The following is a 40,411-nucleotide window of genomic DNA, read 5'->3' as shown; positions in this document are numbered from 1 at the left end:
ACATCGCCGAGCCCCGTTTACAACTACTTTGAGCAGCCAACAAAAATGCCGTTCAGTCGCTTAACTGAACGGCATTAAGAGTATGGGCCGCTTGTCGCACTGATCGCCCAGTACTGGCCTCAATGGCGCGAGTCACGTGCTGAGTTGAACGCTTTACCGTTGGGACACCAGAGCTGGAGCGAGTGACATCTGCTGAGGGACTGAGGTGACGCGCCTCCATAGGACGAGACATTCGACGCGAGAGCAAGCCCAGCGAAGCATATCTCTTAGGATGCGGCTTCTCCTAACACCGTTCTCACCGACAATCACGATACAATTCGCACCGTTATTGGGTGTGCCGGCCAATGGAACACGCAGTCCCTTTGTTTCTTACTTGCGGATTGGTGTAATCCCATTCCAAATTCCGACCGCCTTCAGCTAGATTGATATCAATAACCGCTTCCGGCGACGATAGTGGTCGCAATAGGCGTGTAATGTCTGCGTCAATGTTGTCGGCGACCTTGAGCGACACGGCCAAAGCGTATCTCGCTTCAGTGCCCCACTGACGTGCTTCTTTCCAGTCTTTCCACCAGCCACCGACAGGAAAACTGCCAGCCTCGCGAGCTTGGTTCGGGTTCGGTTCGCCGAAATAGGACAGGGTAATCCGTAGTTCGACTTGGGCTGCGCCGAGTTGCAGCAACTCCTGCCCGGTCCAGCGTGCCCGCGTGTCGCGCCTGACACAGCGTTGCAGTCGCTGGACCTTTGCGATATTTCATCCGCCGAAAAATCCGCGGACGCCGTCACGCGACAAACCGGTGATCACAATCCACGCTGCTCGATGAGATTGCGCGCTTCATCGTTATACGCATACGGCGTATCGATCTGATTGACGCGGATCGCGCCATGCGCGGGCGCAGCTTTGAGCAGGCGCTCGCCCTTCATCAGCTCGCGGCAGCTCATCTGGCCTTTCTGCAACGGGACGGCCAGGTAGTAGTCGTCCGGCTTCAGCTCCTCGCCCGCCGCCATGTCGCGCTTTGCGTAGACGCCCCGCACGAGCCCGTCGAGGTAAGCGATTTCCTTTTGGGGCGGAATGCGTTTGGCCGTGCCCGGCGCGCCGCACATCTCGACCGCGCGCTTGTAAGCCTTGAACCACGTATCGGCCTGATGCGGAAGCGTGCAATACGGGGATACGGGAATGCCATCGGCTTCGATGTCGATATGACGCTCGAACGTGCGCGCGCCCTTCGCGTAGGCAATCATGACCGAACTCGTCCAGTCGGTTTGCTCGTGCGTCGAGAAGCCGATCACATGCTCGGGGTAGCGGTCGCGCAGGAAGTCGACCTGGTTGATCTCAAGTTCGCTGTCTTCCGACGGATAGATCGACACACAATGATTGATCGCGAGCGGAATGTGACGGTTGCGGAAGAATTTCGAAAGATCGTCGATATCCTTGAGCGACGAGCCGCCCGTCGAGACGATCACCGGCTTGCGCGTTTTTGCGATTTCCTCGATCAGCACCCAGTCGTTCAAATCCGAGCTGGCGATCTTGATGATCTCGACACCGAGGCGCGCGCACAGGCGCACCGACTCTTCGTCGAACGGCGTCGACATCGGGATGCAACCGGCCTGACGCACCGCTTCGACCATCGTCTTGTAGCCGTCGACGCTCATTTGCGTGTCGAGGGTCTTCTTGATGTAGCGGATGTCCGAACGCTCACGGAAGTCCCGATGAATGAAGCGATCGACATCGCGGAACTGCAGCTTGATCGATGCCTTGACGTTGTTGAAGCGGACGATGCGCGAGAAGTCGGTGATGATCTTCATGCCGCGCTCGACTTTGCCCCAGTGGTTGTTAGCCAGTTCGAGCACGAAAAGACCGTCGAACAGACGCTGGGATTCCTGCTTGTAATTCATGAAAACTCCGGAATAGCTAAGTGTGTTTGATTCGCCTGGATTCGTCTTTGCGCGTCGCTATTCGGCGCGCGCGGTGTCGTCTCGTGCATCGAAGCCGGGATAGCGCATCGCGACTTCCAGTTCTTCGGCTTGCAGAAACGGGAACATGTCTTCGAGCTGCGGGCTCTGGATGGTCCCGTCCGGCAATTGACGCGAGCTGACGCGCGGTTCGAACCCCTGTTGCGGGTCGAGCATCACTTCGATCAGCATCGGCCCCGGCGCCTCGATGGCCTCGCGCAGCGCTTCGCGGAAGTTTTGCCGGTCGATACGAACCGACGGCAGGCGGTATGCGGCGCCGATGTCAGCAAAATTGGGGAACGTCACACCGCTCTCGGGGCCTTCGCCCGCGAGACGCTTGAAGAAGTTCGCCTGCGACGAACGAATGGACAGGTAGCCTTCATTGTTCAGTACCACTACCTTGATCGGCAGTTTGTAGTGGGCGATGGTCTGCAATTCCTGCACGTTGAGTTGCGTGCTGCCATCGCCCGCGAGCGCCCAGACGCGACCGCCCGCGGGAATTGCGAACGCCGCGCCGATCGCGGCGGGAATGTCGTACCCCATCGACGCGCTGCCGGAGTTCGAGAAGAGCCGTACCGTGTTCTTGATCGGCGCGATCTGGAACGGAATGATGCAGGCCGACGCATTGCCCGTTGCAACCACGTCGCCAGGACGCGACAGCTTGAACAGCTCGTCGATGAATACGTAAGGGTTGATGCGGCCGTTCCACGGACGCGGCCGGGCATCGAGCGCTGGATAGCGCTTCTTCGTTTGTGCGATCCAGGCGCGCCATGCTTCGAAGCGTTCCGGCGCGGCCGCGGCGGGAGCGTCTGCGAGCAGCAGCGGAACGAGGTCGCGCAAATCGGCAATGACGGCTTCGTCGGGGCTGTAGGTGGGCTTGCGGGATTCGGCCTCGTCGATGTCGATCTGCACGACGACGGCGTTCTTGGCAAAGCTGCCGAAGTTGTAGCCCGTTTGCCGGATATTCAGGCGACTACCGAAGACGACGAGCAGGTCGGCCGCCTGAAGCACGAAGTTGCCCTGGCGCGTCCCGATGGTGCCCGGACGGCCCGCGAAAAGCGGATGGTCCGATGGCACCGTGTCGTGCGTCCATGCGGTCGCGAGCGGCACGCCGAGCGCTTCGGCCACCCGCACGATGTTCTCGTGCTGACCGGACAAACGCGCGCCGGTGCCGAGCAGGAAGAGCGGCCGCGACGCACCCGTCACGCGGCCCAGCAGATTCTTCACCGCGCTTTCGAGTGCCCGGCCTTCCAGCCGTGCGGCCAATGCGGGAAGCTGTCCGTCCCACGCTTCGAGCGCATCGGCGTCGATTTGCGCCGACTGCACGTCGATGGGAATGTCGATCCAGACGGGGCCGGGGCGCCCGTGCTGACACAGCGCCCAGGCACGCTCGATCACGGCTCGCGCGTGTTGCGGGTCCTTCAGCGTCAGGGCGTCCTTACAGACCGGGCGGGCCATCGACACGATATCGACTTCCTGATCGCCAAGCTGGCGCAGTCCATCGACGGGCGTGGTGGCGAGATGCGTATCGCGCTTCACCTGGCCCGACAGCACGAGCATCGGGATCGAATCCGTATAGGCACCGAACACGCCGTTGAGCGCGTTGATACCGCCGGGGCCCGTCGTCACGTTGACGACACCGGGCCGGTTGGTGACGCGCGCATAGCCTTCGGCGGCCATTGCGCAAGCCTGTTCGTGATGGCAGTACACGGGCGTGAGTCCGTCTGCGTGCGTCAGCGCATCGTTGAGGAACATGGCTCCGCCGCCAGTCAGCATGAATACATGCCCTGCGTGCTGCTCTGCGAGAAAGCTCGCGAGATATTCGGCGACTCTCATCTTTCGCATTGGTTTTACGACTCCAGATTGGCGATTCCCAGGGCCACGCCTTGCCATTCGCGTCATGCAGGACGGGCTCTTCCGTTCTCGTTAGTATCTTCTGGCTGACGATTTTCAAAGCCCGGACTAGAACCTCAAAAGCCGGCCAATTCGGGCAAATGGAACCTAAGGGCGACACGCGGGTGCGCGCCGCTTTCGACAGCGGATCAGGTCATCGACGCGCGTCGCCCGATGATGCCGCCCGCGCGCAAAATCGCTTGGTCGAAGTCGATTTCGTTATGCAAATCGAGTTCCGTTGCCGCGCGCAGCACGTCCGGCACGTAACGGTTGCGGGTTGCATTGTCGGCATCGGGCTTCGCCAGGATGCGGACCGGCTTGCCCGGCGAGAGCAGGGTCGCGATGCGATGCGCGGCGTCGCCGAGCGTCATCGCCTCGGGCGAACCGACGTTGTATGCGTGCCCCGCCTTGCCCTCGCGCAACATGACGAGCAGCCAGCGCGCGAGTTCCGTCTGGTCCATGTACGAGCGCACGGGCGTGCCGTCGCCCTTCACGACGATTTCGTCGCGCCACAGCGCATCGGCGATGAAGTTGCCGATGGCGAAATGCACGTCGAGCGGCAGATCTTCGCCCACGAACGCGAAACAGCGCGCGATCACGCATTCCATCCCAAATCGCTCGCCGTAGAGTGCGCAGAGATGCTCGGCCTGACGCTTGCCGACGCCATACGTTCCCGCCACGTCCAATGGGTCGGGCATGCCGTGGTAGCGCTCCGGGATCGCGTTCATGGAAGCGGGCTGGGGACCGTACACGCCGCCGGAACTGGTCAGCAGAAACCGTCGCACGCCGTGATCCGCCGCGTACTGAAGCAGGTTCTTCGTGCCTTGCGTGATCTGTTCGAAGCGCTGCAACGGACGTAGGTCGGCGACGTGGGTCGAGTCCGCGGCTGCGTGCAGGATGTGCGTGAAGCCGGCATCGCGCGGCAGGCTGTCGGGCACTTCGATGTCACCGCGATGGAACGAGAGCCACGGCAGTCCCGCGAATTCGGGATGTCGCCGCAGGAAGAGATCGGGAGCGCGGCTTAGAACGACGACGCGTCGCGCGAGCAGTGCGCCCGCTTCGCGTTCGTGCGCGATCAGATAGCGCAGCACAGCCTTGCCGAAAAAGCCGGTGCCACCTGAAAAGAGAATGTCCAATTCGTCGTTCCCGATGCAAGGAAAGCGCCGCAACCGCGGCGCCGGGATGAGGTTGATCGCGGCTTAGAACGCGACGCCGAGGAACTGCTCGATACGGCTTGCAGCGAACTCGAGCATCGTTTCGCTGAGACCCGGATAGACGCCGATCCAGAACGTGCGGTGCATGATCGTGTCGGTGTTGTCGAGCACCGACGCGACGCGGTAGTTGCGGCCCTTCATGTACGGCTGCTTCGTCAGGTTGCCCGCGAACAAGAGACGCGTGCCGATCCGGTTCTGCTCGAGATACGACAGCAGATCGTTACGGCTGACGGGCGCGTTCTCACGCAGCGTGATCGGGAAGCCAAACCACGACGGATCGCTGTTGGGCGTCGGTTCAGGCAGGATCAGGAAGTCGGCGCAGTTTCGCAGGCGCTCGCGCAGGAACGAAAAGTTGCGGCGGCGCGCAGCGATGAAGTCATCGAGACGGTCGAGCTGCGCCAGCGCGCACGCGGCCTGCATGTCGGTGATCTTCAGGTTGTAGCCGAGGTGCGAATACGTGTACTTGTGGTCATAACCCTCCGGCAGATCACCGAGCTGCCAGCAAAAGCGCTTGTTGCACGTATTGTCCTTTCCGGGCGCGCAGTAGCAATCGCGGCCCCAGTCGCGGAACGACTCGGCGATGCGCTTGAGTTCGTCGTTGCTGGTGAAGACCGCGCCGCCCTCGCCCATCGTGATGTGATGCGCCGGATAGAAACTGAGCGTGCCGATATCGCCGAACGTGCCCACCTTCTGCTCGTTGTAAGTGGCGCCCAGGGCATCGCAGCAGTCTTCGATCAGCCAAAGGTTGTACTTGCGGCACAAGGCCGTGATCGCTTCCAGATTGAACGGGTTGCCGAGCGTGTGCGCGAGCATGATCGCCTTGGTCTTCGGCGTGATCGCGGCTTCGATCAGATCGGCGTCGATGTTGTACGTCGCCAGATCCACATCGACGAACACCGGCACGGCGCCGAACTGCAGGATGGGATTGACCGTCGTCGGAAAGCCGGCCGCCACGCCGATGACTTCGTCGCCCTGACGGATCGCGCGCTCGCCGAGCCGCGGCGAAGTCAGGGCCGAGAACGCCACGAGGTTCGCCGACGAGCCCGAATTGACCGTCAACACATGGCGCACGCCCAGCACTTTCGCAAGCCGCGCCTCGAATTCGTCGTTGAACCGTCCCGTGGTTAGCCAGCCATCGAGCGACGCTTCCACCATGTTCTTCAACTCGGCGGCGCCGATGACCTTCCCGGACGGCGGCACGGCCGTCAAGCCTGGCAGGAACGGAGCGGGAGCGGTGGCACGTTGCGCGTATTGCTCGACGAGCGCGAGGATTTCACGCCGAAGTGCTTCTTGACTCATGGAATTCGATCCTTTCTCTTCACGATTTCGCCGGGCGCGGCAGCGCGTGCGGCCAGTTCGATTGCTTACGACATTGCGGGCTCTATGGTTGCCGAAAGTCCCGCGCACTCATGAGCCAAACAAAGGGCCTTTTCATGCGCTATTCGGCTGCTTGCACGACGCTAGGGTCCGAGCGCACCGAAAGCGCGGAATTGCCTGCCAATTGACCTCCTGTTCGTCGAATCGTCAGTGAAGCGGCACAGTAGACTCAAGCGCAATCTCAATACGAGGCAATGGACCGACTTTTATGAAACGCCCCGACTACATTATCTGCGCGCCGCTTCAATGGACCTTCTCGTCGAATGGCGTGCTCGCGCTCGTCCGGTTGGCCCGCTCGATCGAGAAAACAGGCCGACGCGCCTATATGTGCACCTATCGTCACGTGAACGGCGTCGAAGCCGCGATCGGTATCGACTTCGATACCTACGCGCCCAAGAATGAAGGAGAGCAGCAGTTCGTCGGCACGATTCGCCGGGTGGCGCAGGAATTCGGCATCACGATGCTCAAGGATTTCTCGCAGCAACATGTCGATGACTGCATCGTCGTGTATCCCGAGGCATTGCTCACCAATCCGCTGAACGCGAAGCGCGTCGTGCGGTATTTCCTCAACCGGGAGGGTATCGTTTCAGGCCGCAAGGTCAATGTCGGGCCGGATGATTTCATCCTCGCGCACTCGCGGGTCATGCACCCCGATCCGCATCACGTCTGCTACTTCGCGGAACTCAACCCGCTGTTTCACAATCGCGGCACGCATCCGGCGGAACACCGCCAGCTCGACATCAGCTACATCGGCAAAGGCTCTGTCTACGGCATCACGGATCCGGTGCCCGAAACGGTCGTCATCACGCGCACGTGGCCCGAGACGAAGCAGGAACTCGCCATCCTGCTGCGCAACTGCCGCTTTTTCTTTACGGCCGATGCCTGTAGCAACCTCAACACCGAGGCGCTTGCGTGCGGCGCGATTCCGGCTTTCCGCGACACCGGCCCGTGGACGAACGAGGACATCGATTCGTTCGAGCCTGCGCCGTTCCCGCGCCTGTACGAAGGCGTTCAGGCGGGCGACGACTTCTTCGCGGAGTTCGAGAAAGAACGCCTCGGATATCTTGAGCGTCTGCAGCGCCTGATCGACGGCTGGGACGACAGCGTCGCGCAGATGGCGGACAAGGCGGACGTGCATTTCGCACTGCGACCGCACACCGCTCCCGCACCGCGCGATACCGCTCCGGCTTCCGCGGCGGGCCGCGTCACGGCGTAGCTCGACTCGACCAACCGAGCTTTTTCGGGTTATCTCCAGAACGCACCCCGAACCAGCGCTTCAATCGCTGGTTCGCGGTGCGACTCGTCACACAGACATCGCGGCAAAACCGAAGCTGCCCCGCGGGGCAGCTCGCGCTCGTTGTGCGCCGCGATTCTGATCGCATGCATGCCCGCGTTTCGTGGGCTACCCAAGCCTGAAAACGAAAGCGCGCGGACTTCTACAAGGAAAGCCCGCGCGAGAAAGATGCGGACCGAACGATGCCGGCCCGCTCCGAAATCAGGACCGGAGGCCGAGAAAAGCCTGTAGCTGACGCTCCGAGAACGCGCGCAGATCGCGTTTGTCGAGGTACGCGCGATACCACTGCGCGGTCCATTCCAGGGTGCGATCGAGGTCGATACGCGGACGGAAGTCGAGATGCGCACGCGCCTTCGACGTGTCGAGCCTGAGCAGCGTCGCTTCGTGACGCTGCGGCTCGCTGACGCCAAGCCTGATCTGCGCCGGCAGCGCGAAAGCGTGGCTGAACGCGTCGATCACCTCGCCGACAGGCCGCGCACCCGCTTCGTCGGGACCGAAATTCCACGCACTCGCGATGCCCGGCTCGCCGGCATGCGCCCGCTCGGCCAGCTCGATATACCCGGCAAGCGGCTCGAGCACGAACTGCCACGGACGCACCGCATGCGGATGGCGAATCTCGAGTTCCACGTTGCGTTCGAGCGCGCGCACGAAATCGGGCAGCAGCCGGTCGCGCGCGAAGTCGCCTCCGCCGATCACGTTGCCCGCGCGCGCCGTCGCGATCGACACATCGTCGGCAAAGAACGACGAGCGCCATGCCGCCGTCACGATTTCCGCGGCCGCCTTGCTGGCGCTATACGGATCGTGGCCGCCGAGCGCGTCGGTTTCGCGGTAGCCCCAGACCCACTCGCGGTTCTGATAGCACTTGTCGGTCGTCACGACGACGACCGAACGCACCGATGGCGTCTTGCGCACCGCTTCGAGCAGGTGCGCCGTCCCCATGACATTGGTGGCGAAGGTCGCCACGGGCTCGGCGTAGCTGTCGCGCACCAGCGCCTGGGCCGCCAGATGGAACACGACCTCCGGCTCGGCGGCCTGCATGATCGCCTGCAACCGCGCTGCATCGTTGATGTCGCCCGTGATGGACTCGACGCAATCGTCAATGCGGGCCAGTTCGTAGAGGCTCGGATCGGTGGGCGGCGCCAGCGCGTATCCCGTCACGCGGGCACCGAGGCCGTGCAGCCACAATGCGAGCCACGCGCCCTTGAAGCCCGTGTGACCGGTCAGAAAAACGCGCCGGCCGCGCCAGAAATCCGCGCGCGTCATGACGCCCACCGCTTCCACGGTGCGTTTCCGCTGTTCCACATCTCGTCGAGAACCGTGCGGTCGCGCAACGTGTCCATTGGTTGCCAGAAGCCGTGATGGAAGTGCGTGCGCAACTGGCCCTCGCGCGCGAGACGCTCGATGGGGTCAGTCTCCCACATCACGTCGCCGTCGATGTAGTCGAGCGCGCTCGGCTTGAGCACGAAGAAGCCTGCGTTGACCCAGTTGCCCTCGACGACCGGCTTTTCCTTGAACGACACGACCGTGTCGCCCTCGACGTTCATCGCGCCGAAACGGCCGACCGGTTGCGCCGCCGTGACGGTCGCGTGGCGCCCATGTTCGCGATGCCTGCGCACGAGCGACGTGATGTCGATGTCGCCGACGCCATCGCCGTAGGTCATGCAGAAATCTTCGTTGTCGAGATAGCGGCGAATCCGTTTCAGCCGGCCGCCCGTCATCGTCTTGTCGCCCGTGTCGACCACGGTCACGCGCCACGATTCAGCGTTGTGATGGTGGATATCCACGTTGCCCCTGGCGATATCGAACGTGACATCGGCGTTGTGCAACATGTAGTTGGCGAAGTATTCCTTGATCAGATAACCCTTGTAACCCGCGCACACGATGAAGTCCGTGATGCCGTGCGAGGCGTAGATCTTCATGATGTGCCAGAGAATCGGCTTGCCGCCGATTTCCACCAGCGGCTTTGGCTTGACGACGGTCTCTTCCATCAGCCGGGTTCCTAATCCCCCGGCCAGTATCACGGCTTTCATGAACCACCTGGCGCATAGTTTGACGGATCAATGCTAACCGGCGGCGCGGCAAGCCAAACGGCGGGAAAGAGGCCAGTTGCCGTCGCAGTTTGGCGGATCGGCGGAGGGGCACGGCCGTCGATCCACGCTACATCCCGACAGCTCGGCAAATCCTGCTTCTGCGCTTTAAAAAAGCGCTTCGCGCCAGCACCTGCACGCCCCGGCGCTATCTCAAAAAAATGCAGAATAGGGCCTCGTCCGAAGGGCGGATCGAACACCGGGCAGACAAGACCAACGCGAACAATCGAAAGCAGGGGATTCGAGCATGGAGCGGGCGCAGGAACCCGCGCGCCGACCTTTTGCGTTCGCATGGTCGGAAGCACGCGACGCTGCGCGTTTGGATGGGCAGCGCCGTGCTCGTCGCGTACCTGGGCTACACGTGGTTCCGCCCGTGCGCCGAGGCCGCGATAATCGTCATCTTGGTCGGGCTTTATGTGGCCTTCGGCGCGCTTAGTCTTCGCGTCGTCACGACGGTGACGGACCAGGCGCTCGTCGCGAGCGCGATCGCCATCGGCGGACCGACCGGTCTGCCGCTGCGGCGAGTGGCGTTCTGGTTTCTGATCGGATCGGGCTGCCGCTACGGCAAGCACACGCTCGCCGTCGCCGATGGCATCCGCGCGATCCTTGCCGCGCTCACCTCGGTCAACGACCGGCCGGCGAGCGGCTCGGCGAGCACCGGTGCGTGCCCGATCGACGATCGGTGCGCCCGCGCAACACCGCGATCTCGCAGCGCTCATGCGTGCCGCCGACCGCGCGATGTACCGCGCGAAGACGCCAGGCCGGGGCCAGACCGTCTTCGCCGACGGCGGCGACTTCGAATAGTCGCCCTTCAAGCGACCCTCAGGCTTCCACGCTCGACCACGCCAGTTCGCGCAGCTTCGCGCGCAAGCGGGCGACGGCCTGGCTGTGCAACTGGCACACCCGCGACTCGCTCACTTCCATCACCGCGCCGATTTCGCGCAGGTTCAGACCTTTCTCGTAATAGAGGCTCATCAGGAGCTTCTCGCGTTCGGGCAGCTTGTCGATCGCATCGACCAGCGCCGAGCGCAGGCTGCCGTCGAGCAACGCGGACAGCGGGTCCGAACGGTCGACGCAATAGCGGTCGAGAAACGGCTCGTCGTCGGCGGAGCGGTCGAAGTCTTCGTAATAGATGAGCTGGCTGCCATGCAGGTCCTGCAACATCGATTGATATTCGTCGAGCGGCAACTTCAGATGCTCGGCGATTTCGGTCTCGCTCGCGGAGCGGCCGAGCGACTGCTCGACCTTGTGCACCGCCGATTCCACCTCGCGCGAGGTCTTGCGCATGCTGCGCGGCAGCCAGTCGTTGGCACGCAGCTCGTCGAGCATCGCGCCGCGAATGCGCTGGCTCGCGTAGGTCTCGAACTGCGCGCCCTGATCTTCCTTGTAGCGATTCGCGGCGTCCATCAGGCCGATCATGCCGGCCTGGATCAGGTCGTCGAGATCGACGCTCGCCGGCATCTTCGCGACGAGCTGGAGCCCCAGCCTGCGCACGAGCGGCGCGTAGCGCGTCAGCACTTCGGATTGCGAGAGCTTTCCCTGGGCGTTGTACATCTTGATCCCCTCTTTCCCTATGTCACATCGACGCCGTGCTGCTCAACTCGTGAGCGGCCGGTGTCCCGGCGCGGTAGCCGGACTGTCCGTCCGCCGCGCCCGTCATTGCTGTCATGCCTCTTTCGATGTCGTCCCGCCGGAATGGCGCGGGCCGCATCGGCCAGTGCAAAAGTTCTGCGGCAATCTGCCGGTAGTCGCGCGCAGCCGGTGTCGCCGGAAAGGCTTCGACGGCACAGCGCGCGAGTTCCAGCGCCCGCGATACGCGCGCATCCTCCGCGACGTATCCCGCCTGTGCGAGCGACACGCCGAGATACCGGCTCGCGACGCCCGACAGGTTTTCGAACGCGGTGGCCGCGTCGGTTGCGTTCTGCACGTGATTCATCAGCACGCGAAACTGCCCGATGGCGTGCGCGTAGTGCAGGCGCTTCATGCATGCATAAGCCTCGGTGATCGCCGCCGCTGCGACGCGGGTCACGATCAGGAAGTCGTGCGCCTGCGCCGCGAGCGACGACAGCGCGCCATTGCGATCGAGTTGCGTGTCGATCAGCACGATGTCGGCGGGGCCGTCGAGCAGCGCCCGGCACTGTCCCGCATCGTGGCTGATGCGTTCGTCGCGCGGCGCCGCCAGGAGCGAAAAGCCGAACGGCGTGCGCGTCACCGCGTCCTGCAGGAAGCGCCGGCCCGACATCACCGAGGCGAGCGCGCCCGTATCGTTCAATCCGAGCATCTTGCTGAGCGAGCCGGCGTTCTGGCGCTCGTCGATCACGAGGACGTCCCTGCCGTGGATCGCGAGCGCCGCGGCGAGATTCGCCACCGTCGACGTGCAGCCGATGCCGGCCGGCCCGCCCGCCACCGCGACGACGCGCGATCCCGCGTTCGTCAGAAGCCGTCTCAGACCTTCCGCCTGATCGAGCACGAACTTATCCAAAGTGAACCTCATGCAGTTCGGTGGAAGCACGCGCCGACAGCGCGGACAGCAACGCGGGCACTTCTTCGTCCTGCGGCACGAAGGGCGACCCGTCGCGCGGAATGCAGAACGCGCTCTTGATGAGGAAACGCTTGGTCGCGACGTACAGGTTCTCCGGCACCTTCTGTCCCGTCGATACGTAATGCACGGGCAGCTTGTAGCGGATCACCGTGTCGAGCACGCCGCCGAGGTTCGTGGCTTCGTCGATCTTCGTCAGGATGCAGCCCGCGAGCGGCGGCTGGTCCGGCGTGCTCCGGTACGCCTGCACGACTTCGTTGAGCGTGTCGCCGTGGCTCGTCGCGTTCAGAAGCAGGAGGCGCTGCACCGGATGACCGGCGCCGCAGAGCATCGCGATCTGGTCGGAGACCAGGCGGTCGCGCTGGCTCATGCCGATCGTGTCGATCAGCACGATATGTTTGTTGCGCAGCTCGGAGAGCGCGAGTTGCAGGTCGGCGCCGTCCTTCACCGCGTGCACCGATACGCCGAGGATCTTGCCGAAGATGCGCAGCTGTTCGTGCGCGCCGATCCGGTAGCTGTCGGTCGTCAGGAGCGCGACCTTGCTCGCGCCGAAGCGCATCACGCAACGCGCGGCGAGCTTCGCGGTGGTCGTCGTCTTGCCGACGCCCGTCGGGCCCATCAGCGCGAACACGCCGCCGCGATCCATCATCGCTTCTTCGCTGTCCATCACCGGCAGGTTCGTTTCGAGCACCTGCTGCACCCATTCCAGCGCGGCTTCGACGTGCTCCATTTCCGGCATGTTGTCGATGACCATGCGCACCAGTTGCGCCGAGAAACCGGCGGCGAACAGGCGCTTGGTCAGCGCGGCGTTGGTCGGGCTGCGGCGCTGGCGGTCGCCCCACAGCAGACCGGCGAAGTGCTCTTCCATCATCCCGCGCATCGACGAGAGTTCGTTCATCACGGTGTCGTTGACGACCTGCTCCATGCGCGCACGGATCGCTTCCGTGACGGCGGCGGCCGCGCTCTCCGGCAGGCCCGCAAAGGCGCCTTCCTGTGCCGGACGCGCATGAGGCGTCGAGCGCGATGCGTCGTCGGACGGCTCCGGCTGCGGCATCTGCACCGTGACGATCTTCTGCGCGGCGCGGCGCGCGGCGATCTGCGCGGCTTCGCGCGCCCAGTCGGGCGTGTCGATCTTCGGCGGCTGCGGCGGGCTCGGCTGATGCACGCGGGCCGCTTCCGGCGTCTTGGCCTTCTCGACGGCGGACACCGGAACCGGCGTGCCGAGTCCTTTCGCGATCGCGCTGGCGGGCGTCATGGCGCGGTTCGGCGGCGTCGGCGCGGCGGCCTGCTGGGCGACGCGCCGTGCATGCTCGATCAGCCACGGATTCGATTCGGCCATCGTGCGCGGCGCTTCGTCGAAGGCGTTGCGGCGCTTCGGCGCGAGTTCCGGCTGCGCTTCGATGTCGTCGTCTTCGTCCGTTTCGGAGTTCGCACCGAAAACCGACGAGAACACGTCACCGCTCGCATAGGGGTTCATCGCGCCGGCGCTCACGATGGCTTTCGCGGCCGCAGCGGCCATCGACGGCGCCGCGCCCTCTCCCGCGACGGGCGAAATCTTCGCCAGATCGCTGTCGGCGACGCTCACGATCTCGACGGTGCCGTCTTCCAGCGTGCGATTCGACAGGACGACCGCATCGGGGCCTAGCGCTTCACGCACGAGACGCAGTGCGTCCCGACTTGTGGCGCCGACGAATTTACGAATGTTCAAGCTTGCCCCCGATGAGGTTTGACGACTTCGATCTTTGCTGACGGCCTGCGGCGACGAAGGCCGCAACCGTTTTCCATGGAAGTCATTATTCCGAATGTCGGCGAGGGACTATCTGGCGATAAGGGGTGAGAAAGCCGGGTAATTCGGGTGATGGGGATTTTTGGCCGCACCGGCCGGGGAAGGCGCCGCGCACGTTCCGGCGCGGCTCCATCGGGATTTGCGCCTCTGGCTGGATGCGGGCCGGTCGGCGTAAGCTGTCGGGTCGGATCATCGCCCGAAACAATCACCGGAGATTTCACCGCATGGCGTCCGCAGTCGCTGCTTCTTCCTCCTCCTCCGATTCCCCGACCACCACCGGCGCCCGGCTCGTCGTCGATGCGCTCGTCACGCATGGCGTCGAGCGCGTGTTCTGCGTGCCCGGCGAGAGTTTTTTGGCCGTCCTCGATTCGCTCCACGACGAAACCGATCAGATCCAGACGATCGTCTGCCGCCACGAAGCGGGCGCGGCCAACATGGCCGAAGCGGTCGGCAAGCTGACCGGCCGGCCGGGCGTCGCGATCGTCACGCGCGGGCCGGGCGCGACGCACGCGTCGATCGGCGTGCACACCGCCTTCCAGGACTCCACGCCGATGATCCTCTTGATCGGCCAGTGCGCCCGGGAGCACATGGACCGCGAGGCGTTCCAGGAAATCGACTATCGGCGGATGTTCGGGCAGATGGCGAAGTGGGTCGCGCAGATCGACGACGCGCGCCGCGTGCCCGAATACCTGAGCCACGCGTTTCATGTCGCGACGTCCGGGCGTCCCGGTCCGGTCGTGCTCGCGCTGCCCGAGGACATGCTGAGCGAGCCGTGCCCGGCCGTCCCCGGCGCGCCGCGCTATCAGCGCGTGGCCGCGGCGCCCGCGCCCGCGCAAATGGAACGGCTTCACGCGATGCTCTCGGCGGCCGAGCGGCCGTTCGTGATCGCGGGCGGCAGCGGCTGGACCGAAGCCGCGACGCAGGATTTCGCGCGCTTCGTCGAACAATGGCAGTTGCCGGCGGGCTGCGCGTTCCGCTTCCAGGACACGCTGAACAACGAGCATCCGAACTATGCGGGCGACGTCGGGCTCGGGATCAATCCGGCGCTCGCCGCGCGCATCCGCGAGGCGGACGTGCTGCTCGTGATCGGCCCGCGCCTCGGCGAATCGACGACGGGCGGCTACACGCTCCTCGACATCCCGAAGACGAAGCAGACGCTCATCCATATCCACCAAGGCGCGGACGAACTCGGACGCGTCTACTCAGCCGACTTGCCGATCGTCTCGGGGATGCCGGAAATCGCGTCGGCGCTGGCCGCGCTCGCGCCGCCCGTGGCGCCCGTCTGGTCCGGCACGGCCGCCGCCGCTCACGATGCTTATCTCGAATGGCGCAAGCCGCGCCCCATGCTCGGCGACGTGCAACTCGGCGAGATCATGCGTCAGCTGAGCGAGCGCCTTCCCGCCGACGCCATCCTCACCAACGGCGCCGGCAATTACGCGACGTGGCTGCATCGGCATTACGCGTACCGGCATTTCCGCTCGCAGGTCGCGCCGACCAGCGGCGCGATGGGCTACGGCGTGCCGGCGGCCATCGCGGCGAAGTCGCTCTATCCTGCGCGCACGGTCATCGCGTTCGCCGGCGACGGCTGCTTCATGATGTCGAGCCACGAGATCGCCACCGCGATGCAGTACCGGTTGCCGGTGATCTTCATCGTCGTGAACAACGGGCAATACGGGACGATCCGCATGCATCAGGAGCGCCACTATCCGAACCGCATGCATGGGACCGGGCTCACGAACCCGGATTTTCCCGCCTATGCGCGATCGTTCGGCGCGCACGGCGAGCGCGTCGAAACGACCGACGCGTTCATGCCCGCGTTCGAACGCGCGGTGAATTCGGGGCTGCCAGCGGTGATCGAAATCCGCATTCCGCCGGATCAGAGCACGCCGGGCGCGACGCTCGACCAGATTCGCCAGCAAGCGCGAAAACTCGCCTGACAACCGACCCTCGTCCAGCTTTCGATTGACTTGCGAGCCATTCTCATTGGCAGTAGAGTAGCCGCTCGATAAACGACTGGACGAGGGCGGCAGATGGTCAAGATCCTGGCATTGGTGGCGGCATTGGGCGTCTCGGGCGCGGCGTTCGCGAAGGCCGACTGCACGGCCCATCCGAAGAGCGAATGGATGAAGGAGTCGGACGCGCGCGCGAAACTGGAAGCAGAGGGCTACAAGATCAAGAAGTTCAAGGTCGACGGCAACTGCTACGAGATCTACGGTCACAACAAGGACGGCAAGAAGGTCGAGATCTATTACGACGCGAAGACGCTCGCCGTCGTGAAGTCGGAAGTCGAATAGCGCCCACGATGCCCGCGACCACGCCTGCCGGCCGGATCAAAACCTGGGACCTCTGCGTGCGGCTCACGCACTGGACGGTCGCGGGCATCGTCATCTGGAATCTCTTCGGTCCGACCGACGAAGCGCATCGCGTGCTCGGCTATATCGCGGGCGGGCTCGTTGCACTTCGCATCGTGTGGGGCTTCGTCGGCACGCCGCCCGCGCGCTTCTCGGCGTGGTGGCCGACGCCTTCGCATCTCGCCGACTATCTGCGCTCGCTCGCCGCCGGCAAGCCGATCCATCATCTCTCGCACAATCCGCTCGGCGGCCTGATGGCGATCGCGCTCTGGCTCCTGATACTCGCGCTCGGCGTGACGGGCTGGCTGATGCGCCTCGACGCCTTCTGGGGCGAGGACTGGCCGCAGGACCTGCACGAATACCTGTCGATCGCGCTCGAACTGTGCGTGTATGCGCATATCGTCGCCGCGCTCGTGATGAGCGTCTGGACGCGCGAGAATCTGATCGTCGCGATGCTGACCGGTTTCAAGCGCGACCCGCACAGCAAAAAGGCCCCGTAAAAACGGGGCCTTTCGTCAACACTGAAGCGAAAACGGCTTACTTGCCGCCTACGCTTTGCAGCGTCGTCCACTTGCCGCCGACGACCTTGTACAGCGTGATGCCGCCGTTCTTCAGGTCGCCCTTCGTGTCATACGCCAGCTTCGACGTCGTCACGCCCGGCATTTCGGTCTTCGCGAGGAACGGCAGGTACTTGGCCGGATCGGTCGAGTTCGCCTTCTTCATCGCATTGAACATCGCCATTGCGCCGTCGTAGGCGTACGGCGAGTACGTCTGCACGTCTTCGTTGAAGCGCTTCTTGTACTTCGCCGTGTAATCCGCGCCGCCCGGCATCTGGTCCATCGGCAGGCCCGCAAGCGAGGCGACGGTGCCATCGGCGGCGTCGCCGGCGATCTTCACGAACGTGTCGGTCTTGACCATTTCGCCCGCCATCAGCGGCGCGCGGAAGCCGAGCGTCTTCATCTGCCTGACCATCGGCGCGGCTTGCGAATCGGCGCCGCCGTAGTAGACGAGGTCCGGGTTCGACGCCTTGATCTTGGTCAGAATCGCCTTGAAGTCGACGGCCTTGTCGTTCGTGAATTCACGCACGACGATCGTGCCGCCCGCCGCCTTCGCGGCCTTCTCGAACTGGTCGGCGAGACCCTGGCCGTAGGCCGTGCGGTCGTCGACGATCGCAATCTTCTTGACCTTCAGGTTCTTCACCGCGAACTCGCCCGCGACCGAACCCTGCTGCGTGTCCGAGGTCATCATGCGGAACGTGGTCTTGTAGCCTTGCGTCGTGTATTCGGGCGCCGTTGCCATCGCGATCTCGGGGATGCCGGCGTTCGCGTAGATGCGCGATGCGGGGATCGTCGTGCCCGAGTTGAAGTGGCCGAGCATGCCCTTGATGCCGTCGTCCACCAGCTTCTGCGCGACGGTCGTGCCCGTGCGCGGGTCAGCCTGGTCGTCGGCTGCGTTCAGCACGATGCGCACCGGCTTGCCGCCGATCACCGGCTTGGTCGCATTGAAATCTTCGACGGCGAGCGTGATGCCGTTCTCGAAGTCCTTGCCGTAGTGAGCCTGCGCGCCTGTCATCGGAGCGGCGAAACCGACCTTCACCTCTTCTGCCTGCTGTGCGACTGCGGTCCCCGCGAGCGACAGGCCGGCAACTGCCAACGCCGCTGCCAGCTTGTTCATCGTGTGCTTCATAGCTTCTCCTAGTACCAGTGTGGGTGGCAGCTTCTTGCCGGGATCGCCGTGCCCGCTGCCGTTTGTTTGAATCGAGCGCTGAGGGATCTCAACCGATCGTCATCAAATTCGCATTGCCGCCCGCGGCCGCCGTGTTCACGCTCACCGAGCGCTCCGTCAGCAGCCGTTCGAGCGCGTAGTCCTCGCCGTCGTGACCGCCGTCGGCGAACGCCCCCGCCGCGACGCCCTGCACCGACACGATCGGCCCCGCGCGTTTCGCGACATCCTTCACGAGCGACAGCAGTTCATCGCTGTCGCCTTCGAACAGCACGGCGTCGAAATCGGCCGCGGCTTCTTTCTTCACCAGTGCGTGCGCCTTGAGCGACGCCGGCAGCGACGCCGCCAGTTGCTCGCCCGCCGCGCCGGAAAAGAGCGCCTTGTTGCCGGTGGCGAGCACCGCCGCGAACTGGGCGCGCGCGCCGCTCGCCGTCGATGCCACGCACAGCACCGTGCCGCGTGCGCCGAGCGTGTAGGTGTTGCGCTCGCCGGTCGGGCCGGGCAAGACCGCCGTCGCGCCGGCCAGCACGTGCTGCAGATAACCGTCGCAGCGCGCGGCCGTTTGCGGATCGCGCTCCGCGAGCGACCAGTCGCGCAACGCGGTCAATGCGGCGGCGGGCGTATCAGCCGATGCAGCCTGATCGACGACCAGCGCCTTCGCAAGCGACTGCGGCAAGCCGGTCGGACGCTTCGCCAGCAGACGTTGCAGATACAGCGCGCCGCCCGCTTTCGGACCCGTGCCCGACAAACCTTCGCCGCCGAACGGCTGCACGCCGACCACCGCGCCGATCACGTTCCGGTTCACATAAATATTGCCGACGTGCGCCCGCGAAATCACATGCGCGATGGTTTCGTCGATCCGCGTATGGATGCCGAGCGTGAGGCCGTAACCGGTCGTCTTGATTTGGTCGAGGAGTTTATCAAGAGACGCGCGGCGATAACGCACCACATGCAGCACCGGACCGAAGACTTCGCGCTTCAGTTCGTCGATGGAATCGAGTTCGATCAAGGTCGGCGGCACGAACGTGCCCTGCGCGCAGCCTTCCGGCAGCGGCAGTTGCACGACCTTGCGGCCCTTTTCGCGCATCGCGGCGACGTGCGCGTCGATGCCGCGCTTCGCGTCGGCGTCGATCACCGGGCCGACGTCGGTCGACAGGCGATCCGGGTTGCCCACCGCGAGCTGCTTCATCGCGCCCGTCAGCATGTCGAGCGTGCGATCGGCGACATCTTCTTGCAGGCACAGCACGCGCAGCGCGGAGCAACGCTGGCCGGCGGAATCGAACGACGACTGCATCACGTCCGCAACGACCTGTTCCGCGAGCGCCGACGAATCGACGATCATCGCGTTCTGGCCGCCCGTCTCGGCGATCAGCGGAATCGGCCGGCCGTCCGGGTCGAGGCGCTCGGAGAGCGTCTTGTTGATGAGGCGCGCGACATCGGTCGAGCCGGTGAACATCACGGCGCGCGTGCGCGGGTCGGCGACCAGCGCCGCGCCGACCGTCTCACCGTCGCCAGGCAGCAGTTGCACCGCGCCCGACGGCACGCCCGCCTCGCGCAGGATGCGCACGGCTTGCGCGGCGATCAGCGGCGTCTGCTCGGCGGGTTTCGCGAGCACCGGATTGCCGGCGGCGAGCGCCGCGGCAACCTGACCCATGAAGATCGCGAGCGGGAAGTTCCACGGGCTGATGCAGACCACGGGCCCGAGCGGCCGATGCGTGTCGTTCGAGAACTCGCCGCGAATCTGCGCGGAGTAATAGCGCAGAAAATCGATGGCTTCGCGAATCTCCGACACCGCGTTCGCGAGCGACTTGCCCGCTTCGCGCACGACGAGCCCCATCAGTGTGTGCATCTGCGCTTCGAGCAAATCGGCGGCGCGCGCGAGACAGTCGGCGCGATCGTCGACGGGCGTCGCCTGCCAGATCGGCGCGGCGGCGACCGCGTGCGCGATCGCAGCGTTCACCTGCTCCGGCGATGCCTCGACGACCGTGCCGACGACGTCCCGCAGGTCGGCCGGGTTGCGCACGTCGCGCGGCGTGCCGTTGCCTTCGAGGTCGGCCAACCCATCGCCTTCGAGCATCGGCACTGCGCGCCACGGGTTGTGCCCGCTCGCGAGCAACGCCGACGAGAGCGACGCCAGCCGATGTTCGTTCGACAAATCGAAGCCCATCGAGTTGAGGCGCTCGTTGCCGTACAACTGGCGCGGCAGCGGAATCTTCGCGTGCGGCGCGCCGAGCGGCGTGAGTCGCGACGCTTCGTCGATCGGATCGACGACCAGTTCGCTGACGGGAATCGATTCATCCGCGATGCGGTTCACGAACGACGTGTTCGCGCCGTTTTCCAGCAGACGCCGCACGAGATACGCGAGCAGCGTTTCGTGCGTGCCGACCGGCGCGTAGACGCGGCACGGGCGATTCAGCTTGTCGCGGCCGGTGACTTCTTCGTAGAGCGGTTCGCCCATGCCGTGCAGGCACTGGAATTCGTACTGACCGGGATAGTAGTTCTGTCCGGCGAGGTGATAGATCGCCGAGAGCGTGTAGGCGTTGTGCGTCGCGAATTGCGGATAGACGGCATCGGGCGCGCCGAGCAGCTTCTTCGCGCACGCGACGTAGGAAATGTCCGTGTAGATCTTGCGCGTATAGACCGGATAGCCTTCGAGGCCATCGACTTGCGCGCGCTTGATTTCCGAATCCCAGTAGGCGCCCTTGACGAGCCGGATCATCAGACGATGACGGCTGCGGCGCGCGAGGTCGATCAGGTAGTCGATCACGAACGGGCAGCGCTTCTGATACGCCTGCACCACGAAGCCGATGCCGTTCCAGCCCGCCAGTTCGGGATCGAAGCACAGCGCTTCGAGCAGATCGAGCGAGATTTCGAGGCGGTCGGCTTCTTCTGCGTCGATGTTCAGGCCGATGTCATAGCGGCGCGCGAGCTGCGCGAGCGAACGCACGCGCGGCAGCAGTTCGTTCATCGTGCGTTCCTGCTGCGAGCGCGAATAGCGCGGATGCAGCGCGGAAAGCTTGATCGAAATGCCCGGGCCTTCGTAGATGCCGCGCCCGCCCGCCGCCTTGCCGATCGCGTGGATCGCCTGCTCGTAGGACGCGTAGTAGCGCAGCGCGTCTTCTTCGGTCGTCGCGGCTTCGCCGAGCATGTCGTAGGAATAGCGGAAGCCGCGCGCCTCGAACTTGCGGCTGTTCGCCAGCGCCTCCGAAATCGTCTCGCCGGTGACGAACTGCTCACCCATCAGGCGCATCGCCATGTCGACGCCCTTTCGGATCAGCGGCTCGCCGCCGCGTCCGATCAGGCGCGTCAGCGCCGACGACAGCCCCGTCTCGCTATTGGTCGTCACCAGCTTGCCGGTGATCATGAGGCCCCACGTCGCCGCGTTCACGAACAGCGACGGCGCCTGGCCCATATGCGAGCGCCAGTCGCCCTTGCTGATCTTGTCGCGGATCAGCGCGTCGCGGGTCGCGCGGTCGGGAATGCGCAGGAGCGCCTCGGCGAGGCACATCAGCGCGACGCCTTCCTGGCTCGACAGCGAAAATTCGTGGATCAGCCCTTCGACGCCGCCGCCCGTGTGCTTCGCCCGCAAGGCTTCGACGAGTTTCGTCGCGAGCGACTGGGCCTCGGTGGCGATGTTCGCCGGCAGACGCGCCTGGCCGACGAGGAACGGCACGCACTCCGGCTCCGGCCGCCGATACGCCGCCGTGATGGCCGCGCGCAGCACCGACTGCGGCTGCACGTTCTGCGCGAAATCGAGGAACGGATGCGGCGCGCCGTCTTCGTCGCTTTCGACCGGCAGCGGCTCGCCCAGCTCGGCGCCGCCGTTCGCACCCGACAGTTCGGGCGGAAGCTGGCCGTGCTCGATGCGTTCGAGATACGCGAAGATCGCCTGCTTGATCAACCAGTGGGGAGTGCGCTCGAGACGCGTCGCGGCATCTTTCAGCCGGGAACGCAGCAGATCGTCGACTTTGACGCCAAGGGTAGTGCTCGCCATATATCCTTCGTTTGGCCGAAGTGCCACCGGCCGATGACTAAAAAGTTGGCGCATCGTACTCCGCCGCAAAAAAAGGTGCAACCAACTTTTCGGGCCGGGTTGCACCCCTTTGGGGCCCTTATGCCACAAGGCTTTGCCGCAGATGGGCCCTGCTCGAAAATGGCGAAAATCGACTAGTAGTTTCCCTAGTCTCAATATTTTCGGAGTTGCCCTAATCAAACGCGCGTTCCCCGCCGATATAACTGCCATGCGCGCCGATTCGAGCCGCGCGAAACGCAGTTTCGGGGAGAAAGAAATGAGCACGTGGATGGTGATCGGCTGCATCTGGGCGATGTGCGCGTTGTGCGTCGTGCTGTTCATTCGCGGAGCCCAGCCGCACATCGCGCGCGAACGCGCCGACGCGGGCGACGCGCCCCGCTCTCCCGCCGACGAATCCCCGCGCCTGAAGGCCGACCGAAGCCGCGCCTGACGCGGTCCGCGCGTTCAGATATCGAGCGGATCGACCTCGACGGCCCAGCGCAACACGCCGCGAAGTTCGCGTAACGCCGGCTGCCAGGCGCGCAACGCGGTCTGGAGCGCCGCGCGCGACGCGCATTCCAGCAGCAGTTGCGCGCGATGCACGTTGAAGACCTTCACGATGGTGAGCGGCACGGCGTCGTAGACCGTCACGCGATCCGCGCCCGGCAGTGTGGCGAACACGGCCGCCGCCTGCGCCAGGAAGGCCAGCGCGGCCTCGAGCGTGCGGCCTTCGGCGCGCAAGAGCGCCTGATAGACGAACGGCGGCAGATGCGCGTCACGCCGTTCGGCGAGCGTCGAACGGGCAAAGCCGACGTAATCGTGGCGCCCCAGCGCGTGATACAGCGCGTGTCGCGGATAGCGCGTCTGGATCATCACCTCGCCGGGCAAGCCGGACCGCCCGGCGCGGCCGCTCACCTGCATCAGTTGCGCGAAAAGACGCTCGCTTGCGCGGAAATCGTGGGAAAAGAGCGCCGTATCGGCGTTCAGCACGCCGACCAGCGTCACGCGCTGGAAGTCGTGTCCCTTCGCGATCATCTGCGTGCCTACCAGAATATCGACTTCGCCCGCGTGGACATCCGAGAAAAGCGCCTGCGCGCTGCCCTTGCGCCGCGTGCTGTCGGCGTCGATGCGCAGCACGCGCGCGCCCGGCACCGCGCTCGCGAGCGTCTCCTCGACGCGCTGCGTGCCGCGTCCCATCGGCGCGATATCGACGTTGCCGCAGTCCGGGCACGACTTCGGAATCCGCGATTCCCAGCCGCAGTGATGGCAGCGCAGCGACCGCTCGGGCTTGTGCAGCACCACATACGCGCTGCAGCGCGGACAGCCGGCGACCCAGCCGCACGCGTCGCACGAGAGGATCGGCGCGTAGCCGCGGCGGTTGAGAAACACGAGACTTTGTTCGCCGCGTTCCAGCCGTCCTTTGAGCGCCGCGACGAGCGGCCCCGACAAACCGTCGATCGACGCCCGCCCGCGCCTGTGCTCTTCTTCCAGATCGACGAGCTTCACGGCCGGCAGCACCGCCTCGGCGACGGCGCGGCGTGTCAGCGAAAGCCGCGTGTAGCGGCCCTGCTCGGCCTGCCACCAGCTTTCGAGCGACGGCGTCGCCGAACCCAGCACGACCGGAATGCCGAGTTGCTTCGCGCGATAGATCGCGAGGTCGCGAGCGGAATAGCGCAACCCTTCCTGCTGCTTGTAAGCGGGGTCGTGCTCCTCGTCGACGACGATCAGCGAAAGTTTTGGCAACGAGGCGAGGATCGCGAGCCGCGTGCCGAGCACGATCCGCGCGCGCCCGGTGTGCGCGGCGATCCAGTTGCGCGCGCGCTCGCCTTCGGCGAGGCCGCTGTGCATCGTGACGATCGCGCCGTCCGGCAGCGCGGCGAAGCGCGTGCGGAATGCGGCTTCGAACTGCGGCGTCAGGTTGATCTCGGGGACGAGGACGAGCGCCTGCGCGTCCGGCCGTGCATGCAGCAAGCCGGCGAGCGCGTGCAGATAGACCTCGGTCTTGCCGCTGCCCGTGACGCCGTGCAGCAGGAACGGCGCGAACCGATGCGCGGCGGTGATCGCGTCGACGGCTTCCTGCTGTTCGTGCGTCAAGCGGGGGAGCAAGGCATCGTCGGTCAGGGCGGGAGGCTGGACGGCGCCGGTCGTGTCGTCGACGGTTTCCAGCGCGACCCAGCCTTTCGACTGCCAGTCGTCGAGCGTCGCGCTTGCTTTCGGATGCAGCGCGCGGGCGTCGGCGGCGGCGAGCGTCGGCTGGGCCGCGAGCGCTTCCGCCAGTCGACGCAACGCGCTCGCGCGGGCCGGAAGCGCGTCCGGCAACGCGGCGCGCCCGGCAGCCAGCAGGCGGTAGCACTCTTCCGGCGCGAAGAGACGCGCCCAGCGCGACGCATCGCGCAATGCTTGCGGCAGCGCGGGCAGCGCGACTTCGCCCAGTCCGCGCTGGTAATAGTCGGCGGCGAACGCGGCGAGCGCGCGCCATTCGTCCGCGAGCGGCGCGCAGACGTCGCAGATGGCGTCGACGGCGCGCAATTTCTCCGCCGGGACGTCGCTTCGCCCGGTGACTTCGCAGATCATCCCGACGACATCGCGACGCCCGAACGGCACGCGCACGAGCAATCCCGGCGCGGGCTCGGGCGCCAGATCGTAGCGATAGTCGAAGAGCGTCGGCAACGGATGATCGAGCGCGACGCGGACGAACACGGCACTCATGTCTCGCGCCGCCCGCACGGGCCGCCGCCAAGATACGCCGACGACAGCACAAGGCTTTGCGCCCCGTACTTAAAGTGAAACATCACAATCGGCGCTAAGTTCAGGATTATTTTTGAGAAATCGCGGCTTTCCACAGGCCTGTGGATAACTTTGTTGAGAACTTCGGTTGACAGTTCGAAAAAGAGGCATGCCGGGTGCTTTTGCATGCGTGCCCACATTTCGGGTAGACAACGGGTTAATTCTTTTGAATCAATGACTTGATCGAAGAATAGACAAACTTTATTGAGCCTTTTCCCCGATACGTCTGATGGCGCGCCGCAGCGTAAAAAATGTGCATAAGTCAAGCCTTGACATTCGGGAAATGGCTCGCGGGCGGGCTTTCAAGACCTCGAAAGTGCGTTGCAACAAACGGGCCTTGATGCGCTCGATTGCCGCGCCGCACCAAACGAACGCTCAGGCGTTATTGCGTTGCCGGATGGCGCGGCTGTGGCGATGCACTTCATCGACCAGTTCCGCGACGTGCTCCGGCGGCGTGAACTGCGAGATGCCGTGACCGAGGTTGAACACGTGCCCCGGATGGTTGCCGAAGCTGTCGAGCACGGCGCGCGCTTCAGTGCGAATCGCCGCCGGGGGCGCGAACAGCACGCTCGGATCGATATTGCCCTGCAACGCCACCCGGTCACCGACCTTTGCACGCGCCGCGCCGAGATTGACGGTCCAGTCGAGCCCGACCGCGTCGACGCCGATCGACGCGATTTCTTCCAGCCACAGCCCGCCGCCCTTCGTGAACGTGATCACCGGCACCCGCGCGCCGTCATGCTCGCGCTTGACGCCCGCCACGACCTTCCCGATGTAGTCGAGCGAAAAGCGCTGATACGCGCCGTCGGCGAGCGCGCCGCCCCAGGTATCGAAGATCATCACGGCCTGCGCGCCCGCTTCGATCTGCGCGTTCAGGTACGCGACGACCGCTTGCGCGTTGATGTCGAGGATGCGGTGCATCAGGTCCGGCCGCGCGTACGCCATCGACTTGACCGTGCGATGGTCGTCCGAGCCGCCGCCCTCGACCATGTAGCACGCGAGCGTCCACGGACTGCCCGAGAAGCCGATCAGCGGTACTTTCTGGCGGCCTTCGCCATCGGTGAGCGCGCGGCGAATCTGGCTGACCGCGTCGGTCACGTAGCGGAGCGTTGCGTCGATGTCCGGCACCGCGAGCCTCGCGACGTCGGCTTCCGTGCGCACCGTGCGCTCGAAACGCGGACCTTCGCCCTGCACGAAATTCAGGCCGAGCCCCATCGCGTCGGGAATCGTCAGGATGTCGGAGAAGAGGATGGCGGCGTCGAGCGGAAAACGTTCGAGCGGCTGGAGCGTGACTTCGGTCGCGTAATCGGGATTTTTCGCGAGCCCCAGGAAGCTCCCGGCGCGCGCGCGCGTGGCGTTGTACTCCGGCAGATAACGGCCCGCCTGACGCATCAGCCAGATCGGCGTGTAGTCGGTCGGCTGGCGCAACAGCGCGCGCAGGAAAGTATCGTTGAGAAGGGTATGGGCCACGTCGCTCGGTGCTGGAAGGCAAAGAGCCATTCTACCGGAGCGGCCTCGCCTTTTTGCGATGGCAGACGGTGCGGACTCGTGCGGCGGTGGCGCGATCGGGGATCGCGTGCCTTGTTCAAGTGCCGCATCCGTCGCTATGATCGACGGCCATATCAACCCACAAGAAAACCAATGAAAAACCTCCTCGTTCATCTTGCAGCGGTCGCGGCGGTCTCGCTCTCCGGCAGCGCGCTCGCGCAAACGGTTCAGGCCGGAACCGTCTCGGGACGGCCCGCAGCCAGCGCGACGCCCGCGGTCGCGGCGCCGGCGCCCTCGCGTCTTGACGACGTCCTCGCCCGCCGCACACTGCGCGTCTGCACGACCGGCGACTACAAGCCGTACAGCTTCCTGAAACCGGACGGCCAGTTCGAAGGCATCGACATCGATCTCGCCGAGAGTCTCGCGAAATCGCTCGGCGTGAAGGCGGAGTACGTGAAGACGTCGTGGTCGAACCTGATGAACGACTTCGTCGCGAAATGCGACATCGCGGTCGGCGGCGTTTCGACGACGCTCGAGCGCCAGAAGCGCGCGTTCTTCACGCAGCCGTACATGGTCGACGGCAAGACGCCGATCGTGCGGTGCGACGACGTCGAAAAATATCAGACCGTCGAGCAGATCGATCAGCCGACCGTGCGCACGATCGTCAACCCGGGTGGCACCAACGAGCGCTTCGCGAAGCAATTCTTCACGCACTCGCAGTTGATCGAGTATCCGGACAACGTGACGATCTTCAAGCAGATCCTCGACGGTCACGCCGACGTGATGGTCACCGACGCCTCGGAAACGCTGCTGCAGCAGAAGCTCAACCCGGGACTGTGCTCCGTGCATCCGGACAAGCCGTTCCAGTTCGGCGAAAAGGCGTATCTTGTGCCGCGCGGCGACGTGCCGTTCCAGCAGTACGTCGATCAGTGGCTGCACCTCGCCCGCTCGACCGGCGAGTTTCAGTCGGTCGTCGACAAGTGGCTGAAGTGACGCGCTAGCGCAGCATCTCGCCGATGCGCGCCGCGACGCGCTTCATATGCGCCGCCGCCACGGGCGAATGCGACTGGATGCGCCCGAAACCGTGCGTCATGTCGGCGGCGTCGATCAGTTCAACGCGCCCGCCGCTGGTTTGCAGAAAGCGCGAGAGTTCGAAGGCGTCGTCGTAGAGCGGATCGTGCGCGGCGGCGACGATCAGCGCCGGCGACGGCGCGCGTTCGAACGGCTCGGCGAGCGGGAACGCGCGGACGTCGTCGGCGACCGGCGCCGCGCCGGACAGGAATTGCGCCCAGTACCATTTCATTTCGTCGTTGGTCAGCCCCGGGCCGTTCGCATTCGCGATACAACTCGCGCTCTCGAACTGGCGGCGCATCGCCGGATAAAGCAGCAACTGCGCGCCGACCAGCCCGGCGACGCGCTCATTGGCGCCGCGCGCCGCGACGACGGCGAGATGCGCACCTGCGCTGTCGCCGCCGACGGCCAGCCGGTCGGTGACGAAACCGAGCCGCGAGCGATGTTCCGCGAGCCAGAGCAGCGCATCGAGCGCGTCGTCGCACGGCGCGGGGAACGGATGCTCCGGCGCAAGCCGATAGTCGACGCTGGCGACGGCGCAATTCGCGTCGATGGCGAGGCGGGCGACGAACTCGTCATGCGTATCGAGATCGCCGACGACCCAGCCGCCACCGTGAAAGTACACGAGCAGCGGCAGCGCGCCACTCGCCGCCGCCGGTCGATAGAAGCGGGCCGGAAGTTCGCGCCCCTCGAGCGGCAGCACGGTGTCCGTCACGGCGATTTCCCCGGGACGCGGGCGTGCGAAGGTGCGGGCGACATCGCTGAAGCGCTGGCGCACAGCCTGCGCATCGGCGTCGTAGAGAAGCGGCGGGAAGGTTTCCGCAACCGCGCGGTAGTAGCCGAGGAGGTCTGCGTCGATGGTCAATTGTTGTCTCCGTGTTTTCGCGTGGCCGGCCGGTTTATTCCTTGCCTGCCAAAAATGCGTTTCGATTTCATTAGACCGGACGTTCGATTCTCGCGGACTTTTAGAGTTTTTGCACTAGTCTGAAAAATAGCAATCGGACCATAACGCCAATTCGCGGGGCGGCAAACTCCAATGGTCGAACAATTTATATTCGAATTTGCCAGAAAAAGCGCTTAGATATTTCCGCTGTGCCTTATGCGACGCGGGTTACAACCTGAAACACTTTGTTACGGCGACTTCAGATCAATTCGCCCACAATCTCTTCAAACGGTTTCAACACGGATGTGTTGGGTGCGGTGTGTAAGGAAAGACCACGCGCCTGATAGTCGGCAATCGCCGAAACCCTCGACTGGGACATCTTTGCTGGGGTCGTTCTTCGGTACACAAGCGGTATCGAAATCGTTCCCACCTTTGGTCTCCTCGCGCTAACCCCGTAGCGTGTGGTTTTTAGCGGGCTCCAGGCCCGCTTTTTTTTCGTCCGGACAAACGTTTGCGCGATTCCTGAAACGAATCGCGCGTTTGTTGCGTCTGTCGATGTCGATGGGAAAACGCGACGCATTCTCCGTCGATTCAAGCCGTTTTTGTCTCCGCCACCTTCAGTTCTTCGATCATCCGCGCGCGCATGACGAATTTTTGCGCCTTGCCGGTCACGGTCATCGGCAACTCGTCGACGAAGCGGATATAACGCGGGATCTTGTAATGCGCGATCTGCCCTTGGCAGAATTCGCGAATGTCCTGCTCGGTCGCGTGCTCGCCCGGCCGCACGACGATCCACGCGCACACTTCCTCTCCGTATTTCTGGTCGGGCACGCCGAACACCTGGACCGACTGCACCTTCGGATGCCGGAACAGAAACTCTTCGATTTCGCGCGGATAGACGTTTTCGCCGCCGCGAATCAGCATGTCCTTCAGCCGGCCGACGATGTTGCAATAGCCTTCGGCGTCGATCGTCGCGAGATCGCCGGTGTGCATCCAGCCATCGACGATCGATTCGCGCGTCTTTTCCTCTTCGCCCCAATAGCCCTTCATCACCGAATAGCCGCGCGTGCACAGTTCGCCCGTTTCGCCGACCGGCACGATGTCACCCGTCGGATCGATCACCTTCACTTCGAGGTGCGGCTGGATGCGTCCGACCGTCGTCGTGCGCTTGTCGAGCGGATCGGTCGTCGAACTCTGGAATGACACCGGGCTCGTTTCCGTCATGCCGTAGGCGATCGTGATCTCGCGCAGGTTCATCGTCGACACGACGCGCTTCATCGTCTCGATCGGGCACGGCGAGCCGGCCATGATGCCCGTGCGCAGGCGGCTGAGGTCGTAGTTCGCGAAGTCGGGATGATCAAGCTCGGCGATGAACATCGTCGGCACGCCGTGCAGCGCCGTGCAGCGCTCCTCGTGGACGGCGGCGAGCGTCGCGGCGGGATCGAAGGCTTCGCCGGGGAAAACCATCGCGCAGCCCGTCGAGACGCACGCGAGCACCGCCAGCACCATGCCGAAGCAGTGATAAAGCGGCACCGGAATGCAAAGCGAATCGTTCTCGGAGAGGCGCATCGCCATCGCGATATAGCGCGCGTTGTTCACAACGTTGTGGTGCGTGAGTGTCGCGCCCTTCGGATTGCCGGTCGTGCCGCTCGTGAACTGGATGTTGATCGGCTCTTGAGCGTTGAGCGTCGCTTCGAGTGCGCCGAGCTTCGGCGTATCGAGTTGCTCGCGGCCGCGCGCCATGACATCGCCGAAATTGAGCATGCCGGCCGTTTTCGCCTCGCCCATGCGGATCACCGTGCGCAACGTCGGCAGCTTCGCGGCGCGCAGCGCGTTCGGCTCGGCGTTGGCGAGTTCGGGCGCGAGCGTTTGCAGCATGTCCAGATACTTCGACGTCTTGAACTGCTCGGCCGCGATCAGCGCGCGACAGCCGACCTTGTTGAGCGCGTATTCGAGTTCGGCGAGCCGATAAGCCGGGTTGATGTTCACCAGCACCGCGCCGATCCGCGCCGTCGCGAACTGCGTCAGCAGCCATTCAGCGCGATTCGGCGACCAGATTCCCACTCGATCGCCCTTTTCGATCCCGAGCGCAATGAGCCCGCATGCGAGGATGTCGACTTCGTCGGCGAACTGCCGCCAGGTCCAGCGGATGTTCTGCTCGCGAAACGTGACGGCCGGCCGGTCGGGAAATCGCGCGACCGTGTCGAGGAGAAAGCGCGACACGGTCGCGTCGGAGAGGGGAATGTCGGTCGAGCCGCGGACGTAGGAAAGGCCGTCGCGCGGTTCGATTTGCGCGCCGGCTTGCGTCGGTTGATTTGCCATCGATGTCTCCGCTTTGGAATCCGCTGCCCCAGCGTTGCAGGCGTTTTGGAAGACCATTTTGCATGGCAAAAGGAATGGCGGGCATTGAGTGTTACCCGCAACGCATCTTGTCACCGCCGCGCACAAACGGCGTCGAATCAGCGTGTACGCGCGAAACGTGAGCCGCCGCACAATCGATATGCAGAAATGCGCGAGCGTGTCGGGCGTGTATCGGCGCGCCAAAAACGAAAAAGCAGCCCGAAGGCTGCTCTTTCGATCACGCGATGAAACCGCGCTCAATGCTGCGCGCGAAGCTTCCGCAGACGCTGAATGGCCGCGAGCTGAGCCGTCGCATACGCCAGTTCCGCTTGCGCGGTTGCGTACTCAAGGTTCGAGCCCGTGTTTTGCAGCGCTTCTTCGGCACGCTTCTTCGCCTGCTCGGCTTTCGCTTCGTCGAGGTCGGCGCCGCGGATCGCCGTATCGGCGAGCACGGTCACGACGCCCGGCTGGATTTCGAGAATCCCGCCTGCGACGAACACGAATTCTTCCGAGCCGTCTTCCGCCTCGATGCGCACCGCGCCCGGACGAATACGCGTGATGAGCGGCGTGTGGCCCGGCAGAATGCCGAGTTCACCCGCTTCGCCCGGCAGCGCGACGAACTTCGCCTGACCCGAGAAGATCTGCTCTTCCGCGCTGACGACGTCTACTTTGATGGTTGCCATGGTGTCGATTCCTGGTTGAGCGTAATGCGTTTGGCGCGGCTTCTACCTTGATCGCCGCAGAATCCGCGCCACGTTGCCTGCACTCAAGCCTTTACTGGATCTTCTTGGCCTTTTCGAAGGCTTCGTCGATCGTGCCGACCATGTAGAACGCCTGCTCCGGCAGATGATCGCACTCGCCTTCGACGATCATCTTGAAGCCGCGGATGGTTTCCTTCAGCGGCACGTACTTGCCCGGCGAACCCGTGAACACTTCCGCGACGTGGAACGGCTGCGACAGGAAACGCTGGATCTTCCGCGCGCGCGCGACCGACAACTTGTCTTCCGGGGACAGTTCGTCCATGCCCAGAATCGCGATGATGTCGCGCAGTTCCTTGTAGCGCTGCAGCGTCTGCTGCACGCCGCGCGTGATCGTGTAGTGCTCTTCGCCGATCACGTTCGGGTCGATCTGACGCGAGGTCGAATCGAGCGGGTCCACGGCCGGGTAGATACCCAGCGACGCGATGTCACGCGAGAGCACGACGGTTGCGTCAAGGTGGCCGAAGGTCGTAGCCGGCGACGGGTCGGTCAAGTCGTCCGCAGGGACGTACACGGCCTGAACCGAGGTAATCGAGCCCGTCTTCGTCGACGTGATGCGCTCTTGCAGCTTGCCCATTTCTTCAGCCAGCGTCGGCTGATAGCCCACTGCCGACGGCATACGGCCGAGCAGCGCCGACACTTCCGTGCCTGCCAGCGTGAAACGGTAGATGTTGTCGACGAAGAACAGCACGTCGAGGCCTTCGTCGCGGAAGTGCTCGGCCATCGTCAGGCCGGTCAGCGCCACGCGCAGACGGTTGCCCGGCGGCTCGTTCATCTGGCCGTACACGAGCGCCACTTTGTCGAGAACGTTCGAGTCCTTCATTTCATGATAGAAGTCGTTCCCTTCGCGGGTACGCTCGCCAACACCCGCGAACACGGAATAACCGCCGTGCTCCTTCGCGATGTTGTTGATCAGTTCCATCATGTTCACGGTCTTGCCCACGCCGGCGCCGCCGAACAGGCCAACCTTGCCGCCCTTTGCAAACGGGCAGATCAGGTCGATCACCTTGATGCCGGTTTCCAGCAGTTCCGTCGACGGCGACAGCTCGTCGAACTTCGGAGCCTTCTGGTGAATGCCGCGCGTCACGTCCGAGTTGATCGGACCGGCTTCGTCGATCGGACGGCCGAGCACGTCCATGATCCGGCCGAGCGTCGGCTTGCCGACCGGCACGCTGATCGGCTTGCCCGTGTTCTTCACGATCGTGCCGCGACGCAGCCCGTCCGAAGCGCCCAGACAAATCGTGCGGACCACGCCGTCGCCCAGCTGCTGCTGGACTTCCAGCGTCAGTTCCGAGCCTTCCAAAACGAGCGCGTCGTAAATCTTCGGCATGTCCGAACGCGGGAATTCCACGTCGATCACGGCGCCGATGCACTGTACGATCTTGCCTTCTACCAAAGCAGTAGTACTCATCGCATTTCCTTTAGATACTGTTTGATTCAGCTCACGCGGTCATCAGACCGCAGCGGCGCCGCCGACGATTTCCGAGAGTTCCTTCGTAATCGCGGCCTGCCGGCTCTTGTTGTAGACGAGCTGCAATTCGCCGATCACGGTCTTCGCATTGTCCGACGCGGCCTTCATCGCGACCATCCGGGCCGATTGCTCCGACGCCATGTTCTCCGCGACCGCCTGATAGACGAGCGCTTCGACATAACGCACGAGCAGTTCATCAACAACGGTCTGCGCATCCGGCTCGTAGATGTAGTCCCACGACGTTTTCGGCGTGACGGACCCTTCTTCGTCGTCGCGGCGCTTGAAGTCTTCCGCCGACAGCGGCAGCAGTTGCTCGATCACCGCTTCCTGCTTCATCGTGTTGACGAAGCGCGTGTACGCCAGGTACACCGCGTTGATCTTGCCTTCCGAGTACAGGTCGAGCTGCACCTTCACCGCGCCGATCAGCTTTTCCAGATGCGGCGTGTCGCCGAGATGCGTGACTTGCGACACGACCTTCGCGCGCAGGCGATTGAGAAAGCCGAGACCCTTGCTGCCGATCGCCGATGCTTCGATCGACGTGCCCTGCTGCTCCAGTTCCTTGAACTTCTGAACCGATGCACGCAGGATGTTCGTGTTCATGCCGCCACACAGGCCCTTGTCGGTCGTGACGAGGATGATGCCGGCCACTTTCGCGCCTTCGTTCTTCACCATGAACGGATGACGGTACTCGGGCGTGGCTGCACTCATGTGCGCCGCGATGTCACGAACCTTGACGGCGTACGGACGAGCGGCGCGCATGCGTTCTTGCGCGCGGCGCATCTTCGATGCGGCCACCATCTCCATCGCCTTCGTGATCTTGCGCGTGTTCTGCACGCTCTTGATCTTGCCGCGAATTTCCTTCATTCCAGCCATTGCTTACTCCTTGATCAGAGTGGCGCGGGGTGCTTCATCCTGCCTTGCGGCCCGAAGCGGCCCGCGCCGCTCCAAAGTCCCGATCAATGTTGAGATCAGTAAGCGCCCGACTTCTTGAAGTCCTTCAGCGCGGCATGCAGTGCGCCGTCGTCGTCCTTCGACAAGTCTTTGTTGTCTTCGATGCGCTTGATCATGTCGGCGTGGCTCGTCTTCAGGTATTCGCGCAGACCCTTTTCGAACGGCAGCACCTGGCTGACTTCGAGGTCGTCGAGATAACCGTTGTTCGCCGCGAACAGCGCGACAGCCAGTTCCCACACTTGCAGCGGCTGATACTGCGGCTGCTTGAGCAGTTCCGTCACGCGGCGGCCGCGTTCGAGCTGCTTGCGGGTGGCTTCGTCGAGGTCCGATGCGAACTGCGCGAACGCCGCGAGTTCACGATACTGCGCGAGGTCGGTACGGATACCGCCCGACAGCTTCTTCACGACCTTGGTCTGCGCTGCACCGCCGACTCGCGACACCGAGACGCCCGCGTTGATCGCAGGGCGGATACCGGCGTTGAACAGGTCGGTTTCCAGGAAGATCTGGCCGTCAGTGATCGAGATCACGTTCGTCGGAACGAACGCGGTCACGTCGCCGGCTTGCGTTTCGATGACGGGCAGTGCCGTCAGCGAGCCGCTCTTGCCCTTCACTTCGCCGTTGGTGAACTTCTCGACGTAGTCTTCCGACACGCGAGCCGCACGTTCGAGGAGACGCGAGTGCAGATAGAACACGTCGCCCGGATACGCTTCACGGCCCGGCGGGCGGCGCAGCAAGAGCGAAATCTGGCGATACGCCCACGCTTGCTTGGTCAAGTCGTCATAGACGATCAGCGCGTCCTGGCCACGATCGCGGAAGTACTCGCCCATCGTGCAGCCGGCGTACGGCGCGAGATATTGCATCGCAGCCGATTCCGAAGCCGAAGCCGCGACGACGATCGTGTATTCCATCGCGCCGGTTTCTTCGAGCTTGCGCACCACGTTCATGATCGACGAAGCCTTCTGGCCGATCGCGACGTAGATACAGAGGAGGTTCTTGCCTTTCTGGTTGATGATCGCGTCGATCGCGACGGCGGTCTTGCCGCACTGGCGGTCGCCGATGATCAGTTCGCGCTGGCCGCGGCCGACGGGAACCATCGCGTCGATCGACTTCAGGCCGGTCTGGACCGGCTCCGACACCGACTTACGCCAGATCACGCCCGGTGCAATCTTTTCGACTGCGTCGGTCATCTTCGCGTTGACCGGACCCTTGCCGTCGATCGGGTTGCCGAGTGCATCGACCACGCGGCCGAGCAGTTCCGGACCCACCGGCACTTCGAGAATGCGGCCCGTCGTCTTGACGATGTCGCCTTCCGAAATGTGTTCGTATTCACCCAGAATCACGGCGCCGACCGAGTCGCGCTCGAGGTTCAGCGCGAGGCCGAACGTGTTGCCCGGGAATTCGAGCATTTCGCCCTGCATCACGTCCGACAGGCCGTGGATGCGCACGATACCGTCGGTCACGGAGATCACCGTGCCCTGGTTGCGAACGTCCGCGCTCGCTTCAAGGCCCTGGATCCGGCTCTTGATCAGCTCACTGATCTCAGAGGGATTGAGTTGCATTATTCGCTCCTGATAGTCAATTCTGTTGCGTGCCAGCTTCGGCGCGTCAGGCGGTCAGAGCCGTCTGCATGCTGGCGAGGCGCGCGCGGACCGAGGTATCGAGCACTTCGTCGCCAACCGTCACGCGCACGCCGCCGATCAGCGACGGGTCGATTTCGACGGTGGCTTTCAGCTTGCGTTGGAACTTGCGTTCGAGACTTGCGACGAGGTCGTTCAACTGTTCGCCTTCGAGCGGGAACGCGCTCACGATCAACGCGTCGGCCGCGCCTTCGCGGGCGTTCTTCAACTCGTCGAACTGCACGGCGACTTCGGGCATCAGCGGCAGGCGATGGTTATCGACCAGCATATGCACGAAGTTCTTCGCCTGGGCGTTGTCCTGCGCGAACGGCGACTTCACCGCGGAAAGCAGCAGGTCGCTGACCTGTTCGCGGCTGACCTTCGGGTTCGTGGCGACCGACAGCACTTCCGGCAGACGCGCAACCTGTGCCAGCTCCTCGACGAAGTTGGACCAGGCCGCGAGATCACCGGCTTCGGCCACGCGAAACAGCGCTTCTGCGTAAGGACGGGCGATGGTTGCAAGTTCGGCCATGATCAGAGCTCGGTTTTGAGTTGATTCAGCAGATCGGCATGCGCCTTCTGGTCGACTTCGCGCTTCAGGATTTGCTCGGCGCCCTTCACGGCCAAAGCCGCGACTTCGGCGCGCAGTGTTTCGCGTGCCTTCACGACTTGCTGGTCCGCGTCGGCCTTCGCCTGCGCAACGATGCGCGCGGCTTCGGCTTGTGCGTTGGCCTTGATTTCATCGGCGACGGCGACCGCGCGCTTTTCAGCTTCGGCGATACGCTGCTGGCCGTCGTTACGGGCTTGCGCGAGTTCCTGGTCGACGCGCTTGTGCGCGGCTTCGAGTTCCGTCTTGCCCTTTTCGGCGGCGGCGAGGCCGTCGGCGATCTTCTTCGAGCGCTCATCGAGGGCGTTGATCAACGGCGGCCACACGAACTTCATCGTGAACCACGCGAGGATCAGAAACACGACCATTTGCGCAAACAGGGTTGCGTTGAGATTCACGGTGTTTCCTTAAACGTTGCTTTTTCGGGAGAGTGAAACGGTAAGGCGCTCATCGACGGTTGCATCGATAAAGCGCCCTCATCCGTTCCGTCCTGCGTCTTCACGATGGATCAGACGCACACTTCCGAGGAACCTCAGCCTGCGAGCTTCGAGAGCAGCGGGTTCGCGAACGCAAACAGCATTGCCACACCAACGCCAATCAGGAACGCCGCGTCGATCAGACCAGCCAAGAGGAACATCTTGGTTTGCAGCGGGTTCATCAGTTCCGGCTGGCGGGCGCAAGCCTCGATGTACTTGCCGCCCATCAGACCGATACCGATACAGGCGCCGATTGCACCCAGGCCGATGATGATGCCGATACCGATGGCGGTCAGACCCTGGATGTTGGCGATGAAAGCTTGCATGATCACTCCTTTGATTAAAGACTTTGGAACTGGATTTATAAAAGACGAAACCGTGAAACCTGAGCTGATTCTGGGACTACTTAAAGCGTGTTAATGCGTGTCATGCGCCTGGCCGATGTACACCAGCGTCAGCATCATGAAAATGAACGCTTGCAGCAGAACGATCAGAATGTGGAAAATCGCCCAGACCGTACCCGCGACCACGTGGCCGAGAAAGCCAAGTACGGAGGCGTCCGCGCCGAAGTGCCACATGCTGCCGAGCAGGGCGATCAGCAGGAAGAGCAGTTCGCCCGCGTACATGTTGCCGAACAGCCGCATGCCGAGAGAAACCGTCTTGGCGACGAACTCGATGATGTTCAGTGCAAGGTTCGGGATCCACAGAAGCGGATGCGCGCCGAACGGAGCCGACAGCAGTTCGTGCACGAAGCCGCCTGCGCCCTTGATCTTGAGGTTGTAGTAAATCATCAGCGCGAACACGCCGAGCGCGATGCCGAGCGTGCCGTTCAGGTCGGCGGTCGGCACGATGCGGTGATGCGGAATGGCTTCCGACAGACCGAGCCAGCCGATCACGCGGCCCGGCAGGTCGACGGGGATGAAGTCGAGCGAATTCATCAGGGCGACCCAGACGAACACCGTCAGCGCGAGCGGCGCGATGAAGCGGCGGTTGCCGTGGATCATCGACTTCGACTGGTCTTCGACCATCTCGACGAGCATTTCGATCGCGCTCTGGAAGCGCCCCGGAACGCCGGACGTCGCCTTGCGGGCGGCGAGGCCGAGAATCAGGATCGTGACCAGGCCGCAGACGATCGACCAGAACAACGTATCGAGATTCCAGACGTGGATATCGAAGATCGACGTCTGATGGTGGTTGGAAAGATTCTGCAAGTGGTGCGCAATGTACTCGGACGGATCCAGAGCGCGCGTTCCTTCGCTAGCTGCCATATCGTTAAAGCCACCCAAATTGTCAAAAATCTTTCGCCGCCTGTCGACTCCCCGAGCCGCCGCGTTGGCTTTGCGGCTCGCAGGGCGCAGGCCCGCGTGCAGGATATGGAATCCGCACGTATTTATTTGCTCTGTTACTGTCGATCCAACTGCCGGCGCGCTTCGTCTCGACCCGCGCGCTCAGCGCCACACCATCGCAATCCAGTACGTCTTCAGCGCGACCAGATAGGTGACCAGCAGCGGCACCCACAGTGCGCCCTTGTACCAGAACGCGATCGCGACAAACATAGCAATCGTCGCGCCCATCTTGAGCGCCTCGCCGATCATCCAGCTCATGATGGTTTCGGCGCCGCTCTTCGCTTTCAGGCGTGCCGCGAACAATGCGCTCGGCACCCAGCAGATCGCCCCTCCCAGAAAGGCAGACAGCGCGGCATCACCCGGCGGACTGTAGAACAGCCACCACGCCAGCGTTGCACCCAGGGACAAAACCATTTGCGCAGCCACGACCTTGTACGGCGTGACCCGCGATGGACGACTCACTTGCGGACCAAACAGCGTTTCTGCCTGAGCCCGCGTGAGCGGAACGATATTGTTATCTTGCGCTTCAGCGTCCCACGAATCGTCGAACGAGGTGTGCGGCCGATTTCCGGACGTGTTCTGGTCAGCTTCGGATGGCGACCGGCGCCCGTCTTGCCCGCCTCGCGGCGCTCGATTCTGCTCTCGCACCGTCATCACACTATCTGCCAAAAAGTCCCGGTTCTCGACTACTTTCGCCCCTTCATTCGACAGCGCGATTACGCCGCGCTTTCTGGGTCGCCAAGCTGATAAATCCGGGGGATTGTAAGCGATTGTTGTCGGGGATTCAATAGTTTAGGTGCGTCAAAAACCAAGCAGACGACTCTTATAAATCAGTCGATCGACTGAGAATTTTCTTGCATTTATCGCGCGTTCGTGACGGGTTGTAAGGCGCGCGTTCGGCTCATACGAGCCACGCACCGATCAGCGTTGCCACGATCCAGAATGGGATCGATACGATGTGAAATGGTGTCCACATGCCCTTCTCGCCGCTGAGACGCACGGCGATCAGGTTGGCGAGCGAGCCTATCGCGATGCCGAAGCCGCCGACACTCACGCCGAACGCGAGCGCGCGCCAGTCCTTCGAGAACTCGGCGAGCATGATGGCAGCCGGCACGTTGCTGATCCCTTGCGACAGCACCGCGCCCGCGCCATAGGCGCGAAGCGGCGTGTGCAGGCCGATGCGCGCGATCGAGTCGTGTACCCACGGCAACACGGCGGCGCTGCGCAACACGATGAACATCAGCACGAAGATGAGGAGCAGCAGCCAGTCGATCTTCAGCACGACCTGCCGTCGCCACAGCAGAAAGCCGGCGGCGACCGCGGCGAGCGCCGGCCCGGCATGATGCGCATCCGCGAACGCGACGAATACGACGAACGCCAGCGCCGCCACGATACACAGCGTGCGGTCGACGCGATGTTCTTCGACGTCGCCGGAAAGGTCCAACGGTTCGGCGCGAAACATGAACGCCGTCAGCACGTACAGCATCGCCATCAATACAGCGCACAGCGGCGCGAGCGCCCACACGAACGCGCCGAACGACACGCCGCTCGTCTGCCAGAGGAAAAGATTCTGAGGATTCCCTAGCGGCGTCAGTATCGATCCCGCGTTCACCGCGAGCGCGATGAAGATGACGAGCCGCTTGATCGGCAGCGGTGCGAGTTTGTGCAGAGAAAGCGCCAGCGGCACGACGGCGAACAGCGCGACGTCGTTGGTGAGCAGCGTCGAAAGTCCGGCGGCGAGCCCGACCAACAGGAACGCCAACGCGCGCTCGCTATGGATGCGATGCACGACGCGATGCGCCATCCACATCAGGAATCCTGACAATTCGACGGCCTTCGTCAACATCAGCAAACCGGCGAGCGTGAGGACCGTCTGCCAGTCGATCAGCGCGGGCAGAGTGCCCCAGGGGCGCGGATGCAGAACCTGCAGCCCCACGAGCGCGACGATCAAAATCGCGAGGACAGGCTCCTTGCCGACGATCGCCCAGGCACGCGCCAACGCACCCTGCGCGGCGAGGTCCTTCGCTTCGGTGCTCGACAAGGCGCGCTCAGGCGCGAGCGGCGTCGGCGGTGCCGCGCAGCCGGCTGAGAATGCCTTCGAGCGAATCGAGATCGCCGAAGTCGATGGTGAGCTTGCCGCGCCCGCGCCCGCCAACCTTGATCTTCACGCTCGCCGACAGCAGGTCGGACAGTTCCTCTTCGAGCCTGCGCGTGTCCCGTCCGCCATCGTTCGCCACGCGCGCCTTGGTTGCAGGCACTTCCTTGGTCGTCGACGTGACGAGCTTTTCGGTCTCGCGCACCGACATGCGTTTGTTCACGACCTGATTGGCCAATTGAATCTGCGTCGCGGCGTCGACGGCGAGCAGCGCGCGCGCGTGGCCCATGTCGAGGT

The 40,411-nt window shown here is 63.9% G+C and carries 35 protein-coding genes (1 of these 35 cut by a window edge); 7 read left to right on the top strand and 28 right to left on the bottom strand.

All coding sequences use genetic code 11. From position 1 onward, the window contains the following. Positions 1-325: 325 nt before the first annotated feature. The 5 genes from AWB66_RS19550 to rfbH form a co-directional block, all read right to left on the bottom strand. A complete protein-coding gene (locus tag AWB66_RS19550; RefSeq protein WP_200819019.1) occupies positions 326-679 on the bottom strand; it encodes a hypothetical protein in 354 nt (117 codons plus the stop codon). 119 nt (positions 680-798) lie between these two features. Further along, positions 799-1,893, bottom strand: a complete 1,095-nt coding sequence (locus AWB66_RS19545) for an N-acetylneuraminate synthase family protein (protein ID WP_087631819.1) — start codon at positions 1,891-1,893, stop codon at positions 799-801. Between the two features lie 57 nt (positions 1,894-1,950). Next, complete coding sequence (locus AWB66_RS19540; protein WP_235021170.1) at positions 1,951-3,795, bottom strand: thiamine pyrophosphate-binding protein; 1,845 nt, start codon at positions 3,793-3,795, stop codon at positions 1,951-1,953. A gap of 197 nt (positions 3,796-3,992) precedes the next feature. Beyond that, positions 3,993-4,979, bottom strand: coding sequence for an NAD-dependent epimerase/dehydratase family protein (locus AWB66_RS19535; protein ID WP_087631818.1), 987 nt, complete (start codon positions 4,977-4,979; stop codon positions 3,993-3,995). A gap of 63 nt (positions 4,980-5,042) precedes the next feature. Then, positions 5,043-6,356 carry a lipopolysaccharide biosynthesis protein RfbH gene (rfbH, locus tag AWB66_RS19530; protein ID WP_087631817.1) on the bottom strand — a complete coding sequence of 438 codons (1,314 nt, stop codon included), beginning with the start codon at positions 6,354-6,356 and terminating at the stop codon, positions 5,043-5,045. A 286-nt stretch (positions 6,357-6,642) separates the two neighbouring features. Here rfbH and AWB66_RS19525 point away from each other — a divergent pair, with 286 nt between their 5' ends. Then, entirely contained in the window at positions 6,643-7,650 is a 1,008-nt protein-coding gene (locus tag AWB66_RS19525; protein ID WP_087631816.1) for a hypothetical protein, read from the top strand. A gap of 279 nt (positions 7,651-7,929) precedes the next feature. Here AWB66_RS19525 and rfbG read toward each other — a convergent pair whose 3' ends face one another. Together rfbG and rfbF are read right to left on the bottom strand one after the other, a co-directional pair. Next, positions 7,930-8,991 carry a CDP-glucose 4,6-dehydratase gene (gene rfbG, locus AWB66_RS19520; RefSeq protein WP_087631840.1) on the bottom strand — a complete coding sequence of 354 codons (1,062 nt, stop codon included), beginning with the start codon at positions 8,989-8,991 and terminating at the stop codon, positions 7,930-7,932. After that, positions 8,988-9,758 (bottom strand): glucose-1-phosphate cytidylyltransferase, encoded by a 771-nt coding sequence (gene rfbF, locus AWB66_RS19515; RefSeq protein WP_087631815.1) that lies wholly within the window; start codon positions 9,756-9,758, stop codon positions 8,988-8,990. The genes rfbG and rfbF overlap by 4 nt, the downstream gene beginning before the upstream one ends. Positions 9,759-10,475: 717 nt before the next feature. Between rfbF and AWB66_RS33715 the strand changes: the two genes are divergently transcribed. Continuing rightward, the gene (locus AWB66_RS33715; protein ID WP_159462920.1) at positions 10,476-10,619 is read left to right on the top strand and encodes a hypothetical protein; all 144 of its coding nucleotides are present in this window, start codon (positions 10,476-10,478) and stop codon (positions 10,617-10,619) included. Positions 10,620-10,637: 18 nt separating this feature from the next. Here the strand turns inward: AWB66_RS33715 and AWB66_RS19510 are convergent, their stop codons facing one another. The 3 genes from AWB66_RS19510 to flhF are packed head-to-tail and all read right to left on the bottom strand — an operon-like array spanning position 10,638 to position 14,062. Further along, on the bottom strand, positions 10,638-11,369 hold the full coding sequence (locus tag AWB66_RS19510) for an RNA polymerase sigma factor FliA (RefSeq protein WP_087631814.1): 732 nt from the start codon (positions 11,367-11,369) through the stop codon (positions 10,638-10,640). 22 nt (positions 11,370-11,391) lie between these two features. Further along, positions 11,392-12,297 carry a MinD/ParA family ATP-binding protein gene (locus AWB66_RS19505; protein ID WP_087631813.1) on the bottom strand — a complete coding sequence of 302 codons (906 nt, stop codon included), beginning with the start codon at positions 12,295-12,297 and terminating at the stop codon, positions 11,392-11,394. Further along, positions 12,290-14,062, bottom strand: coding sequence for a flagellar biosynthesis GTPase FlhF (gene flhF, locus AWB66_RS19500; protein ID WP_087631812.1), 1,773 nt, complete (start codon positions 14,060-14,062; stop codon positions 12,290-12,292). The genes AWB66_RS19505 and flhF overlap by 8 nt, the downstream gene beginning before the upstream one ends. A 302-nt stretch (positions 14,063-14,364) precedes the next feature. Here flhF and AWB66_RS19495 point away from each other — a divergent pair, with 302 nt between their 5' ends. The 3 genes from AWB66_RS19495 to AWB66_RS19485 all read left to right on the top strand — a co-directional run bounded on the left by AWB66_RS19495 (position 14,365) and on the right by AWB66_RS19485 (position 16,991). Next, positions 14,365-16,077 (top strand): thiamine pyrophosphate-binding protein, encoded by a 1,713-nt coding sequence (locus AWB66_RS19495; RefSeq protein WP_087631811.1) that lies wholly within the window; start codon positions 14,365-14,367, stop codon positions 16,075-16,077. Positions 16,078-16,170: 93 nt separating this feature from the next. Further along, on the top strand, positions 16,171-16,434 hold the full coding sequence (locus tag AWB66_RS19490) for a PepSY domain-containing protein (protein ID WP_087631810.1): 264 nt from the start codon (positions 16,171-16,173) through the stop codon (positions 16,432-16,434). Between the two features lie 8 nt (positions 16,435-16,442). After that, positions 16,443-16,991 (top strand): cytochrome b/b6 domain-containing protein, encoded by a 549-nt coding sequence (locus AWB66_RS19485; protein WP_087631809.1) that lies wholly within the window; start codon positions 16,443-16,445, stop codon positions 16,989-16,991. Positions 16,992-17,028: 37 nt separating this feature from the next. On the opposite strand, the gene AWB66_RS19480 is transcribed toward AWB66_RS19485, so the two are convergent. Together AWB66_RS19480 and putA are read right to left on the bottom strand one after the other, a co-directional pair. Next, positions 17,029-18,177, bottom strand: a complete 1,149-nt coding sequence (locus tag AWB66_RS19480; protein WP_087631808.1) for a branched-chain amino acid ABC transporter substrate-binding protein — start codon at positions 18,175-18,177, stop codon at positions 17,029-17,031. 88 nt (positions 18,178-18,265) lie between these two features. Continuing rightward, on the bottom strand, positions 18,266-22,207 hold the full coding sequence (gene putA / locus AWB66_RS19475; RefSeq protein ID WP_087631807.1) for a trifunctional transcriptional regulator/proline dehydrogenase/L-glutamate gamma-semialdehyde dehydrogenase: 3,942 nt from the start codon (positions 22,205-22,207) through the stop codon (positions 18,266-18,268). Positions 22,208-22,502: 295 nt separating this feature from the next. Here putA and AWB66_RS33710 point away from each other — a divergent pair, with 295 nt between their 5' ends. Continuing rightward, complete coding sequence (locus AWB66_RS33710) at positions 22,503-22,676, top strand: hypothetical protein (RefSeq protein ID WP_159462919.1); 174 nt, start codon at positions 22,503-22,505, stop codon at positions 22,674-22,676. 14 nt (positions 22,677-22,690) lie between these two features. Here AWB66_RS33710 and AWB66_RS19465 read toward each other — a convergent pair whose 3' ends face one another. From AWB66_RS19465 to hemE, 3 genes are all read right to left on the bottom strand, one after another. After that, on the bottom strand, positions 22,691-24,934 hold the full coding sequence (locus AWB66_RS19465) for a primosomal protein N' (protein ID WP_087631805.1): 2,244 nt from the start codon (positions 24,932-24,934) through the stop codon (positions 22,691-22,693). Beyond that, a complete protein-coding gene (locus tag AWB66_RS33000) occupies positions 24,931-25,278 on the bottom strand; it encodes a hypothetical protein (RefSeq protein WP_125469751.1) in 348 nt (115 codons plus the stop codon). Before AWB66_RS33000 ends, AWB66_RS19465 begins: the two co-directional genes overlap by 4 nt. Positions 25,279-25,387: 109 nt before the next feature. Beyond that, the gene (gene hemE, locus AWB66_RS19455; protein WP_327354906.1) at positions 25,388-26,482 is read right to left on the bottom strand and encodes a uroporphyrinogen decarboxylase; all 1,095 of its coding nucleotides are present in this window, start codon (positions 26,480-26,482) and stop codon (positions 25,388-25,390) included. A 171-nt stretch (positions 26,483-26,653) separates the two neighbouring features. Between hemE and AWB66_RS19450 the strand changes: the two genes are divergently transcribed. After that, positions 26,654-27,493, top strand: coding sequence for a transporter substrate-binding domain-containing protein (locus tag AWB66_RS19450; RefSeq protein ID WP_087631802.1), 840 nt, complete (start codon positions 26,654-26,656; stop codon positions 27,491-27,493). Between the two features lie 4 nt (positions 27,494-27,497). On the opposite strand, the gene AWB66_RS19445 is transcribed toward AWB66_RS19450, so the two are convergent. From AWB66_RS19445 to AWB66_RS19385, 13 genes are all read right to left on the bottom strand, one after another. Further along, positions 27,498-28,436 (bottom strand): alpha/beta hydrolase, encoded by a 939-nt coding sequence (locus AWB66_RS19445; RefSeq protein WP_087631801.1) that lies wholly within the window; start codon positions 28,434-28,436, stop codon positions 27,498-27,500. A 609-nt stretch (positions 28,437-29,045) separates the two neighbouring features. Next, on the bottom strand, positions 29,046-30,776 hold the full coding sequence (locus AWB66_RS19440; RefSeq protein ID WP_087631800.1) for an AMP-binding protein: 1,731 nt from the start codon (positions 30,774-30,776) through the stop codon (positions 29,046-29,048). Positions 30,777-31,051: 275 nt separating this feature from the next. Further along, positions 31,052-31,477 carry a F0F1 ATP synthase subunit epsilon gene (locus tag AWB66_RS19435; protein ID WP_035937233.1) on the bottom strand — a complete coding sequence of 142 codons (426 nt, stop codon included), beginning with the start codon at positions 31,475-31,477 and terminating at the stop codon, positions 31,052-31,054. Between the two features lie 91 nt (positions 31,478-31,568). Continuing rightward, positions 31,569-32,963 (bottom strand): F0F1 ATP synthase subunit beta, encoded by a 1,395-nt coding sequence (gene atpD / locus AWB66_RS19430; RefSeq protein ID WP_087631799.1) that lies wholly within the window; start codon positions 32,961-32,963, stop codon positions 31,569-31,571. Between the two features lie 42 nt (positions 32,964-33,005). After that, positions 33,006-33,896: a F0F1 ATP synthase subunit gamma gene (atpG, locus tag AWB66_RS19425; protein WP_087631798.1), complete on the bottom strand. Its 891-nt coding sequence runs from the start codon at positions 33,894-33,896 to the stop codon at positions 33,006-33,008. A gap of 95 nt (positions 33,897-33,991) precedes the next feature. Beyond that, positions 33,992-35,533 (bottom strand): F0F1 ATP synthase subunit alpha, encoded by a 1,542-nt coding sequence (gene atpA, locus AWB66_RS19420; protein ID WP_087631797.1) that lies wholly within the window; start codon positions 35,531-35,533, stop codon positions 33,992-33,994. A gap of 46 nt (positions 35,534-35,579) precedes the next feature. Next, positions 35,580-36,122 carry a F0F1 ATP synthase subunit delta gene (locus tag AWB66_RS19415; RefSeq protein WP_087631796.1) on the bottom strand — a complete coding sequence of 181 codons (543 nt, stop codon included), beginning with the start codon at positions 36,120-36,122 and terminating at the stop codon, positions 35,580-35,582. A gap of 2 nt (positions 36,123-36,124) precedes the next feature. Further along, positions 36,125-36,595, bottom strand: a complete 471-nt coding sequence (locus AWB66_RS19410) for a F0F1 ATP synthase subunit B (RefSeq protein ID WP_087631795.1) — start codon at positions 36,593-36,595, stop codon at positions 36,125-36,127. 134 nt (positions 36,596-36,729) lie between these two features. After that, the gene (gene atpE, locus AWB66_RS19405) at positions 36,730-36,999 is read right to left on the bottom strand and encodes a F0F1 ATP synthase subunit C (protein ID WP_007180033.1); all 270 of its coding nucleotides are present in this window, start codon (positions 36,997-36,999) and stop codon (positions 36,730-36,732) included. A 90-nt stretch (positions 37,000-37,089) separates the two neighbouring features. Further along, the gene (atpB, locus tag AWB66_RS19400; RefSeq protein WP_087631794.1) at positions 37,090-37,941 is read right to left on the bottom strand and encodes a F0F1 ATP synthase subunit A; all 852 of its coding nucleotides are present in this window, start codon (positions 37,939-37,941) and stop codon (positions 37,090-37,092) included. 180 nt (positions 37,942-38,121) lie between these two features. Further along, positions 38,122-38,673 carry an ATP synthase subunit I gene (locus AWB66_RS19395; protein WP_087631793.1) on the bottom strand — a complete coding sequence of 184 codons (552 nt, stop codon included), beginning with the start codon at positions 38,671-38,673 and terminating at the stop codon, positions 38,122-38,124. 247 nt (positions 38,674-38,920) lie between these two features. Further along, entirely contained in the window at positions 38,921-40,018 is a 1,098-nt protein-coding gene (locus AWB66_RS19390) for an SLC13 family permease (RefSeq protein ID WP_087631839.1), read from the bottom strand. 49 nt (positions 40,019-40,067) lie between these two features. Then, positions 40,068-40,411 carry the end of a ParB/RepB/Spo0J family partition protein gene (locus AWB66_RS19385; RefSeq protein WP_087631792.1) on the bottom strand. 553 nt of this gene lie beyond the right edge of the window, so the window shows 344 of its 897 coding nt (coding positions 554-897); its start codon lies off the right edge, out of view — the gene reads right to left on this strand; the stop codon is at positions 40,068-40,070.

Source organism: Caballeronia telluris, from assembly GCF_001544495.1.
Classification (GTDB): Bacteria; Pseudomonadota; Gammaproteobacteria; order Burkholderiales; family Burkholderiaceae; genus Caballeronia; species Caballeronia telluris.
The sequence above is the reverse complement of the archived record's forward strand: the minus strand, read 5'-3'. Positions and strand labels throughout refer to the sequence as shown.

Bases quoted from the DNA above. Each gene is read 5' to 3' on its own strand.
- AWB66_RS19415 (WP_087631796.1), bottom strand. From the start codon at position 36,122: ATGGCCGAACTTGCAACCATCGCCCGTCCTTACGCAGAAGCGCTGTTT.
- putA (WP_087631807.1), bottom strand. From the start codon at position 22,207: ATGGCGAGCACTACCCTTGGCGTCAAAGTCGACGATCTGCTGCGTTCC.
- AWB66_RS19525 (WP_087631816.1), top strand. From the start codon at position 6,643: ATGAAACGCCCCGACTACATTATCTGCGCGCCGCTTCAATGGACCTTC.
- rfbF (WP_087631815.1), bottom strand. From the start codon at position 9,758: ATGAAAGCCGTGATACTGGCCGGGGGATTAGGAACCCGGCTGATGGAA.
- AWB66_RS19545 (WP_087631819.1), bottom strand. From the start codon at position 1,893: ATGAATTACAAGCAGGAATCCCAGCGTCTGTTCGACGGTCTTTTCGTG.
- atpA (WP_087631797.1), bottom strand. From the start codon at position 35,533: ATGCAACTCAATCCCTCTGAGATCAGTGAGCTGATCAAGAGCCGGATC.
- AWB66_RS33710 (WP_159462919.1), top strand. From the start codon at position 22,503: ATGAGCACGTGGATGGTGATCGGCTGCATCTGGGCGATGTGCGCGTTG.
- atpG (WP_087631798.1), bottom strand. From the start codon at position 33,896: ATGGCTGGAATGAAGGAAATTCGCGGCAAGATCAAGAGCGTGCAGAAC.
- AWB66_RS19440 (WP_087631800.1), bottom strand. From the start codon at position 30,776: ATGGCAAATCAACCGACGCAAGCCGGCGCGCAAATCGAACCGCGCGAC.
- atpB (WP_087631794.1), bottom strand. From the start codon at position 37,941: ATGGCAGCTAGCGAAGGAACGCGCGCTCTGGATCCGTCCGAGTACATT.
- AWB66_RS19485 (WP_087631809.1), top strand. From the start codon at position 16,443: ATGCCCGCGACCACGCCTGCCGGCCGGATCAAAACCTGGGACCTCTGC.
- AWB66_RS19480 (WP_087631808.1), bottom strand. From the start codon at position 18,177: ATGAAGCACACGATGAACAAGCTGGCAGCGGCGTTGGCAGTTGCCGGC.
- AWB66_RS19465 (WP_087631805.1), bottom strand. From the start codon at position 24,934: ATGAGTGCCGTGTTCGTCCGCGTCGCGCTCGATCATCCGTTGCCGACG.
- atpE (WP_007180033.1), bottom strand. From the start codon at position 36,999: ATGCAAGCTTTCATCGCCAACATCCAGGGTCTGACCGCCATCGGTATC.
- AWB66_RS19490 (WP_087631810.1), top strand. From the start codon at position 16,171: ATGGTCAAGATCCTGGCATTGGTGGCGGCATTGGGCGTCTCGGGCGCG.
- AWB66_RS19495 (WP_087631811.1), top strand. From the start codon at position 14,365: ATGGCGTCCGCAGTCGCTGCTTCTTCCTCCTCCTCCGATTCCCCGACC.
- AWB66_RS19450 (WP_087631802.1), top strand. From the start codon at position 26,654: ATGAAAAACCTCCTCGTTCATCTTGCAGCGGTCGCGGCGGTCTCGCTC.
- AWB66_RS19435 (WP_035937233.1), bottom strand. From the start codon at position 31,477: ATGGCAACCATCAAAGTAGACGTCGTCAGCGCGGAAGAGCAGATCTTC.
- atpD (WP_087631799.1), bottom strand. From the start codon at position 32,963: ATGAGTACTACTGCTTTGGTAGAAGGCAAGATCGTACAGTGCATCGGC.
- rfbG (WP_087631840.1), bottom strand. From the start codon at position 8,991: ATGACGCGCGCGGATTTCTGGCGCGGCCGGCGCGTTTTTCTGACCGGT.
- AWB66_RS19395 (WP_087631793.1), bottom strand. From the start codon at position 38,673: ATGACGGTGCGAGAGCAGAATCGAGCGCCGCGAGGCGGGCAAGACGGG.
- AWB66_RS19510 (WP_087631814.1), bottom strand. From the start codon at position 11,369: ATGTACAACGCCCAGGGAAAGCTCTCGCAATCCGAAGTGCTGACGCGC.
- rfbH (WP_087631817.1), bottom strand. From the start codon at position 6,356: ATGAGTCAAGAAGCACTTCGGCGTGAAATCCTCGCGCTCGTCGAGCAA.
- AWB66_RS19540 (WP_235021170.1), bottom strand. From the start codon at position 3,795: ATGCGAAAGATGAGAGTCGCCGAATATCTCGCGAGCTTTCTCGCAGAG.